At 63.6% G+C, this 57,671-nt stretch carries 47 protein-coding genes and 2 pseudogenes (2 of these 49 cut by a window edge); 26 read left to right on the top strand and 23 right to left on the bottom strand.

Features of this window, described 5'->3' with window-relative positions; all coding sequences use genetic code 11:
• Positions 1-10: pseudogene (locus tag R6G97_RS00255) on the bottom strand (CDP-glycerol glycerophosphotransferase family protein); its annotated part reaches 1,208 nt to the left of the window's first position; the annotation flags it as partial.
• Complete coding sequence (locus R6G97_RS00260) at positions 10-468, bottom strand: adenylyltransferase/cytidyltransferase family protein (protein WP_197852599.1); 459 nt, start codon at positions 466-468, stop codon at positions 10-12. The pseudogene R6G97_RS00255 and the gene R6G97_RS00260, both read right to left, overlap by 1 nt.
• A gap of 251 nt (positions 469-719) precedes the next feature.
• On the opposite strand from R6G97_RS00260, the gene R6G97_RS00265 reads away from it, so the two are divergent.
• The 10 genes from R6G97_RS00265 (at position 720) to R6G97_RS00310 (ending at position 11,559) form a co-directional block, all read left to right on the top strand.
• Positions 720-1,181, top strand: coding sequence for an Lrp/AsnC family transcriptional regulator (locus tag R6G97_RS00265; protein ID WP_070571947.1), 462 nt, complete (start codon positions 720-722; stop codon positions 1,179-1,181).
• Positions 1,182-1,389: 208 nt separating this feature from the next.
• Complete coding sequence (locus tag R6G97_RS00270) at positions 1,390-3,072, top strand: flavin monoamine oxidase family protein (protein ID WP_043210361.1); 1,683 nt, start codon at positions 1,390-1,392, stop codon at positions 3,070-3,072.
• Positions 3,073-3,086: 14 nt separating this feature from the next.
• A complete protein-coding gene (locus tag R6G97_RS00275) occupies positions 3,087-3,881 on the top strand; it encodes a carbon-nitrogen hydrolase family protein (protein WP_250034124.1) in 795 nt (264 codons plus the stop codon).
• Positions 3,882-3,965: 84 nt separating this feature from the next.
• Positions 3,966-6,284: a pyrroloquinoline quinone biosynthesis protein PqqF gene (gene pqqF / locus R6G97_RS00280; protein WP_317847678.1), complete on the top strand. Its 2,319-nt coding sequence runs from the start codon at positions 3,966-3,968 to the stop codon at positions 6,282-6,284.
• Between the two features lie 167 nt (positions 6,285-6,451).
• Positions 6,452-6,523, top strand: a complete 72-nt coding sequence (pqqA, locus tag R6G97_RS00285) for a pyrroloquinoline quinone precursor peptide PqqA (RefSeq protein WP_003243383.1) — start codon at positions 6,452-6,454, stop codon at positions 6,521-6,523.
• A 78-nt stretch (positions 6,524-6,601) separates the two neighbouring features.
• Positions 6,602-7,513 (top strand): pyrroloquinoline quinone biosynthesis protein PqqB, encoded by a 912-nt coding sequence (pqqB, locus tag R6G97_RS00290; protein WP_317847679.1) that lies wholly within the window; start codon positions 6,602-6,604, stop codon positions 7,511-7,513.
• A gap of 88 nt (positions 7,514-7,601) precedes the next feature.
• On the top strand, positions 7,602-8,357 hold the full coding sequence (gene pqqC, locus R6G97_RS00295) for a pyrroloquinoline-quinone synthase PqqC (protein ID WP_182941916.1): 756 nt from the start codon (positions 7,602-7,604) through the stop codon (positions 8,355-8,357).
• On the top strand, positions 8,354-8,629 hold the full coding sequence (gene pqqD / locus R6G97_RS00300; RefSeq protein ID WP_090346239.1) for a pyrroloquinoline quinone biosynthesis peptide chaperone PqqD: 276 nt from the start codon (positions 8,354-8,356) through the stop codon (positions 8,627-8,629). The genes pqqC and pqqD overlap by 4 nt, the downstream gene beginning before the upstream one ends.
• Complete coding sequence (gene pqqE / locus R6G97_RS00305; RefSeq protein ID WP_317847680.1) at positions 8,601-9,761, top strand: pyrroloquinoline quinone biosynthesis protein PqqE; 1,161 nt, start codon at positions 8,601-8,603, stop codon at positions 9,759-9,761. The genes pqqD and pqqE overlap by 29 nt, the downstream gene beginning before the upstream one ends.
• Positions 9,727-11,559 carry a S9 family peptidase gene (locus R6G97_RS00310; RefSeq protein ID WP_102081052.1) on the top strand — a complete coding sequence of 611 codons (1,833 nt, stop codon included), beginning with the start codon at positions 9,727-9,729 and terminating at the stop codon, positions 11,557-11,559. Before pqqE ends, R6G97_RS00310 begins: the two co-directional genes overlap by 35 nt.
• Positions 11,560-11,641: 82 nt before the next feature.
• On the opposite strand, the gene R6G97_RS00315 is transcribed toward R6G97_RS00310, so the two are convergent.
• Together R6G97_RS00315 and R6G97_RS00320 are read right to left on the bottom strand one after the other, a co-directional pair.
• On the bottom strand, positions 11,642-11,800 hold the full coding sequence (locus R6G97_RS00315) for a YqaE/Pmp3 family membrane protein (RefSeq protein ID WP_009681539.1): 159 nt from the start codon (positions 11,798-11,800) through the stop codon (positions 11,642-11,644).
• A 165-nt stretch (positions 11,801-11,965) separates the two neighbouring features.
• Positions 11,966-13,243, bottom strand: a complete 1,278-nt coding sequence (locus R6G97_RS00320; protein WP_182816604.1) for an aspartate aminotransferase family protein — start codon at positions 13,241-13,243, stop codon at positions 11,966-11,968.
• A gap of 187 nt (positions 13,244-13,430) precedes the next feature.
• On the opposite strand from R6G97_RS00320, the gene R6G97_RS00325 reads away from it, so the two are divergent.
• Positions 13,431-14,354, top strand: a complete 924-nt coding sequence (locus tag R6G97_RS00325; protein WP_043210345.1) for a LysR family transcriptional regulator — start codon at positions 13,431-13,433, stop codon at positions 14,352-14,354.
• A gap of 318 nt (positions 14,355-14,672) precedes the next feature.
• Here the strand turns inward: R6G97_RS00325 and R6G97_RS00330 are convergent, their stop codons facing one another.
• The 9 genes from R6G97_RS00330 to bioB form a co-directional block, all read right to left on the bottom strand.
• Positions 14,673-16,451 (bottom strand): acyl-CoA dehydrogenase C-terminal domain-containing protein, encoded by a 1,779-nt coding sequence (locus tag R6G97_RS00330; protein WP_043210343.1) that lies wholly within the window; start codon positions 16,449-16,451, stop codon positions 14,673-14,675.
• Between the two features lie 131 nt (positions 16,452-16,582).
• Positions 16,583-17,869, bottom strand: coding sequence for a GGDEF domain-containing protein (locus tag R6G97_RS00335; protein ID WP_090346249.1), 1,287 nt, complete (start codon positions 17,867-17,869; stop codon positions 16,583-16,585).
• A 181-nt stretch (positions 17,870-18,050) separates the two neighbouring features.
• Positions 18,051-19,856 (bottom strand): phenylacyl-CoA dehydrogenase, encoded by a 1,806-nt coding sequence (locus R6G97_RS00340; protein ID WP_043215854.1) that lies wholly within the window; start codon positions 19,854-19,856, stop codon positions 18,051-18,053.
• A gap of 315 nt (positions 19,857-20,171) precedes the next feature.
• On the bottom strand, positions 20,172-20,468 hold the full coding sequence (locus R6G97_RS00345) for a hypothetical protein (protein ID WP_043215853.1): 297 nt from the start codon (positions 20,466-20,468) through the stop codon (positions 20,172-20,174).
• A gap of 117 nt (positions 20,469-20,585) precedes the next feature.
• A complete protein-coding gene (gene bioD / locus R6G97_RS00350; protein WP_090346251.1) occupies positions 20,586-21,266 on the bottom strand; it encodes a dethiobiotin synthase in 681 nt (226 codons plus the stop codon).
• A 1-nt stretch (position 21,267) separates the two neighbouring features.
• Positions 21,268-22,092 (bottom strand): malonyl-ACP O-methyltransferase BioC, encoded by an 825-nt coding sequence (gene bioC, locus R6G97_RS00355; RefSeq protein ID WP_182941924.1) that lies wholly within the window; start codon positions 22,090-22,092, stop codon positions 21,268-21,270.
• Positions 22,085-22,816, bottom strand: coding sequence for an alpha/beta fold hydrolase (locus R6G97_RS00360; RefSeq protein WP_090346257.1), 732 nt, complete (start codon positions 22,814-22,816; stop codon positions 22,085-22,087). The genes bioC and R6G97_RS00360 overlap by 8 nt, the downstream gene beginning before the upstream one ends.
• A complete protein-coding gene (bioF, locus tag R6G97_RS00365) occupies positions 22,809-23,981 on the bottom strand; it encodes an 8-amino-7-oxononanoate synthase (RefSeq protein WP_090346259.1) in 1,173 nt (390 codons plus the stop codon). Before bioF ends, R6G97_RS00360 begins: the two co-directional genes overlap by 8 nt.
• Position 23,982: 1 nt before the next feature.
• On the bottom strand, positions 23,983-25,041 hold the full coding sequence (gene bioB / locus R6G97_RS00370; RefSeq protein ID WP_317847681.1) for a biotin synthase BioB: 1,059 nt from the start codon (positions 25,039-25,041) through the stop codon (positions 23,983-23,985).
• An 89-nt stretch (positions 25,042-25,130) separates the two neighbouring features.
• Here bioB and R6G97_RS00375 point away from each other — a divergent pair.
• The 4 genes and pseudogenes from R6G97_RS00375 (at position 25,131) to rarD (ending at position 28,727) form a co-directional block, all read left to right on the top strand.
• Positions 25,131-25,868 (top strand): annotated as a pseudogene (locus R6G97_RS00375) (double zinc ribbon domain-containing protein).
• A 96-nt stretch (positions 25,869-25,964) separates the two neighbouring features.
• The gene (locus R6G97_RS00380) at positions 25,965-26,729 is read left to right on the top strand and encodes a TOBE domain-containing protein (RefSeq protein ID WP_317847682.1); all 765 of its coding nucleotides are present in this window, start codon (positions 25,965-25,967) and stop codon (positions 26,727-26,729) included.
• Positions 26,730-26,801: 72 nt separating this feature from the next.
• Complete coding sequence (locus R6G97_RS00385) at positions 26,802-27,776, top strand: serine/threonine protein kinase (protein WP_102081057.1); 975 nt, start codon at positions 26,802-26,804, stop codon at positions 27,774-27,776.
• Between the two features lie 63 nt (positions 27,777-27,839).
• Positions 27,840-28,727, top strand: a complete 888-nt coding sequence (rarD, locus tag R6G97_RS00390) for an EamA family transporter RarD (RefSeq protein WP_090346268.1) — start codon at positions 27,840-27,842, stop codon at positions 28,725-28,727.
• Positions 28,728-28,965: 238 nt separating this feature from the next.
• Here the strand turns inward: rarD and R6G97_RS00395 are convergent, their stop codons facing one another.
• Positions 28,966-29,484 (bottom strand): glycine cleavage system protein R, encoded by a 519-nt coding sequence (locus tag R6G97_RS00395; RefSeq protein ID WP_043212645.1) that lies wholly within the window; start codon positions 29,482-29,484, stop codon positions 28,966-28,968.
• Between the two features lie 460 nt (positions 29,485-29,944).
• Between R6G97_RS00395 and R6G97_RS00400 the strand changes: the two genes are divergently transcribed.
• A complete protein-coding gene (locus R6G97_RS00400; protein WP_090346271.1) occupies positions 29,945-32,122 on the top strand; it encodes a malate synthase G in 2,178 nt (725 codons plus the stop codon).
• 33 nt (positions 32,123-32,155) lie between these two features.
• Here the strand turns inward: R6G97_RS00400 and R6G97_RS00405 are convergent, their stop codons facing one another.
• The gene (locus R6G97_RS00405) at positions 32,156-32,605 is read right to left on the bottom strand and encodes a response regulator (RefSeq protein ID WP_232095199.1); all 450 of its coding nucleotides are present in this window, start codon (positions 32,603-32,605) and stop codon (positions 32,156-32,158) included.
• 214 nt (positions 32,606-32,819) lie between these two features.
• Here R6G97_RS00405 and R6G97_RS00410 point away from each other — a divergent pair, with 214 nt between their 5' ends.
• The 7 genes from R6G97_RS00410 (at position 32,820) to R6G97_RS00440 (ending at position 41,103) form a co-directional block, all read left to right on the top strand.
• Positions 32,820-34,757: a DUF294 nucleotidyltransferase-like domain-containing protein gene (locus R6G97_RS00410; protein WP_043212641.1), complete on the top strand. Its 1,938-nt coding sequence runs from the start codon at positions 32,820-32,822 to the stop codon at positions 34,755-34,757.
• Entirely contained in the window at positions 34,754-35,467 is a 714-nt protein-coding gene (locus R6G97_RS00415; RefSeq protein WP_043212639.1) for a 3'-5' exonuclease, read from the top strand. The genes R6G97_RS00410 and R6G97_RS00415 overlap by 4 nt, the downstream gene beginning before the upstream one ends.
• Before the next feature lie 198 nt (positions 35,468-35,665).
• Entirely contained in the window at positions 35,666-36,184 is a 519-nt protein-coding gene (locus R6G97_RS00420) for an RNA polymerase sigma factor (protein ID WP_043212637.1), read from the top strand.
• Positions 36,181-37,137 (top strand): FecR domain-containing protein, encoded by a 957-nt coding sequence (locus tag R6G97_RS00425; protein WP_043212635.1) that lies wholly within the window; start codon positions 36,181-36,183, stop codon positions 37,135-37,137. Before R6G97_RS00420 ends, R6G97_RS00425 begins: the two co-directional genes overlap by 4 nt.
• Before the next feature lie 161 nt (positions 37,138-37,298).
• The gene (locus R6G97_RS00430; RefSeq protein ID WP_317847683.1) at positions 37,299-39,731 is read left to right on the top strand and encodes a TonB-dependent siderophore receptor; all 2,433 of its coding nucleotides are present in this window, start codon (positions 37,299-37,301) and stop codon (positions 39,729-39,731) included.
• Between the two features lie 83 nt (positions 39,732-39,814).
• Complete coding sequence (locus R6G97_RS00435; RefSeq protein WP_317847684.1) at positions 39,815-40,927, top strand: PepSY-associated TM helix domain-containing protein; 1,113 nt, start codon at positions 39,815-39,817, stop codon at positions 40,925-40,927.
• Positions 40,924-41,103, top strand: coding sequence for a hypothetical protein (locus R6G97_RS00440; protein WP_317847685.1), 180 nt, complete (start codon positions 40,924-40,926; stop codon positions 41,101-41,103). The genes R6G97_RS00435 and R6G97_RS00440 overlap by 4 nt, the downstream gene beginning before the upstream one ends.
• A gap of 90 nt (positions 41,104-41,193) precedes the next feature.
• On the opposite strand, the gene R6G97_RS00445 is transcribed toward R6G97_RS00440, so the two are convergent.
• The 8 genes from R6G97_RS00445 to glnE all read right to left on the bottom strand — a co-directional run bounded on the left by R6G97_RS00445 (position 41,194) and on the right by glnE (position 51,230).
• Positions 41,194-42,636, bottom strand: coding sequence for a lipopolysaccharide kinase InaA family protein (locus R6G97_RS00445; protein ID WP_317847686.1), 1,443 nt, complete (start codon positions 42,634-42,636; stop codon positions 41,194-41,196).
• Positions 42,636-43,388, bottom strand: coding sequence for a lipopolysaccharide kinase InaA family protein (locus tag R6G97_RS00450; protein ID WP_043212625.1), 753 nt, complete (start codon positions 43,386-43,388; stop codon positions 42,636-42,638). The genes R6G97_RS00445 and R6G97_RS00450 overlap by 1 nt, the downstream gene beginning before the upstream one ends.
• Positions 43,385-44,128, bottom strand: coding sequence for a lipopolysaccharide kinase InaA family protein (locus tag R6G97_RS00455; RefSeq protein WP_043212623.1), 744 nt, complete (start codon positions 44,126-44,128; stop codon positions 43,385-43,387). The genes R6G97_RS00450 and R6G97_RS00455 overlap by 4 nt, the downstream gene beginning before the upstream one ends.
• A complete protein-coding gene (gene rfaP, locus R6G97_RS00460; RefSeq protein ID WP_317847687.1) occupies positions 44,128-44,934 on the bottom strand; it encodes a lipopolysaccharide core heptose(I) kinase RfaP in 807 nt (268 codons plus the stop codon). The genes R6G97_RS00455 and rfaP overlap by 1 nt, the downstream gene beginning before the upstream one ends.
• Entirely contained in the window at positions 44,931-46,055 is a 1,125-nt protein-coding gene (locus R6G97_RS00465; protein WP_043212619.1) for a glycosyltransferase family 4 protein, read from the bottom strand. The genes rfaP and R6G97_RS00465 overlap by 4 nt, the downstream gene beginning before the upstream one ends.
• On the bottom strand, positions 46,055-47,113 hold the full coding sequence (waaC, locus tag R6G97_RS00470) for a lipopolysaccharide heptosyltransferase I (protein ID WP_090346296.1): 1,059 nt from the start codon (positions 47,111-47,113) through the stop codon (positions 46,055-46,057). The genes R6G97_RS00465 and waaC overlap by 1 nt, the downstream gene beginning before the upstream one ends.
• Positions 47,114-48,163: a lipopolysaccharide heptosyltransferase II gene (gene waaF / locus R6G97_RS00475; protein WP_317847688.1), complete on the bottom strand. Its 1,050-nt coding sequence runs from the start codon at positions 48,161-48,163 to the stop codon at positions 47,114-47,116.
• A 133-nt stretch (positions 48,164-48,296) separates the two neighbouring features.
• Entirely contained in the window at positions 48,297-51,230 is a 2,934-nt protein-coding gene (gene glnE, locus R6G97_RS00480) for a bifunctional [glutamate--ammonia ligase]-adenylyl-L-tyrosine phosphorylase/[glutamate--ammonia-ligase] adenylyltransferase (RefSeq protein ID WP_317847689.1), read from the bottom strand.
• 384 nt (positions 51,231-51,614) lie between these two features.
• On the opposite strand from glnE, the gene aceE reads away from it, so the two are divergent.
• The 3 genes from aceE to R6G97_RS00495 form a co-directional block, all read left to right on the top strand.
• Complete coding sequence (gene aceE, locus R6G97_RS00485) at positions 51,615-54,260, top strand: pyruvate dehydrogenase (acetyl-transferring), homodimeric type (RefSeq protein ID WP_043212611.1); 2,646 nt, start codon at positions 51,615-51,617, stop codon at positions 54,258-54,260.
• 13 nt (positions 54,261-54,273) lie between these two features.
• Positions 54,274-55,923, top strand: coding sequence for a dihydrolipoyllysine-residue acetyltransferase (gene aceF, locus R6G97_RS00490; protein ID WP_317847690.1), 1,650 nt, complete (start codon positions 54,274-54,276; stop codon positions 55,921-55,923).
• A gap of 324 nt (positions 55,924-56,247) precedes the next feature.
• Positions 56,248-57,671, top strand: partial view of an EAL domain-containing protein gene (locus tag R6G97_RS00495; RefSeq protein ID WP_043212606.1) — the 5' portion only. It continues 1,270 nt past the right edge of the window; only the first 1,424 of its 2,694 coding nucleotides appear in the window; its start codon is at positions 56,248-56,250; its stop codon lies off the right edge, out of view.

Raw genomic sequence — 57,671 nt, forward strand, 5'->3', positions numbered from 1 at the left:
TTCGGAGCATCAACGGAACTCCCTTGCTACAGTTTGGAGCACATCCAAGGCATCCTTTAGGCGCGCAATGTTGTCCGATCTCAAGTCTGCCAAGACATTCTTTAGGTGGGTCGTAGAGATATCTTGGGTACGTTCCAGATAAATAACCTCGCAATACTCACCGAGCTCATCAAACTTACCCTGCCAATCCGCCCCCATTCCAAAAACATCCACCTTATATCGGCAAATATCATCTAATTTCTGAGACCAGCAGGACTCTGGAATGACCAGATCCACCTGCTTCAGGTTGCGGACTACCTCACAACGGTGCTCGAATGGGATAACGCACTGCTTGCCTTTGGAGGCATTAAACTCATCAGTAGAGACGCCCACGATCAGACGATCCCCCAATGCCCGAAGACGTTGCAGAAGGCGAAGGTGCCCGACATGGAACAGATCGAATGTCCCGTAGGTTAATACCGTTTTCACTCGTGCCCCTGTCTCAATCCGCTTGCGGCATTCATCTGCCTTGAGTGCGCGGAATCCGAGGCGAGCCTACGTAGGCCATCGCGACGGAAACAATAAACCTGTCAAAACTGTCGTAAATCGGCCAGCAGGTTGCATGGCGCGACGCAGCGTAAAGCGCGGTAATCTTAACGAAATGCCCCAAATTCTTAAAGTAAGCACATTCTCACTCGCTCCGTGCTCAAGCCCAACCAAGCCTTTCAAAGAGATTCGCCATGCCCGACGCTCGCTCCATCACCCTCGACGAAATCGACCGCCAGTTGATCTCCCTGCTGCAGATCAACGCCCGGGAAAGCGTCGCCACCCTCGCTCGGCACTTGGGTATTGCCCGTACTACCGTCAATTCCCGCCTGGAGCGGCTGGAGAAGGGCAAGATCATCACAGGCTACGGTGTGCGTCTGGGCCAGCGGATGCGTGGAGGGGGGTTGCAGGCCTATGTGGGCATCAAGGCGCAGCCGCGTTCGGGAAAGGACATCGTGCGCCGCCTCAGCGCCATGGGCCAGGTTCAGCAGCTGTGCGCGGTCAGTGGCGAATTCGACTACGTGGCCTGGCTGAGCAGCGACTCGCCGGAACAACTGGACCAGCTGCTCGATCAGATCGGCAGTCTCGAAGGGGTCGAGAAAACCACGACTTCCATCATTCTCAGCAGCAAGGTCGACCGGGGCCAACCGGGCTGATCATTCAGCCTCGTAACCAAGGCGAGCTTGCCCCTGGCGATCAGCGCTCGTCACTCTGCATGCCCAAGCCGTCATTAAGACGACAAATTTCACATAACGACGCCACTCTGCACCTTAATTACGAACGTCCCGCTTCATAAAATGGCCTCCAGACATTTTCTATACTCAGGCTCCGCCTTCTGCGTAGCCTCCCTGGCAAGGTCATCACATGAACAAGAAAAACCGCCACCCCGTCGACGGCAAGAAACCTGTCACCATCTTCGGCCCGGACTTTCCCTTCGGCTTTGACGATTGGCTGGAGCACCCGGCTGGCTTGGGCAGCATCCCGGCCGAGCGTCATGGCGAGGAAGTGGCGATCGTCGGTGGCGGCATCGCAGGTCTGGTGGCGGCGTACGAGCTGATGAAGCTGGGCCTCAAGCCGGTGGTGTACGAAGCCTCGAAACTGGGTGGGCGTCTGCGCTCGCAGGCCTTCAACGGCACTGACGGCATCGTCGCCGAACTGGGCGGCATGCGCTTCCCGGTCTCGTCCACGGCGTTCTATCACTATGTCGACAAACTGGGCCTGGAAACCAAACCTTTCCCCAACCCGCTGACCCCAGCCTCCGGCAGCACGGTCATCGACCTGGAAGGCCAGACCTATTACGCCGAGAAGATTTCCGACCTGCCGGCATTGTTCCAGGAAGTGGCCGATGCCTGGGCCGATGCCCTGGAAAGCGGCGCCCAGTTCAGCGAGATCCAGCAAGCCATCCGTGACCGCGATGTACCGCGCCTGAAAGAGCTGTGGAACACCCTGGTTCCGCTGTGGGACGATCGCACCTTCTATGATTTCGTCGCCACCTCGCGCTCCTTCGCCAAGCTCAGCTTCCAGCACCGCGAAGTCTTCGGTCAGGTCGGTTTCGGCACGGGCGGCTGGGACTCGGACTTCCCCAACTCGATGCTGGAAATCTTCCGCGTGGTGATGACCAACTGCGACGACCATCAGCATCTGGTGGTCGGCGGCGTCGAGCAAGTACCTCAGGGCATCTGGCGTCACGTACCCGAGCGTTGCGCCCACTGGCCAGCCGGCACCAGCCTGAGCTCGCTGCATGGCGGCGCGCCACGCGGCGGCGTCAAGCGCATCCACCGAGCGGCCGATGGCAGCCTGGCGGTCACCGATACCTGGGGCGATACCCGCAATTACGCCGCAGTGCTCGCGACCTGCCAGACCTGGCTGCTGACCACCCAGATCGACTGCGAGGAGTCGCTGTTCTCGCAAAAGATGTGGATGGCCCTGGACCGCACCCGCTACATGCAGTCGTCGAAAACCTTCGTCATGGTCGACCGGCCGTTCTGGAAGGACAAGGACCCGGAAACCGGGCGCGATCTGATGAGCATGACGCTCACCGACCGCCTGACCCGTGGGACCTACCTGTTCGATAACGGCGACGACAAGCCGGGGGTCATCTGCCTGTCCTACGCGTGGATGAGCGATGCCTTGAAGATGCTGCCGCACCCGACTGAAAAACGTGTGCAGCTGGCCCTCGATGCTCTGAAGAAGATCTACCCGAAAACCGATATTGCGGGGCATATCATCGGCGATCCGATCACCATCTCCTGGGAGGCCGACCCGTACTTCCTCGGCGCCTTCAAAGGCGCGCTGCCAGGGCACTACCGCTACAACCAGCGCATGTACGCGCACTTCATGCAGCAGGACATGCCTGCCGAGCAGCGCGGCATCTTCATTGCTGGCGACGATGTGTCGTGGACCCCAGCCTGGGTGGAAGGCGCGGTGCAGACATCGCTGAATGCGGTGTGGGGTATCATGAACCACTTCGGCGGCAAGACCCATCCTGAAAACCCGGGCCCAGGCGATGTCTTCCATGACCTCGGCCCGATCGCCCTGCCGGACTGACACGAGGACGCACCATGCGCATCGCCCTGTACCAAGGCGCGCCAAGGCCACTGGATGTACCCGGCAACCTCGAGCGCCTGCAACAGCAGGCGCAACTGGCCGCCGCTGGCGGCGCGCAGTTGCTGGTATGCCCGGAGATGTTCCTGACCGGCTACAACATCGGCCTGGGCGCCGTACAGCGCCTGGCTGAGCCCAACGATGGCCCGTCGGCCATGAGCGTGGTCGATATCGCCCAGGCCCATCGCATCGCCATCGCCTATGGCTATCCGGAGCGAGGCGAGGATGGCGCGCTGTACAACAGCGTGCAGTTGATCGACAGCCACGGTCGCAGCCTGTGCAACTACCGCAAGACGCACCTGTTCGGCGAACTGGACCGTTCGATGTTCAGCCCAGGCCCTGATCACTTTCCGGTGGTCGAGCTGGAGGGCTGGAGGCTGGGTATGTTGATCTGCTACGACATCGAGTTCCCGGAAAACGCCCGGCGCCTGGCGCTGGGCGGCGCCGAACTGATCGTGGTGCCGACGGCCAACATGCAGCCGTACGACTTCACTTGCCAGGTCACCGTGCGCTCGCGGGCACAGGAAAACCAGTGCTTCCTCGTCTATGCCAATTATTGCGGGGCCGAGGGTGAGATCCACTACTGCGGCCAAAGCAGCATCATCGGGCCGGACGGCAGCGTTCTGGCGATGGCCGGCCAGGAGGAATGCCAGTTGGTGGCGGACCTTGACCACGCATGCGTGGAGCAAGGGCGCAAGGCATTTCCTTATTTGACCGACCTGCGCTGCGAGCTGCATCTTCGTAACACCTGAAACCTGCGAGGGGCCGGATGCGGCCTGGCACTAAGCAGGCCCACGCCTGCAGCTCAGGGCCGGCCAATGCGTTAGGATTACGCCATGCCTGACGCCACCCGCCACCTCACCCTCTCCAATGGCCTGCAGCTCACCCTGCGCCACGCCCCGCGCCTCAAACGCGTTGCCGCGGCCATCCGGGTGCATGCTGGAAGCCATGACGCTCCAGCCCAATGGCCTGGGCTGGCGCACTTTCTCGAACATTTGTTCTTTCTCGGCACCGAGCGCTTTCCCCTGGCAGATGGCCTGATGCGCTACGTGCAGGGCCTGGGCGGTCAGGTCAATGCCAGTACCCGCGAACGCACCACCGATTTTTTCTTCGAAGTCCCGCCCCACGCGTTGGCAGGTGGCCTTGAGCGACTGTGCCAGATGCTGGCGGAACCTGACCTTAGCATCGAGCGCCAACGCCGTGAGCGGGAAGTGATCCATGCAGAGTTCATCGCCTGGGCGCGCAACCGGCAAGCCCAACGGCATTTCGCCCTGCTGCAGAGCGCAGCCCCTGCACATCCGCTGGGCGGCTTTCACGCTGGCAATCGATACACACTGGCCATACAGGCGCCAGCATTCCAGTTGGCGCTGCGCGACTTCCATCGATGCTATTACCACGGCGGGCAAATGGTGCTCAGCCTGTGCGGGCCCCAGTCGTTGGATGACCTTCAAACGTTGGGCACTCGCTTTGGCCTGTTGCTGGCCTCTGGCGATCCCACCGCGCAAGCCCTGCCGCCGAGGCTCTTGCAGCGTGCGGAGCCGGCCGCTGTCAGAGTCGATGATCGTCTCGACCTGCTGTTTGCCCACGAGCATCTGCCCGAGGGCACCGAAGCCGCCCTGGAGTTGCTGCTCGCCTGTCTGGGCGACAACCGGCCTGGCGGCTGGCTGGCCTATCTGCGCCAGCGCGGCTGGCTGCGCAGCTTCAAGGCCGAGCCCCTTTATGTTCATGCCGGCCAGTTGCTGTGGAGCGCCCAGCTACAGGTAAGCGAAGACGCCTCGCAAGATGAGATCCTGGCCTCGCTCCAAGGCTGGCTGGGCTTTCTGCGCCAGACCGATCACAACGCACTGAACCGCACACATGCCCAGTTGCAGCAACGTCGCGCATACACGGCCAGCGCTCTGGAACTGGCGCGCCGGGATAGCACAGGTCTGCCCTTTCGCCACCTTGACGAGCAGGGCCTCGCGGCCTTGCGCACGCTGCTGGACAGCCTGCCGCACCGCGACCATGGCCACTGGCAACTAGCGCCCGCGGACCCCCTTTTGCTGGCAACCCTGCCTCGCCATGCGCGCGTAGCCCTGCCCGCGAGCCTCGCGATCAGCGATGCCTTGCCCGCTTCACGCCGCTTTGCCGCGCTCTACCTGCGCTGGCACGTCAGCTCTCCCTTGGGCCAGCGCTTCCAACCCCTGCTCGAGCATTCGTTACAGCCGCTGGTCGAACGCGCCAAGCGGGCGTCATTGCAGTTGGATTTCACGGCGAGCGGCAATGCCTGGCAATTGCACTGCGCAGGTGCACCACAAGCGGTGATACGCGCACTCGACGAAGCCCTCCCGCTGCTACGCCGACCTGGCGTGGATGACTGGATATCACCATCGGCGTCCAAGCCTGCGTTGGTTCCGATCCGCGCGTTGCTTCAGGCCCTGCCCGATGCGATCCGGCACGACCCGTCTCGACAGCCCGATGACACAGTGCTGGACCAAGCCTCGCTTGACGTGCTCTGGCAAACCGCTCGCTGGCAGGGCTTGGCGGTGGGGTTCGCCGTGGCCGAGCAGTCAGCGCTGGCTGCAGCACTGCAGGGAGTGATGGGCACGCCTGAAACGCGCCATGCCCCTCCATCGCTCATGGGTCGTCGTTGGCATGCGCTACAGACCCCAGGCAGCGAACCGGCGCTGTTGCTGTTCTGCCCACTGCCCGCGCACCAGCAAGCCGCTGGCCGTCTGCTCGCCCACTTGCTGCAAGGCCCGTACTATCAGCGTCTGCGAGTCGAATTGCAGTTGGGCTACGCCGTGTTCAGTACCTTTCGTCAGGTCGAAGGTGTCTGCGGGCTGCTCTTCGGCGTGCAGTCGCCCAAGGCCAGCCATGCACAGATCCTCGACCATATCCTGCATTTGCTCGGGCAGAACCTGCCGCTCGACGTGCAAGCCCGCGAAAACCTCGCCGCTCAATTTGAAGAAAATGCCATGAACAATGGCGATGTCGCGCAATGGGCATGGCAGACACACCTGGCTATACAAGCCGACGATCTTGCTGCGCTAAGGCGGTCTATCCTGACGACAGAGCAAATGCATCTGGATCGGCTCAGGCAGGCCCTGGTGACAGCCGAGCATGGCTGGGTGTGCCTGGCCAACGCCCCGGCGCCGGATGCCAGTTGGCACTGAACCCAGCCGGATTGTTACGGAGACTGCAACGGCACTTTTCGAATAATTAACCTTTCGGTACAAATTTTTCTTGTAAGATAGCGCAATCTCAGTCAATGGAACCTCCTCCCCAAGGCGGCGCCAAACAAGTAACTGACCACCCAACCCCATCCGGAAGGAGAACGCCCATGTGGACCAAACCTGCTTACACTGACCTGCGTATCGGCTTCGAAGTGACCATGTACTTCGCAAACCGCTAAGCATTGCTGCGATCAGACGCCTCGGTCCGCCGGGGCGTTTGCGTTTTTTGGCAACGGTTTTTCGGATAGAGAGCAGCCATGTACATCCAGATTCTCGGTTCCGCCGCCGGTGGCGGGTTTCCTCAATGGAACTGCAATTGCGCCAACTGCAAGGGCTACCGCGATGGCACCTTGCGCGCCACAGCGCGTACCCAGTCCTCCATTGCACTGTCGGACGATGGCGAACACTGGGTCCTGTGCAACGCCTCGCCGGACATCCGTGCCCAGCTCCAGGCCTTCGCGCCAATGCAGCCAGCCCGCGCACTGCGCGATACCGGTATCGACGCGATCGTCCTGCTCGACAGCCAGATAGACCACACCACCGGCCTGCTCAGCCTGCGCGAAGGCTGCCCGCACCAGGTCTGGTGCACCGAGATGGTCCGCCAGGACCTGACCACCGGCTTCCCGCTGTTCACCATGCTCAGCCACTGGAATGGCGGTCTGGTGTGGAACCGCATCGAGCTCGAAGGCAGCTTCGTCATCCCAGCCTGCCCGAACCTACGGTTCACCCCCTTCCCCTTGCGCAGCGCCGCGCCGCCCTATTCGCCCCACCGCTTCGATCCACATCCGGGAGACAACCTCGGCCTGCTGGTGGAAGACACCCGCACCGGCGGCAAGCTGTTCTATGCCCCGGGCCTGGGCCAGGTCGACGACAAATTGCTGCAGATGATGCAGGGCGCCGATTGCCTGCTGGTCGATGGCACCCTGTGGGAGGATGATGAAATGCAACGCCGCGGTGTCGGCACCCGTACCGGCCGCGAGATGGGCCACCTGGCGCAGAACGGTCCGGGTGGCATGCTCGAGGTGCTGGACGGCTTCTCGCGTCAGCGCAAGGTGCTCATCCACATCAACAACACCAACCCGATTCTCGATGAGGACTCACCCGAGCGGGCCGAAGTGCAACGCCGCGGCGTGGAAGTGGCCTACGACGGCATGAGCATCGAGCTGTAACGAAGCTGCTCGGCCCTTGTGGGAACGGGTTCACCCGCTCCCACAGGCGGCGAAGTCAGCCGATAGTGCGTTCTATGGGAGTCAATTGATGAACGATGCACGACCCATGTCCCCTGCCGAATTCGAGCAGGCCCTGCGCGCCAAGGGCGCCTATTACCACATCCACCACCCCTACCACGTGGCGATGTACGAAGGCCGCGCCACCCGTGAACAGATTCAGGGCTGGGTGGCCAACCGCTTCTATTACCAGGTCAACATTCCGATGAAGGATGCGGCGATCCTGGCCAACTGCCCCGACCGCGAAGTACGCCGCGAGTGGATCCAGCGCCTGCTCGACCACGATGGCGCACCGGGCGAGGACGGCGGCATCGAAGCGTGGCTGCGCCTGGGCCAGGCCGTGGGCCTGGACCCGGACCAATTGCGCTCCCAGGCGTTGGTACTGCCGGGCGTACGCTTTGCCGTGGACGCGTACGTCAACTTCGCCCGCCGCGCCAGTTGGCAGGAGGCCGCCAGCAGTTCGCTGACCGAGCTGTTCGCCCCGCAGATCCACCAGTCGCGTCTGGACAGCTGGCCCACGCACTACCCCTGGATCGACCCGGCCGGGTACGACTATTTCCGCACCCGCCTGGGCCAAGCCCGGCGCGACGTGGAGCACGGCCTGGCGATCACCCTGCAGCACTACACGACCCGCGAGGGGCAGGACCGCATGCTGGAGATCCTGCAATTCAAGCTGGATATTCTCTGGAGCATGCTCGATGCCATGAGCATGGCCTATGAACTGAACCGCCCGCCTTACCACACCGTCACGGCTGAGCGGGTCTGGCACAAGGGGATCGCCCTATGAGTTTCGACCGCAAGCAAGTCCCCGCCTGGCGCCCGGGCTATCGTTTCCAGTACGAGCCTGCGCAAAAAGGCCATGTCCTGCTATACCCCGAGGGCATGATCAAGCTCAATGAGAGCGCTGGCCTGATCGGCGCGCTGATCGACGGTGAGCGCGATGTGGCGGCGATCATCGCCGAGCTCGAGGGTCAGTTCCCGGATGTCCCGCAAGTCGCCGAAGACATCGAGCAGTTCATGGAGGTGGCCCGTGCCGAACACTGGATCGTCCTCGGCTGAAATGCCAGCCAAGCCCGAAGTCGGTCTGCCGCTGTGGGTGCTCGCCGAGCTCACCTACCGCTGCCCTTTGCAATGCCCGTACTGCTCCAACCCGCTGGATTTCGCCCGGCAGGGTCAGGAGCTCAGCACCGAACAGTGGTTCCGGGTGATGGCCGAGGCCCGCGAGCTGGGAGCGGCCCAACTGGGCTTCTCCGGCGGCGAGCCGCTGGTACGCCCGGACCTGCCCGAGCTGATCGGCGAAGCCCGCCGCCTGGGCTACTACACCAACCTGATCACCTCTGGCATCGGCCTGACCGAGCAGAAGATCGCCGCCTTCAAGCAGGCCGGGCTGGACCACATCCAGATCAGCTTCCAGGCCAGCGACGAGCAGGTGAACAACCTGCTGGCAGGCTCCCGGAAGGCCTTCGCCCAGAAGCTGGAGATGGCCCGCGCAGTGAAGGCCCATGGCTATCCCATGGTGCTCAACTTCGTCATCCACCGGCACAACATCGACAAGATCGACCGCATCATCGAGCTGTGCATCGCCCTGGAGGCGGATTTCGTAGAACTCGCCACCTGCCAGTTCTACGGTTGGGCGCACCTCAACCGCCTGGGGCTGTTACCGACCCGCGCCCAACTGGAACGGGCCGAGCGCATCACCAACGAATACCGCGAGCAACTCAAGGCCGCGGGCAACCCCTGCAAGCTCATCTTCGTCACCCCGGATTACTACGAGGAACGCCCCAAGGCCTGCATGAACGGCTGGGGCAGCCTGTTCTTGACCATCACGCCCGATGGCACCGCCCTGCCCTGCCACGGTGCACGTCAACTGCCGGTGCAATTCCCCAACGTGCGCGACCACGATCTGCGGCATATCTGGTACGACTCCTTCGGTTTCAACCGCTTCCGTGGCTACGACTGGATGCCCGAGCCCTGCCGCTCGTGCGACGAGAAGGAAAAGGACTTCGGCGGCTGCCGCTGCCAGGCCTTCATGCTCACAGGCGATGCCAGCAACGCCGACCCGGTGTGCGCCAAATCCCCTGATCACGGCATCATTCTCAAGGCCCGTGAAGAAGCGCAAACCGCCCAGTTGACCATCGAAGAGATGACCTTCCGCAATGAGCGCAATTCACGAATCATCACCCGCGGCTGATTTCAGCGCCGCCCAGGCGGTCGCGGCCAGCACCGATTTCGCTGAGCTCAAGGTCGGTGCCAACGGCGTATTCTGGAACGAATTCCGCCCCGCCGATGGCGCCTGCCGCCTCTGGCATTGGCGCAACGAGCAGGCCCACTGCCTGACGCCGGACGGCTTCAGCGCCCGCAGCCGCGTCTATGAATACGGCGGCGGCAGCTTCTGCCTTGGCGGCGACGGCGTGGTGTTCGTCAATGAAGCCGACCAGCAACTCTATACCCAGGCCCTCGATGGCTCCCCACCGCGTCCGCTGACCCAGGATGCGCAGTGCCGCTATGGCGATGTGCTGTGGCATGCGCAACGGGTACTGGCGGTCGAGGAGCGCCATGGTGTGTCGGTCGAGCATCGGCTCGTGGCCATCGGGCCCGAGGGGCGCGAAGTATTGGCCGAAGGGGCTGATTTTTATGCCTCGCCCACCCTCAGCGACGATGGACAGCGCCTGGCCTGGATCGAGTGGGACCGCCCCGCGCAGCCCTGGACCCAAACACGCCTGATGTGCCGGGCGCGCAACCATGACGGTCGTTGGGGAGCAGCGTTTTGCCTGGCAGGGCATGGGACGCGGGAGGTTTCACTGCAACAACCGCGCTTCGATGCCCAAGGGCAGCTCTACTGTCTCTCTGACCAAAATGGTTTCTGGCAACCCTGGGGCGAGCTGGGTGGCACCTGGCAAGCCTTGCCTGCCGCAGCCGCCGACCATGCCGCCGCACCTTGGCAACTGGGCGCCAGCTCCTGGCTGCCGATCGGGCCGCAAGCGTACCTCGCCAGCTGGTTCGAGGATGGATTCGGGCTGCTGGGACTGTACGGCGAAGATCGTCAGGTTCAGCGCCTGGGCCGTGAATACACGCGCTTTCGCAGCCTCGCCGCGGATGACGGGCATGTCTATGCCATCGCCGCCTCGCCCCTGACCCCGCCTGCGGTCGTCGCGTTCGATCGGCACACCGGCCGGAGCAGGGTACTTGCCGGCGGTGGCCTTGCGTTACCCGCCGACCGGGTCAGCCGCCCGCGCCCCATCCACTACCCCAGTGGCGATGGCCAGGCCCATGGCTTCTTCTATCCTGCCGTTGGCGCCGAAACCCCTTCGCCACTGGTGGTGTTCATCCATGGCGGACCGACCTCGGCCTGCTACCCGGTGTTCGATGCACGCATCCAGTACTGGACCCAGCGCGGTTTCGCCGTGGCCGACCTCAACTACCGGGGCAGTACCGGCTATGGCCGTGCCTATCGCCAGGCCCTGCACCTCAACTGGGGCGAGCTCGATGTGCAGGATGCCTGCGCCGCCGTCGACCATCTGGCCAAACTCGGCCTGGTCGACCCGCGTCAAGCCTTCATCCGCGGCGGCAGTGCCGGGGGCTACACCACGCTGTGTGCCTTGGCCTTCCATGATGTGTTCCGCGGGGGGGCGAGCCTCTATGGGGTCAGCGACCCGGTCGCCCTCGACCAGGCCACCCACAAGTTCGAAGGCGATTACCTGGGCTGGCTGATCGGTGATCCGCAGCTCGACCATGAACGCTATCGCCAACGCACACCGTTGCTACACGCTGCCCAGATCAAGGTGCCGGTGATCTTCTTCCAGGGCGAGCTGGACGCCGTGGTAGTGCCCGAACAGACCCGTGCCATGCTGGCCGCGCTCAAGGCCAATGGCATCGAAGCCGAAGGGCACTTCTATGCCGGTGAGCGGCACGGGCTGCGCAAGGCGCAGAACCTGGCGCACGCGTTGGAGGAAGAATGGAAGTTCTATTGCCGGGTGCTGGGGCGATAGACATCGGAGGCCTTTTCGCGGGTAAAACCGCTCCCACAAGACGGGCAATGAGCCGTGGGGGAGCAGGCTTACCCGCGAAGTGTCAGCGCTTGGCGATGATATACACCGCGTGCACGATGCCCGGAATGTAACCCAGCAATGTCAGCAGAATGTTCAGCCAGAACGCGCCGCCGAACCCGACCTGGAGGAATACGCCCAGTGGCGGCAGGATGATAGCGATGATGATGCGGATGAAATCCATGTTCGTCTCTCCTTGGAAGGGTTTCAAAAGAGACTAGCCGGGCCACGCCAGGGTTCCATGACCAAGCGCCAGGCAAAAAAAACGCCCCGAGCCAAATACTGCTGGCCAAGGGCGATGCGCAGGAACGCGAGACGGTTCGGTGAAATTCGTGGCGCCCGGGGCCGGTCAGGCCGAAACCTCGCGGCGACTGTGTTGCTGGGCATGCAGGCGGGCAAAGGCGCGGGCCAAGCGCAGGAGCATCTCGTCGATGTTGCCCTTGCTCACGGTCAGCGCTGGTGAGAAGCGCACTACATCGGCCTGCGGTGCGTTGAGCAGCAGCCCCTCGTGCAGCGCCGCCTCGACCAGCTCGCGGGCCAGGTCCTCGTGCAACTGCAGCGCCCAGAGCAGCCCTTGGCCACGCACTTCGCCCTGGCCATAACGACCGGCCAGGCGGCTGAGGCCGTCACGCAGGTGGCGACCGCTGTCCTGCACGTGTTCGAAGAAGCCTGGCTCGAGCACAGTCTCCAGTACCGCAAGGCCGGCCGCACTCATCAGCGCGTTGCCATGATGGCTGCCCTCCAGCTCGCCCGGCTCGGCGCAGCATGCGCTGCCGCGGGCCAGCAAGGCCGCCAGCGGCACACCACCACCCAGGCCTTTGCCCAAGGTAATGATGTCGGCACGCACGCCGTAGGTCTGCTCGGCGAGCAGGGCGCCACAACGGCCGATGCCCGTCTGCACCTCGTCGAGGATCAGCAGGATGCCGAGTTCGCGACACAGACGCTCGACCCCTTGCAGATACTCGCGAGTCGCCGGGATCACCCCCGCTTCGCCCTGGATCGGCTCGAGCATGATCGCCACGGTGCGCGAGTCCACGGCGGCGTGCAGGGCCGCGAGGTCGTTGAAGGGCACCTTGCTGAAACCTGGCAGGCCAGGCTCGCAGCGATTGCAGGGCAACGGGTCGGAAGCCGACAGCGCCCCCAGGCTGCGTCCATGGCAGGCCTGGCTGGCAGTGATGATGTGATAGGCGCCGTTGCGATGCAGCTGCCCCCATTTGCGCGCCAGCTTGATGGCGCCCTCGCAGGCCTCGGCACCGCTGTTGAGCAGGTAGGCTTGATCGCTGCCGGTGCTCTGGCAGAGGCGATCGACCAGACTCAGCAAGCCACGACTGTGGAACCCCGCGCCAGGGTTGATCAGCGCCTGGGCCTGGTTGCCCAGGGCCTTGACCAGCACGCTTGGGCTGTGGCCGAGACTGTTGACGGCGCAGCCCTGGGTGAAGTCCAGGTAGGCATGGCCTTGGTGGTCCCACAGCCAAGAGCCCTGGCCTCGTACGAACACCTGCGGCGCCCGCTCGGCGCTTGGCATCAGCCGTTCGCGGGTCGGCTCCGACGCCGCTGGCGCGCTCACCGGAGCAGGCTTGGGCTCGGCAGCGGCAGGGGCCGAACGGCGCAGGTTGAACAGGTTCATCGGGGCTCCAGCCATTTGGGTCAGGGTCGGCAGCGGTTTATTTTGCCTTGCCTATCAAAAGTGTTTTTCCCTGCAGGTAACAATCGGCTCGGCGAGCGCTGTAACCCTTTGGAATACGGCGATAGACTAGGCTTCAAGCCGACATTCGGCCATTCCGTTTTTCCAGCTTTTTCGATAAGTAGATCTTATGGATTTTCGACAACTGCGCTATTTCGTCGCGGTGTATGAAGAAGGCCATGTGGGCAGGGCCGCCGAGCGCCTGTCGCTGTCCCAGCCGGCGTTGTCGCAGCAGATCCGCCAACTTGAACACAGCCTCGACCTGAGTCTGTTCGAGCGCAGCAACAAACGCCTGCTGCCGACCCTCGCCGCCCATACCTTGTACAACCACGCCCTGCCCTTGCTTGACGGCCTGCAGCGCGCCCATGAAGCGATGCGCAACTTCAAAGGCCAGTCTCTGCGTACGCTGGCCATCGGCGTACTGCAGACCGTGCGCCCGAGTTTGGTACCGCAATTGCTGGAGCGCGTGCGCCGGGCTCAACCGCACCTGGTGGTGCAGATCTATGAGTTGTCAGGGTTAGAAATCGAGCGGCGCCTGCTTAATGGCAGCCTGGATATCGGCATCAGCTACCTGCCGCCACGCCAACCGGGCTTGCATGGATTGCTGTTGTACGAAGATGAACTTCAATTGGTCATCCCCAATACCCACCCCTTGAAGGACTTCAAGAAAGTCTCGTTGCGCCAGGCGGCTGAGTTGCCGATGCTGATGCTCGGCGAAGAGTTCCAGATTCGGCAGATCTGGCAGGCGCAACTGGCCAGCCTGGGGCGCAGGCCGCAAGTGCAGGCGGAGATGAACAACATGGCGGGGATTCTCGACAGCCTGGCCCATACCGCCTTGGCAACCATCCTGCCCGGCCGGGCGAAGGATGCCACCGAAGATGACCAGGACTTGCTGTGGAAGCCTTTGAGCGAACCGAGGGTGCCGCTGAAGGTCGGCCTGGTGTTCCGCGATGCCCAGCGCCAGCAGGCCTCGGTGGAACTGCTGCGTACACTGCTGGAGGAAGAGACCGACGCCCGCCTGCCAGGCGTTTCGCCCTTGGACGTGCTTGGCTGAAAAACGAGCGGACAAAGAAAACCCCGCCGAAGCGGGGTTTTCCAGACTGTTTCCCTTGACATCCTTATCGCCCCGCCACCCTGGCAGGAAATCCTACGTTGTCCCTGTTCTGTCCATTGCGCATCCTGCGCTACGTCCATGGGGTGAAGATTAGCCCTGGATCCAATTTCAGAAAAGAGGAAAAAAGCCATCGCGTCGTGTAAGAAATCACTTACACAAAAGTCTCAAAAGACGACATGCTGTGGATTCGCACTCGAAAAAAAGCCCACTCCTACCTGGCCGTGGTGACCGTGTAGGAGCGGGCTTACATGGGCGATATCAGAACTGTGCGGCGTCGAGCAGGTATAACGTCTCGCTACCGGCTTTCACCGATGCCACCAGCGAATTCACGCGCGGCAGCAGACGGGCAAAGTAGAAGCGCGCGGTGCCAAGCTTGGCACCATAGAACGCCTCGTCGTCCTTGCCGGCCCGAGCAGCGCGCGCCATCAAAGCCCACATGTAGCCATAAGCCACGTAACCGAACGCTTGCAGGTACTCCACCGAGGCCGCACCGATCTCGTTGGGGTTGCCCTTGGCCTGCGCCAGTACCCATTCGGTCAACCCGTCCAGCTCGTCGAGCGCGGTGGCCAGTGGCTGGGTGAACTCATCCAGCTCGGCACCGGCGCTGGCAATGAACTGACGGATCTCATCGGAGAACAGGCGGTAGAACGCGCCGCCACTGCCGATCACCTTGCGTCCCATCAGGTCCAGGGCCTGGATGCCGTTGGTGCCTTCGTAGATCTGGGTGATTCGCACATCGCGGACCAGTTGCTCCTGCCCCCATTCGCGGATGTATCCGTGACCGCCGAACACCTGCTGGCCGTGAACGGTGCACTCAAGGCCCAGGTCGGTGAGGAAGGCCTTGGCCACGGGGGTCAGCAACGCTACCAACTCTTCGCTGCGCTTGCGCGTGGCGGCATCTTCGCTGTACTTGGCGCTGTCCAGTTGCAGGGCGACATAGGTGGAGAAGGCACGCCCGCCTTCGATCAGCGCCTTCATGGTCAGCAACATGCGACGCACGTCGGGGTGGACGATGATCGGATCGGCGGCCTTGTCCTTGGCCTGCGGGCCGGTCGGTGCCCGGCTCTGCAAGCGCTCGCGGGCATACTCGACAGCGTTCTGGTAGGAGCGCTCGGCCGACGCCAGGCCCTGGATGCCAACACCCAGGCGCTCGTAGTTCATCATGGTGAACATGGCCGCCAGGCCTTTGTTCGGCTCGCCCACCAAGTAACCGGTGGCGTCATCGAAGTTCATCACGCAGGTGGCCGAGGCCTGAATGCCCATCTTGTGCTCGATCGAGCCGCAGGTGACCGGATTTCGTGCCCCCAGGCTGCCATCTTCGTTGACCAGGAACTTAGGCACCAGGAACAGCGAGATGCCTTTGGGACCCGCCGGCGCATCCGGCAGCTTGGCCAGCACCAAATGGATGATGTTCTCAGTCAGGTCGTGTTCGCCGCCGGTGATGAAGATCTTGGTGCCGCTGACCTTGTAACTGCCGTCAGCCTGGGGCTCGGCTTTGGTACGGATGATTCCCAGGTCGGTACCGGCATGGGGCTCGGTCAGGCACATGGAGCCGGCCCAGACACCGGCGTACATGTTGGGCAGGTACTTTTCCTTCAGTGCCTCGCTGGCGTGGGCGTTGATCGACAGGCAGGCACCTGCGGTCAGCATCGGGTATAGGCCAAAGGCAAGGCTGGAGGCGTTGACCATCTCTTCGACCTGCGCCGAAATGGCTTTGGGCATGCCCATGCCGCCAAACAGCGGGTCACCGCCCACGCCCACCCAGCCGCCTTCGGCGTAGGTCTTGTAGGCCTCGATGAAGCCAGCCGGGGTGCGCACGGTGCCGTTGTCCCAATGGCAGCCTTCTTCGTCGCCGCTACGGCTTAGCCCAGCGATGGTCTTGCCGGTGACCTTGCCCGCCTCTTCCAGAACAGCCATGGCGGTATCCTGATCGACCGCCTCGGCCAGGGCCGGCAGTTGGGACCAGAGCTTGGCCACCTCGAAGACTTCATTCAGAACGAAACGCATGTCGCGCAGCGGCGCTTTGTACTCAGCCATGACAACCTCTCGCTATCAGGTCGGGGCGATCCCTCAGGATCGCGACACTAGGTTGGAGCCAGTGTAACCGAACAACTTTTACGAGACATAGGGTCATCATGCGACTGACAAGTCAGTTTCAGTCACCACGATCACGACGCCATGCGAACCGCCCCGCGCCGGGAATGCTGCCCGAAAACCATGACGCAGTTACGACCGGCTCCCTTGGCGCTGTAGAGCGCCTCGTCGGCGGACTTGAGCACCTCGTCCGGTGAACGATGATCCACCTGGCGTTCCGCAACCCCAATGCTGATGGTCACCGAGACCGTACTGCCCGCGCCGCCCGCGCGGCGCTGACGTCCGGTCGAATCGTCCTGTGGGCGGCTGTTCTGGTCACGCAGCTGGATCGCATAGTTGGCAATCATTTCCCGCACCGCTTCCAGGTGGGGCGTGCACTCCTCGACCGTCTTGCCGGCAAAGACCAGCGCGAACTCCTCGCCACCGTAGCGATAGGCGCGCCCACCCCCGGTCACGCGCCCCAAGCGACTGGCCACCAGACGCAACACCTGGTCACCGACATCGTGGCCATGGGTGTCGTTGAATTTCTTGAAGTGGTCCACATCGGTCATGGCGATCACGTAGTTGCGCCCCAGCCGCTGCATGCGCTCATTCAGAGCGCGGCGCCCCGGCAGGCCAGTCAGCTCATCTCGAAAGGCCATTTGATAGGCCTCGTGAGACACCGCCGCTGCGATCATCAGCATGACCTGACTGCACATGATGTTGAGGGTGAACGGCAGGATGAATGTTTTGGGCAGCATCCAGAAGATGCCGATCAGACCGATGATCTGCGCCGCATGCAAGGGCCGTGGCTGGCGCAGGTACTGCACCACCAAGAGCACGAACATCCCCAGGAACAGTGGATAGGCCAGCTGGATCAGGCTCATCCATTGACCATGCAGCGATGGCCAGCGAATCTCCGCCAACCAGCTCAGCAGTGCCTGGGGAAAACTCTGCTCCAACGCCACTGCCACGCTGCCGACGGCGAACAGCACGGCGAAGCGGGCGAGCAGGTCTTGGGCCAGGTGGGTGCGCTCCTGCCACGCCGCGAACAGCCCGAACAGGAGGGGCAACAGCAGGCAGACCAGATGGAACACGACCGCCGCATCCTCTCGGACCCGGCCGTTGTCGCGATAGAAATCGGTCTGCGTGTCGAGCAGGAAGTAGGCGATGTACACCGTGACCATCAAGAACAGCTCGCGCTGGCGACGGTACACGGCGCAATAGGCACCGCCGAGCAACAACACCAATGTCGGCAATACATTGAACAGGGAGGTGAAGAAGACGCTGAGGTCCCTCACATAAGCTGCCGCCAGCCCCGACAGCAACAGGAACAACGAAGGCAGGAAATGGCTCGCGCGTACAGCGGATAGACGAAACAAAAGGCAATCTCCGACCCGGCAGATCAATAATAGCATTGTGCCTCTAGTTCATCGGCAGCGCACATGAATAGATGAATACACGGAACGTTTAAACGATTGCTGGATGTGTGCTTGCAGCGCCAGGCAAAAAAAAAACCGCCTGCCGGTGAAGGCAGGCGGTTTTTCCTGGTTACCGCTTGGCTCAGCAGGACAGACCGAAGTCTTCTTCCTTCATGGCCATCAGGTTGCCCGCGCCGGACAGCATGGCCGCCACGTGCGCACGGGTACGCGGCAGGATACGCTGGAAGTAGAAGCGCGCGGTTTGCAGCTTGGCAGTGTAGAACGCCTCTTCGCTGGTGCCGGCGGCCAGCTTCTCGGCAGCCAGGCGGGCGATGTCGGCCCAGAAGTACGCCAGGCAGGCGTAGCCGGAATACATCAGGTAGTCCACCGAGGCAGCACCGACTTCTTCGCGGTCTTTCATCGCGGCCATGCCCACCTTCATGGTCAGCTCGCCCCACTCCTTGTTCAGCGCGGCCAGCGGCTCGACGAATTCCTTGACGGCTTCGTTGCCTTCCTGGGCCTGGCAGAACTTGTGCACGATCTTGGTGAAACCTTTGAGCGCCTCGCCCTGGGTCATCAGCACCTTACGACCGAGCAGGTCCAGGGCCTGGATACCGGTGGTGCCCTCGTACAGCATGGAGATGCGGCTGTCGCGTACGTTCTGCTCCATGCCCCACTCGGCGATGAAGCCATGGCCACCGTAGATCTGCACACCGTGGTTGGCAGCCTCGAAGCCAACCTCGGTCATGAAGGCCTTGGCGATCGGAGTCATGAAGGCCAGCAGGGCGTCGGCTTTCTTGCGCTCTTCCTCGTCCTGGCTGTACTTGACGATGTCCACTTGTTTGGCGGTGAAGTAGACCATGGCGCGGTTGCCTTCGGCGAAGGCCTTCATGGTCAGCAGCATGCGGCGCACGTCCGGGTGGACGATGATCGGGTCGGCTGCTTTGTCTGGCGCTTTCGGGCCGGTCAGCGAACGCATCTGCAGACGCTCGCGGGCATACTTAAGGCCACCCTGGAAAGCCACTTCGGCGTGGGCCAAGCCCTGCAGCGCGGTGCCCAGGCGGGCGGTGTTCATGAAGGTGAACATGCAGTTCAGGCCCTTGTTGGCAGGGCCGATCAGGAAGCCGGTGGCGCCGTCGAAGTTCATCACGCAGGTGGCATTGCCGTGAATACCCATCTTGTGCTCGATGGAGCCACAGCTCACGGCGTTGCGCTCGCCAACACCGCCTTCGGCGTTGGGCAGGAACTTCGGCACGATGAACAGCGAGATGCCCTTGGTGCCCGCCGGGGCATCGGGCAGGCGGGCCAGGACGATATGGACGATGTTGTCGGCCATGTCGTGCTCGCCAGCGGAAATGAAGATCTTGGTGCCGGACACCTTGTAGGTACCATCCGCCTGGGGCTCGGCCTTGGTGCGCAGCATGCCCAGGTCAGTACCGCAGTGCGGCTCGGTCAGGCACATGGTGCCGGTCCACTCACCGGTCACCAGCTTGGTCAGGTAGGTGTGCTGCTGCTCGGCGGTGCCGTGGGCAGACAGGGTGTTCATGGCGCCGTGGGACAGGCCTGGGTACATGCCCCAGGACCAGTTGGACTCACCGACCATTTCGCTGATGGCAAGGCCCAGGGACTCAGGCAGACCTTGGCCGCCATGTTCCACGTCATGCGCAAGGCTCGGCCAGCCGCCTTCGACGAACTGCTGGTAGGCCTCCTTGAAACCGGTCGGGGTCTTAACGCCCGACTCGCTCCAGGTGCAGCCTTCCAGGTCACCGACACGGTTCAGGGGCGCCAGCACCTGCTCACAGAACTTCGCGCCTTCCTCGAGGATCGCGTCGACCATGTCCGGCGTGGCGTCCTGGCAACCCGGCAGGCTCTGATAATGCGCCTCGTAGCCGAGCAGCTCGTCACGGACGAAGCGAATATCACGCAAGGGGGCTTTGTAATCAGGCATAGCGATGAACCTCTGTGATGAGTCCAGTGGAGAGACCGCAGGTACCAACCAGCTCTTGGCGGCTTTCGGTCAAACAGTTGTTTGAAACTTACGTTTAGCCCCGCCCAATGTCAAGGATGGACTATGGTGCCATTTACGCCGCGAAACACGACATAAACGCCATAAGCGCCGAAGCGACCCTGGATGCCGCAGCCTGTTCGCAGGTTTAACCGCGAATAGGACGACACAGACAACGGAGCCGTCTGGTTGAGGTCAGAAAATCAGCGGATAGAACCGCCGCTCTACAAGGAGTCTAGGCGGTGGATGGGGGTTGGATCAGACGTAAGTATCGATGAACCGGCCAAGCATCTCGTCCGAGGCTTTGGCGACTTTCACGCCCAATGCGACTTCATGCTTGCCCAGCGCCAACTCGACGGTGCTGGTGGCCAGGTCCATCTGCTGGCTGCGATCGACCGCTCGCAGGCGTTCGGCCTGATAGTCGCTGGACTGGCTGGTGGCGGCACGCTCGACGGTGCTGCTGGCGATTTGACTGGCGGCTTGGTCGACTCGGTTCTGCCCGGCCTGGATGGCGCCAAGGCCAGCGTAATAGGCAGTGCTACCGGTGATTTCCATGTCAGGACTCCAAAGACGCAGGATGCGAGGTCAGGCTTATTAAAGCAGCCGAAAGCGTAAAAGGCCCGTTTAAATACCTAATAGCCTTGTGCCACTTAATAGGCAATGTTGAGCGCGTCAATCCAGAAGATCCAGGTGCAGGTGCTCCGCCACTGCCTCGGCTGTGGCCTGCTTGAGCTTCGGCACCCGTCCCAGGCAAGGCGCCGGCAATCGCTCGGCGAGGCTGGCGAGGTTTTCTTCCAGACGCGACGTCCGCGGGTCGATGATATTGGCCACCCATCCTGCCAGTGGCAGCCCATCACGGGCGATGGCTTCAGCGCTCAGCAAAGCGTGGTTGATGCAGCCCAGGCGCACGCCCACCACCAGGATCACCGGCAGCTTCAAGGCGATAGCCAGGTCCGACAGATGGGCATGGGCGGACAACGGCACCCGCCAGCCCCCTGCCCCCTCCACCAGTGTGAAGTCGGCCCCTTGGGCCAGTACATGCTGCATGGCCTGCAGCAGCACCGGTACGTCCAGGCTGACCCCTGCCTCACGGGCCGCCACATGCGGAGCGATGGCCGGCTCGAATGCGAATGGATTGACCTGCTCGTAGGGCAGCTTCACCGAGCTTTCGGCGATCAAGGCCAAGGCGTCGGCGTTGCGCAGGCCCTTGGCGCCTGGCGTGCAGCCGGATGCCACCGGTTTGGCGCCCAGGGTGCTCAAGCCCTCCAACCGCGCCGCATGCAGCAGCCCGGCCGCGATGGTGGTCTTGCCGACATCGGTGTCGGTGCCCGCGATGAAATAGGCCTGGCTCATGTCACGCCTCGTCTGCCAAGGGTTTGCGCAGTACGCCATAGACCACCTGGTAGGTGGCCGGCAGGCCCTCGGGCTGGCGGAAGCGTTCATAGGCCTGCAACAGGCCCTGCATCCGCGCCCGCCCGGTCAGGCCCGAAGGCCGTCCAGGGTTGAGATTGTGCGCCCCCAGGGCCTTGAGCTCGTGGGTCAGGCTGCGCACGTCTGGGTAATGCAGGACATGCGGGCGACGCTCCAGGCCAAGCACCTGCAGGCCACTCTGGCCACACAGCCGCTGATAGTCCTCCAAGCGTCGGAAACGATTGACGTGGACCAGGCCGTCCACCGCCTGCCAACTGGCACGCAGCTCATCGAGGGTGCCGACGCACAGGCTGCTGAATGCCAGCACCCCGCCCGGCCGCAGCACACGGCGGGCTTCGCTCAGCACGCTGCCGAACTGGTCGCACCATTGCACCGCCAAGCTGGAGAACACCAGGTCGACACTGTCATCGCGCAACGGCAGCCGCTCGGCATCGCCCGCCACATGATGATGCGCCCCGCCCTGTTCACGGGCATGGCGCAACATGCCTTCGGCGATGTCCACTGCCACACCCGTCGCAGCGCTGAAGCGCTCGGCCAGGGCGCGGCTGAAATGCCCCGTGCCGCTGCCCAGGTCAAGCCAGCGCTCAGGCTGCAGGTCAGCAGGGAGCTGGCCGAGCAGCGCCAGGCCCACCGCCCGTTGCAGGGCCGCCACGCTGTCGTAGCTGGCTGCAGCGCGGGAGAACGAGGCCGCCACCTGGCGCTTGTCCGGCAGAGTGCCGGGCAGGGTCGGACGGGAAAGGTCAGTCATCACCACTCTCATGCAGGAAACTCTTGATACCCGCCGCCAGCTCCTGTGGATACTCCAGCAGGAAGGCGTGGGAACTGTCTTCGACCAGGCCGACTTCCACATCCGGCAACAACTCGCTCAAGGCCTTGGCTGCCTCCGCCGGCACCAGCGCATCGCTGCCGGCAAACAGATGCAATTGCGGCCCGCCGTACTGCTCCAGGGCATTGCGGGTGTCCAGCTTGGCCAGCACTTCCAGCCCTGTGGCCAGGTAGAGCGGATCGGTGTCCGGCACGCCGACACCCAACTGGCGCAGTAGCGTGCGCGGCATTTGCGCGCCATCGCTGCACAAGCTGCGAAAACGCTTGAGGGTCACCTGCGGATGGCTGCGACAGCCGTCGAGGAACGTACCGAAGGTGTCCACTGCCATGCCATGGGGCCAATCAGCGCGCTGGACGAAGCTCGGGTTGCTGCCGAGCGTCACCAGACCACAGCAGTGATCGCCACGTGTGTGCGCCAGGGCACTGGCGAGCATGCCCCCGAACGACCAGCCGCCCAGCCAACTGTCGGTGGGCAGCTTGCGGTCCAGGTAATCGATCCAGGCTTGGACATCGGCATCGGCGAGCTCCGGCAGCGGCATCAGCTCGACCTGCAGACGTGAATCCTGGGCCCTGAGACTTGCAGCCAGCGGTTCAAGTGCAGCAGTGCCCAGACCCCAGCCGGGCAAGAGGATCAGTCGGTTACGCATCGGCGGACTCCAGCAGTGGGTAACACTCGGCCAATGCATTCAACAATAGCTGGACCTGCGCCTCGCTGTGGGCCGCGCTCAGGGTCACGCGCAGGCGTGCACTGCCGGCGGGGACGGTCGGTGGGCGGATCGCAGTCACCAGCAAGCCCCGCTCGCGCAGCATCCGGGACAACTGCAGGGCGCGTGCGCTGTCGCCGATCAGGATCGGCTGGATCGCGGTCGGGCTGTCCATCAGCGCCAGCCCGATCTGCTCGGTGCCCGCGCGGAACTGGCGGATCAATGCCGCCAGGTGCTCGCGGCGCCAGGTCTCGCGGCGCAGCAGCTCGAGGCTCTTGAGCGTGGCGCAGGCCAGCGCTGGCGGCTGGCTGGTGGTGTAGATATAGGGACGGGCGAACTGCACCAACGCCTCGATCAACTCCTCGCTGCCGGCCACGAAAGCACCAGCGGTGCCGCACGCCTTGCCCAGGGTACCAATCAACACCGGAACATCCTCAACGCCCAGGCCGAAATGCTCGACGATGCCGCCACCCTGGGCACCGAGCGTGCCCAGTCCATGGGCGTCATCGACCATCAGCCAGGCGTCATGAGTGCGGGCGGTCTTGGCCAGCGCAGGCAGGTCGGCCAGGTCGCCGTCCATGCTGAACACGCCATCGGTGACCACAAGCGTATTGCCGGTCGCCTTCTCCAGGCGGTTGGCCAGGCTCACGGGGTCGTTGTGCAGGTAACGGCTGAAACGCGCACCGCTGAGCAGTCCGCCATCGAGCAGCGAGGCATGATTGAGACGATCCTGCAGCACCGTGTCGCCTTGCCCCACCAAGGCGGTGATGGCGCCGAGGTTGGCCATGTAGCCGGTGGAAAACAGCAGCGCGCGTGGGCGCCCGGTCAGTTCGGCCAGGGCTTCTTCCACCTGGTGATGAGGCGTGCTGTGACCGACCACCAGATGCGAGGCACCTCCCCCCACTCCCCAGCGCTCGGCGCCTGCACGCCAGGCGGCGATCACTTCCGGGTGGTTGGCCAGCCCTAGGTAATCGTTGCTGCAAAAGGCCAAGAGCGGCTGGCCATCGACCACCACCTCCGGCCCTTGGGGGCTTTCGAGCAATGGCCGCTGCCGGTACAGATCCGCGGCGCGCCGTTCGGCCAGGCGCGCCGCCAGGTCGAACGCCATGTCAGGCCTGTGCTGCGTCGTAGAACAGCTCGTTGCTGCGTTGTTCGAGCAGTGCCTGCTCGATGGCCGCCTGGTGCACCTCATCGGCGTGCTCTTCGCGCGCTTCGGGCTGGATACCGAGACGGGCGAACAGTTGCATGTCCTTGTCAGCTTGCGGGTTGGCGGTGGTCAACAGCTTCTCGCCATAGAAGATCGAGTTGGCGCCAGCCATGAAGGCTAGGGCCTGCATCTGTTCGTTCATCTGCTCGCGGCCAGCGGAGAGACGCACGTGGGACTTGGGCATGAGGATGCGCGCTACCGCGAGCATGCGGATGAAATCGAACGGGTCGACGTCTTCCTCTTCGGCCAGCGGTGTACCAGCGACCTTGACCAGCATGTTGATCGGTACCGACTCCGGATGCTCCGGCAGGTTGGCCAGCTGGATCAGCAGGCCGGCGCGGTCATCGAGCGACTCGCCCATGCCAAGGATGCCACCGGAGCAGATCTTCATCCCCGCATCGCGCACATAGGCCAAGGTCTGCAGACGCTCGGCATAGGTGCGGGTGGTAATGATGCTGCCGTAGAACTCCGGCGAGGTATCCAGGTTGTGGTTGTAGTAGTCCAGGCCGGCGTCGGCCAGGGCTTTGGTCTGCTCTTGATCGAGCTTGCCGAGGGTCATGCAGGTTTCCAGCCCCATGGCCTTGACGCCTTTGACCATCTCCAGGACGTAGGGCATGTCCTTGGCCGACGGGTGCTTCCAGGCAGCGCCCATGCAGAAGCGGGTGGAGCCGATGGCCTTGGCCCGAGCGGCTTCTTCCAACACCTTCTGCACTTCCATCAGCTTCTGTTTTTCCAGGCCGGTGTTGTAGTGGCCGGACTGCGGACAATATTTGCAATCTTCCGGGCAGGCGCCGGTCTTGATCGACAGCAGCGTGGAAACCTGCAAGCGGTTTGGGTCGAAGTGCGCGCGATGCACGGTCTGCGCCTGGAACAGCAGGTCGTTGAACGGCTGCTGGAACAGGGCCTTGACCTCGGCCAGGGACCAGTCGTGACGTGTTGTTGCAGTTGTGCTGGCGCTCATCGGTGTTTCCTTGTTTAGGCTCTTGCTGGCGCCGGGACAGGAAAGCCCGCCAGCGCATCACGGATAGCTCGCATACTCATGGAAGGCCCATGCACTGTCAACCACTCGCAAAACACTTGGTTTACAAGTGTATAAATATTAGCCAGCACTGTTTGCTCTGTGACGAGCCCGCCGACCAGGCCTATCCCCTGTGCACCGAATGCGAGCACGCACTGCCCTGGCTGGACGATCACTGCATCCGATGCGCCCTACCCCTGCCGATGGCCGGTTTGACCTGCGGCCATTGCAGCCGCTATAGGCCGGCCTTCGACCACGTCGTGGCGCCCTGGTACTTCGGATTTCCCATCGACACGCTGGTGAGCCGTTTCAAGCATCACAGCCAGTGGCCGCTTGGCCGATTGATGGCCCGTTTGCTGGGCCAGACGCTGTCGCATCGCTTCGCCGAGGGGCTGGCAAAACCTGACCAGTTGTTACCCGTACCCCTGGCTGCTCGTTGACTGCGCCGACGAGGGTTCAACCAGGCTGCCTTGCTGGCACGGTGGTTATCCGCGCAAGTGAACATCCCGTGCAACGAGCAATTGCTGCGCCGGCCCCGCGACACTCCTGCCCAACAGACCCTCGGCGCCAAGGCCCGGCAGCGCAACCTGCGCCAGGCGTTCGGGCTCGCACCCGATGCCCGGCTCGATGGCCTTCACCTGGCCATCATCGATGACGTATTGACCACTGGCGCCACCGCCCAGGCCATCGCCACACTGCTGCGCAAAGCCGGTGCCCGGCGGGTCGACGTGTATTGCCTGGCGCGCACGCCCAAACCAGGGCAGGAGTGAGTGGTACTGGCACCATCGCAGGGAGGACACCTTGTCTTGACTTGCCAACAGGCCACCGGCACCGTCACAGCATCTTCACCGAGACCGACCTCCGTCATGTCACTACCTGCCCTGCTCACCCAGCACATCGCCCGTCGTCCTCAGCGCATCGCCTTGCTGCAACATGTTGCCGAACAAGGTTCGATCACTCGCGCTGCCAAGGCGGCCGGCATCAGCTACAAAGCTGCCTGGGACGCCATCGATGAGCTCAACAACCTGGCCACCCAACCCTTGGTGGAGCGCAGCACGGGCGGACGTGGGGGTGGCGGTGCGTGTCTGTCGGCCGAAGGCGAGCGGGTGTTGCGCCTGTATCAACGTTTGCAAACCCTGCAGGCCCAGTTGCTGGACGCCGCCGAAGAAAGCAGTGACCTCGATCTGCTCGGCCGCCTGATGCTGCGCACCAGTGCCCGCAACCAGCTGCAAGGACGCATCAGCGGGTTGCGCCGCGAAGGGCGGCACGACCGGGTCAGCCTCGATCTTGGCGGCGGGTTACAGATCGAGGCGCTGATCACCCGAGGCAGCACCGAGCGTCTGGAGCTGACGCTCGATACCACCGTGGTCGCGCTGCTCAAGGCCGGCTGGGTGCAGTTGCTCCTCGAGGGCGATCACGTCGAAGCGGGCAGCAATTGCCTTATGGCCACCGTCGAACAGGTACTGACCGATGAAGACGGGCCCAGCGAAGTGCGGCTGGTGCTGGGTAACGGGCAGACCCTGTGCGCCTTTGCCGATGAGCACTGGCTTACACAGCATGAGCTGGATGCCGGTAGCCAAGTGCGTGTGCAGTTTCATCCCTCTTATGTATTGCTGGGGGTTCCGGTGTAACAGGGCCAGGGCAGCCTCTGGTCAACCTGCGCTACCATGGCACCTTATCCTGCCGCCGTGCCCGGAGCCTTCATGTCCCACCCCTTCGACACCCTCACCCCCGACCTGGTCCTGGACGCCGTGGAAAGCCTGGGCTTTCTCAGCGATGCCCGGGTGCTGGCCCTCAACAGCTACGAGAACCGGGTCTACCAAGTGGGCATCGAAGGCGCGCAACCGCTGATCGCCAAGTTCTACCGCCCCGGACGCTGGACGGACGATGCGATCCTCGAGGAACACCGCTTCAGCGCCGAGCTGGCCGAATGCGACGTACCGGTGGTAGCTCCCCTGCTGCACGAAGGCCGCAGCCTGTTCGAACACCAGGGCTTTCGTTTCACGCTGTTTCCTCGCCGAGGCGGCCACGCACCGGAGCCGGGCAACCTCGATCAGCTCTACCGCCTGGGCCAACTGCTCGGACGCCTGCACGCGGTCGGCGCTGCCCGCCCCTTCGAGCACCGCGAAACGCTGGCGGTGGATAACTTCGGTCATGCCTCGCTGAACACCTTGCTCGAAGGTAACTTCGTACCCAACGAACTGCGACCGGCTTTCGAATCCGTTGCCCGGGACCTGCTGCAACGGGTCGAACGCCTCTACGCCCGCACCCCGCATGAAATGATTCGCCTGCACGGCGACTGCCACCCAGGCAACCTGATGTTCCGCGATGAGGCCTTCCATATCGTCGACCTGGATGACTGCCGCATGGGGCCTGCGGTCCAGGACCTGTGGATGATGCTCGCCGGCAGCCGCGAGGAGCGCATGGGCCAGTTGGCGGAGCTGATCGACGGCTACAACGAATTCCACGACTTCGACCCGCGCCAACTGGCCTTGATCGAACCGCTGCGTGCCCTGCGCCAGCTGCACTACAGCGCCTGGCTAGCCCGGCGCTGGGACGACCCGGCATTCCCGCCGAGCTTCCCCTGGTTCGGCCAGCCGCGCTACTGGGGCGATCAGATCCTCGCCCTGCGCGAACAGATCGCAGCGCTGGATGAAGAACCGCTGAAATTGTTTTAGAAGCGACAGGTGGTCTGTCTACAATAGGCGTGCAGTATTTAGTTACCTAAGCAAGGACTCTCCATGCACGCCGCCAACCCGCGCCGCGGGTACATCCTGGGCCTGAGCGCCTACATCATCTGGGGCCTGTTCCCCCTGTACTTCAAAGCCATCCAGAGCGTCCCGGCGGTGGAAATCATCGTCCACCGCGTACTCTGGTCGGCGCTGTTCGGCTCGCTCCTGCTGCTGGTCTGGAAGCACCCGGGCTGGTGGCGCGAACTGCGTGAAAACCCGCGCCGCCTGGGCATCCTGGCCCTGAGCGGGGCGTTGATCGCCGGCAACTGGCTGACCTATGTGTGGTCGGTGAACAACGGACGCATGCTCGAAGCCAGCCTGGGTTACTACATCAACCCCTTGGTGAACGTCCTGCTGGGCATGTTGTTGCTCGGCGAGCGCCTGCGTCGCCTGCAATGGCTGGCAGTGGGCCTGGCGGCGGTGGGTGTGGCCCAGCAAGTGTGGCAAGTCGGCAGCCTGCCGTGGGTGTCGCTGGTGCTGGCGTTGTCGTTCGGCTTCTATGGCCTGATCCGCAAACAGGCACCGGTCGCAGCCCTGCCTGGCCTGGTGGTGGAAACCTGGATGCTGGTCCCCCTGGCCGCCGGTTGGCTGCTCCTCAATCCAGAGGCGACCAGCGCCCATGCCAGCTTCTACACCAGCAGCGAAGCCCTCTGGCTGATGGCAGCCGGGCCGGTCACCCTGGTTCCGCTGGTGTGCTTCAACGCCGCCGCACGTCACCTGCCCTACACCACCCTGGGCTTCCTGCAGTACCTGGCGCCGACTCTGGTTCTGCTGCAGGCGGTACTGCTGTTCGGTGAACACCTGTCGTCCAGCACCCTGCTGGCGTTCGTCTTCATCTGGGCAGGCCTGGCCCTTTACAGCGTGGATGCCTGGCTGAGCCTGCGCAAACGCGCCTGATCAAAAAACGAACAACCCGCTGCAAGCCACGTACGACGTGGCCTGCAGCGATGTCTCCAAAGGTTATCCACACCCTCGTCCCCGCGCTTTGTGCACAACGCACTGAAACCTGGACATTTTTTGCTCAAAGCGCCGGAAGCCCTGACAAGCCTGGGCTACAGCGGTGCACCCCCAGGTTATCCACAGCGCCGCCCCCACGAATCTGGGATAACCCTTCCACGGGATTACCCGCCAGCATTCACTCTTCGGGCCGCAACTTCAGCTCGACCATCAGATCATCCGCCAGGCTCTCCAGCCGCCGTTGCAGGTCATCCAGGGATAACGTCAGCGGCAGCGCCAACAATGCATCGGCACAAAACAGCGGCTCGCTGCTCATCGGCGCCGGGCGCACCTCGGTCGTGAAGCGCTCCAGATTCACGCCCTGCTCGGCCAGCAACCGGGTGATATCGCGCACGATCCCGGGCCGGTCGTTGCCCACCAGCTCCATGGCGATCGGTTTCCAGGTGCAGGAAGGCTCGATACCGCTCTCGGCGATCAGCACGCGAATGTCGTGGCTGGAAAGCTTTTGCAGGGCCTCCACCAAGTCGTCATAGGACTCGGCCGGCACCGCCACACGCAAGATCCCGGCAAACTGCCCGGCCATCCGCGACATGCGACTCTCCAGCCAGTTACCGTTATGCTCGGCGATGCATTGAGCGATACGCTCGACCTGCCCGGCTTTATCGGGGGCGATCACTGTCAGTACGAGATGGTCCACGGGGCCGCTCCTGAGCTCTGCTGTTAGGTCTAGGACACCGCTGCACGCGGCGAAATACGGGGGCATCGCCTCAGTATAGGCAAGGCGCGGCAACCTGCCGCAGGGCGGTTCGCACAACGAATCGTGTACTGTTTCAAGATTTATCTGGAACAATCCACCTGTTTTTTGCGAACATATCCTCTCCCAGCGTGACCATACGCGACCGATTGGTCGCACAACGACGCTTTTAGTCTGATGTTCACCAGCCTACTGCCTCATGTAGTATGCCTCGGTGCGGACTACAAAACGTCGTTTGGATGTCTGCCAAGGCGCCTGTGAAAATACGCAACCCGCCCGCCAGCCCGTCTGGCGAGCCGCACCCAGCCGCGCTCAGACGAGGGCAAGTACTGGTGCCGTGTTTAGAGAAGCGCTACAGGCTTAATACAGAAGAGCGAAATAGCTGAGCAGAGTGAGGCAAGCAATGACTGGATACGTTCAAGTCGGTGGCCTTCAGGTCGCCAAGGTCCTGTACGACTTCGTCAACGACGAAGCCATTCCAGGGACCGGCATCGTCGCCGAGCAGTTCTGGGCCGGTGCGGAAAAGATCATCAATGACCTCGCTCCAAAGAACAAAGCCCTGCTCGCCAAGCGCGACGAACTGCAAGCCAAGATCGATGCCTGGCACCAGGCACGCAAAGGCCAGGCCCATGACGCCGTGGCCTACAAGAGCTTCCTCCAGGAAATCGGCTACCTGCTGCCACAAGCCGACGATTTCCAGGCCACCACCGAGAACGTGGACGAAGAAATCGCCCACATGGCCGGCCCACAGCTGGTCGTGCCGGTAATGAATGCCCGCTTCGCCCTCAACGCCGCCAACGCTCGTTGGGGTTCGTTGTACGACGCGCTCTATGGCACCGACGCCATCAGCGACGAAGGCGGTGCCGAGAAAGGCCAAGGCTACAACCCGGTCCGCGGCAACAAGGTCATTGCCTTCGGTCGCGCCTTCCTCGACGAAGCCGCGCCCCTGGCGGCCGGCTCCCACGTCGACTCCACCGGCTATCGCATCGACGGTGGCAAGCTGATCGTCGCCCTCAAGGGCGGCAGCAACAGCGGCCTACGCGATGACGCTCAGCTGATCGGTTTCCGTGGTGATGCCAGCGCCCCGACCGCCATCTTGCTCAAGCACAACGGCCTGCACTTCGAAATCCAGTTCGATGCCAGCACCCCGGTCGGCAGCACCGACGCAGCCGGCGTGAAGGACATCCTGATGGAATCGGCTCTGACCACCATCATGGACTGCGAAGACTCCGTCGCCGCGGTCGATGCCGACGACAAGGTCGTGGTCTATCGCAACTGGCTGGGCCTGATGAAAGGCGACCTGTCCGAAAGCGTGACCAAAGGCGGCAAGACCTTCACCCGCACCATGAACCCTGACCGTGAGTACACCGCAGCCGCCGGTGGCACCGTCACCCTGCACGGTCGTTCGCTGCTGTTCGTGCGCAACGTCGGTCACTTGATGACCAACCCTGCGATCCTCGACGCCCAAGGCAACGAGATTCCCGAAGGTATCCAGGACGGTCTGTTCACCAACCTGATCGCCCTGCACAACCTCAAGGGCAATACCACCCGCAAGAACACCCGCACCGGCAGCGTCTACATCGTCAAGCCGAAGATGCACGGTCCGGAGGAAGTGGCCTTCGCCGCCGAGATCTTCAGCCGCGTCGAAGACCTGCTGGGCATGAAGCGCAACACCGTCAAAGTCGGCATCATGGACGAGGAGCGCCGTACCACGGTCAACCTCAAATCCTGCATCAAGGCTGCCGCCGAGCGTGTGGTATTCATCAACACCGGCTTCCTCGACCGTACCGGTGATGAAATCCACACCTCCATGGAAGCCGGTGCCGTGGTGCGCAAAGGCGCCATGAAGAACGAGAAGTGGATCGGCGCCTACGAAAACAACAACGTCGACATCGGCTTGGCCACCGGTTTGCAAGGTCGCGCCCAGATCGGCAAGGGCATGTGGGCCATGCCGGACCTGATGGCCGCCATGCTTGAGCAGAAGATCGCTCACCCACTGGCCGGCGCCAACACCGCCTGGGTACCGTCGCCGACCGCCGCCACCCTGCACGCCCTGCACTACCACAAGGTCAACGTGCAGGAGCGTCAGCGCGAGCTGGCCAAGCGCACACCGGCTTCGGTGGACGACATCCTGACCATTCCGCTGGCGACCGACACCAACTGGTCGGAAGAAGAAATCCGCAACGAGCTGGACAACAATGCCCAGGGCATCCTGGGTTACGTGGTCCGCTGGATCGACCAGGGCGTAGGCTGCTCCAAGGTGCCGGACATCAACGATGTCGGTCTGATGGAAGACCGCGCCACCCTGCGTATCTCCGCCCAGCTGCTGGCCAACTGGCTGCGCCATGGCATCGTCAGCCAGGAGCAGATTCTGGAAAGCCTCAAGCGCATGGCGGCGGTGGTCGACAAGCAGAACGCCGGCGACGCCCTGTACCGCCCGATGGCACCGAACTTCGATGACAACATCGCGTTCCAGGCCGCTATCGAGCTGGTCATCGAAGGCGCCAAGCAGCCGAACGGCTACACCGAGCCAGTGCTGCACCGTCGTCGCCGCGAGTTCAAGGCACGCAACGGGCTGTAAAACCTTTTGGGGCCGCTCTGCGGCCCCAATGCTTTATTCGATTCCCAGTTCCTTTCTCACCAGCTCCAGCAACCTGTCCAGGTCCACTGGCTTGAGCAGGAAATCCACCACCCCAAGGTGCATCACGTCCACCGCCTCCTTCACATCGGTGTCGCCCGACACCACGATGATCGAAAGCGCCGCGCACTGCGATTCACGCACCTGCCGAATCAGTTCCAGCCCGTCCTTGGGCTCCATGCGCAGGTCGGTGATCATCAGGCCGATGTTGGCCCTACGCTTGAGCAGGCTCAGCGCCGCCTGGGCACCGTCAGCAGTGATGCAGTCGATTCCCTTGGACTTGAGGTAAAGACACAACGCTTCACGGTTCGCGACATCATCGTCCACGACCAGCACCCGTTGCGCAGGCGCAGCCGGAGCGGTCAGCGTGGCCAATGCCTCGCGCTCGTCGTCACTGAGGATGTCGTCATGCTCGGCCATGTTCATCTCGTCAAAAAAATCCCGTTCTAAGAGTTCAGACCGCAAAACAACGCTATGCAAGGCACCTTTCGTCGTCTATTTGACACCCAGGCGCCTGCCAGGCGGGGCGTGCCGTGCCTTATAGACTTACGTCCAATGGGCACCGCAAGGCCAGCGGCCGACCATGGAGCCTTAGAACAACAGGGCCTGCGCCTAGTGCCCCCTAAATGCGGTCAGTTCCATGAGCAAGAAGGACGCCTACAGCCAGGCCGGCAGAACGGCAGTGCTGCAGAACATCCAGGGTACCCTGCAGTTCCTGCAGCGCTTCCCGCCGTTCAATCAGATGGAGCCCAGCCACCTGGCTTACCTGGTGGAGCAATGCCAGCTGCGCTTCTACGCCAGCGGCGAGAGCATCATCAAACCGGCCGACGGCCCGGTCGAACACTTCTACATCGTCAAGCAAGGCCGAGTGGTCGGCGAGCGCCAGCACGTCACCAAGCCGGGCATGGAAACCACCTTCGAGATCGCCAGCGGCGAGTGCTTTCCCCTGGCAGCGCTGCTGGGCGAGCGGGCCACGCGCACCGAGCACCTGGCCGGTGAGGACACCTTCTGCCTGCAACTGGACAAGAGCGCGTTCATCCGCGTGTTCTCGTTGTCCGAGCCATTTCGCGATTTCGCCTTGCGTGGCGTCAGCAGCCTGCTCGACCAGGTCAACCAGCAAGTACGCCAGCGCGCCGTGGAAACCCTGGGGACCCAGTATTCCCTCAATACGCCGCTAGGCGAGCTGGCCATGCGTCACCCGGTGGTGTGCACACCGGACACCCCTTTGCGCGAAGCCGTGGGGCTGATGCACGAACAGCAGGTCGGCAGCATCGTCATCGTCGATCCACAGCGCTTCCCCCTCGGCATCTTCACCCTGCGCGACCTGCGCCAGGTAGTGGCCGACGCCAGCGCCGAACTGACCGCGCCGATCGAGCGCTACATGACCGCCCAGCCGTTCTACCTCAGCCCCCAGGCCAGCGCCTTCGACGCCGCCATGGCCATGACCGAACGGCATATCGCCCACGTCTGCCTGGTGGATAACCAACGCTTGTGCGGCGTAGTGTCCGAGCGGGACCTGTTCTCCTTGCAACGGGTCGACCTGGTGCACCTGGCCCGCACCATTCGCCACGCCCCACGCCTGGAGAACCTGGTATCGCTGCGCGGCGAGATCGGCCAACTGGTCGAACGCATGCTTGCCCACGGCGCCTCTTCGACGCAGATCACCCAGATCATTACCCTGCTCAACGACCATACCGTGTGCCGGGTAATCGAGCTGGCCCTGGCCGAGCGCGGCGATCCGGGCGTGCCGTTCAGCTGGCTGTGCTTTGGCAGCGAAGGCCGCCGCGAGCAGACCCTGCACACCGACCAGGACAACGGCATTCTCTTCGAAGCCAATGACGCCGCCGAGGCCGAGGCGATTCGCGCCCGACTGCTGCCACTTGCCCAGTACATCAATCAGTGCCTGGCCCAGTGCGGCTTCACCCTGTGCAAAGGCAATGTCATGGCCGGCAATCCCGAGTTGTGCCTGTCGCGCAGCGAATGGGCGCGCCGCTTCGCCGGTTTCATCCGTGAGGCCAGCCCCGAAAACCTGCTGGGTTCGAGCATCTATTTCGACCTGCGGGTGGTCTGGGGCGACGAACAGGGCTGCGAACAACTGCGCCGCGGTATTCTCGAGCAGGTCGCCGACAACCGTATCTTCCAGCGCATGATGGCCGACAACGCCCTGCGCCAACGCCCGCCGGTAGGCCGCCTGCGCGAGTTCGTGCTGACCCGTCAGGGCAACGACAAGGCCGCGACCCTCGACCTCAAGGTCCAGGGACTGACCCCCTTCGTCGATGGCGCACGCCTGCTGGCGCTGGCCAATGGCATCAAGGCCTGCAATACCCTGGAACGTCTGCGCCACCTGGTAGCCCGGGGCATAATCGAGCCACTGGATGGCGCCGCCTACGAGGAGGCCTACCACTTCATCCAGCAGACCCGCATGCAGCAGCACCAGCGCCAAAGCCGTGACAACCTGCCCTACTCCAACCGGCTCGACCCGGACAGCCTTAACCACTTGGACCGACGCATCCTGCGTGAGTCCCTGCGCCAGGCTCAGCGCCTGCAAAGCAGCCTGGCCCTGCGGTATCAGTTATGAGCTTGTTCGCCTGGCTGCGACCGACCCAGCCGTCGCTGGACGCCGACTTGTGCCAGCGCATTGCGCGTCTACCCAAGACCGCGCCGACACTGGGCGTGCTGTCGTTGCGCGAGCAGCGCTGGGTGGTGCTGGACCTGGAGACCAGCGGGCTGAACGTCAACCGTGACCAGGTGCTGTCGATCGGCGCGGTCGCCATCGAGGATGGCGCCATCGATTTCCGCCAACAGTTCGAGCGCACCCTGCACCGCCCGGCGCAGAAGACCAACCCCAGCGTCCTGATTCATGGCCTGGGCCCCAGCGCCCTGGCCGCTGGCTGCGACCCGGCCACTGCACTGCTCGACTTGCTGGAATTCATTGGCGACAGTCCCGTGCTGGCGTTTCACGCCCCCTTCGACCAGCGCATGCTGGCTCGCGCCCTGAAGGACAGCCTCGGCTATCGTCTGCAGCATCACTTCTTCGATGTGGCCGACATGGCCCCGATGCTCAACCCCGATACCGTGCTGCGCGAAGCCAGCCTGGACGATTGGATCGCCCGCTTCGGCCTGCAGGCAGAAGAACGCCATCACGCCAGCGCCGATGCCCTGGTCACAGCCGAACTGGCCCTCATCCTGCTCAGCCAGGCCCGCCGCCAGCAGCTCGACAGCCCCCTGCAGCTGAACCTGCGTCTGCAGCAGTGGCGCCGGCGCAAGACCCAGCAATACAGCTTGTAGCCCCTACATCGCTCGCGTCTGCTCGTGCGCGGATGGACCCGCTCCCTTGGCTCGCAGGCCCCAGGGGAGCCTGACCTCCTGTGTGGAGGCAAACCCGCCTTCACAATCCGATCAGCGTCAATTGCACCGGGCACCTCCGCTCTGCCACAATCGCGAATAATTATCGTTAGTTAACGCATTCTTTTCGGGGGACGCTTCTTGTCGTCTGCGCAGAGCCCACATGCCCAGCTGGTCGGTACGCTGTACCGCGACCATCGCACCTGGCTGCTGGCCTGGCTGCAACGCAGCACAGCCTGCCGCCAGCGTGCCGAAGACCTGAGCCAGGACACCTTCGTGCGCCTGCTCGGTCGCGAGCAGCTCGACGTTCCGCGCGAGCCCCGTGCCTTTCTGGTCGCCGTGGCCAAGGGCCTGCTGTTCGACCACTTCCGCCGTGCGGCTCTGGAGCAGGCCTACCTGACCGAGCTGGCCAGCCGGCCCGAGGCCGAGCAGCCTTCCCCAGAAATCCAGCACCTGATCCTCGAAGACCTCAAGGCCATCGACCGGCTCCTGGGCAAGCTGTCGAGCAAGGCGCGGGCGGCCTTCCTGCACAATCGCCTCGATGGCATGGGCCATGCCGAAATCGCCGAGCGCTTGGGCGTGTCGGTCTCACGGGTGCGCCAGTACATCGCTCAAGGCATGCGCCAGTGCTACGTGGCGCTCTATGGAGAGCCGACGTGAACACCAAGCCCGTATCGGCCAAAGTGCTGGACGCCGCCATTGCCTGGAAATTGAGCCTCGATGGCGGCGACGGCACCGCAGATGAACGCATCGAGTTCATGCGCTGGCATGCCGCCAGTGAGGAACATGCCCGTGCCTGGCAGCAACTGGGCATGCTCGATCAGCGCGTCAGTGCCGCGGCAGGCCCGGCACGCAAAGCCCTGGTGCAATCGCGAGCAAGTTTGCGCCAGCGGCTGGGCAGGTTCGGTGGCGGCCTGGCTGGTTTGCTGCTGGTAGGCGCACTGCTGATCGGTGTTGGTGCACCTTCGTTGTCGCCGGGCTACTGGCTGGCCGACCAGCGCACCGGCACCGGCGAGCTGCGCACCCTGCGCCTCGAAGACGGCACCGTGCTGAGCCTCAATACCAGCACTGCGGTAGACATCGACTTTACCGGCACGCAGCGGGTCATCGTCCTGCACCAAGGCGAGATTTCCGTCGAAACCGGCCATAGGGATGCCCGTCCGTTGCTGGTGCGTACCGATGATGGCCGCCTGCGACCGCTGGGAACGCGATTTCTGGTCAAGCGCGAAGGCGACGGCACCCGCCTGGAGGTGCTCAAGTCCCAGGTAGCGGCCAGGCCACTGAACAGCAGCGATGAGCAGGTCCTGCGCGAAGGCCAGCAGGTACTGATGACCGCCGACGGTCTTGGCCAGGTCGACCCCGTCGCGGTCGGTGCCGATGCCTGGACCCGCGGCATGCTGGTCGTGGACAACGTACGCCTGGCCGATCTGGTCGCCACGCTCGCCCACTACCGCAACGGCCACCTGGGGGTTGCCGCCGAAGTGGCCGATCTGCGTGTGAGCGGCAGCTTCCCGCTGACCGACACCGACCTGGCCCTGGCATCGCTCACCCCGGCGTTACCGGTGAAGATCGAGCTGCATACGCCGTGGTGGGTGACCGTCACCGCCAAATAGACTCACGACACTCAGTCTCCCTGCGTGGGAACTGGCCAAGCCTGCGAGGGGCTGCGAAACAGCCCCAGTCCCCTTGCGCATTTTTTCCATCACCCTCTGTCACTTTTCACATCTCGCTCGGCAAGGAAGCAATCAGCACTTATTCGTCGAGGAGCCGCTGCATGTCCCGTGCCGTAGATTCTTTCCTGCGCCCTAGCCTGATGGCCCTGGCCGTTGCTCTGGCCATCCCGCTGGGCAGCCCTGCCGTGCAGGCCGCCGAACAGACGGCTCTGCGTACCTACGATCTGCCCAGCGCACCGCTGGCCAGCACCCTGAACCAGATCGCCAGCCAGGCCGGTATCGCTCTGGCATTGGATCCGGCGCTGGTCGATGGCCGCACCTCGGCCAGGGTCAACGGCCAGTACGACGCCTTGGGCGCCCTGCATGCAGCGCTGCGCGGCACAGGCTTGCAACTGCAGCAAAGCAGCGTCGGCAGCTACAGCCTGGTGGCCACCCCCGACGGCACCCTGGCACTTCCGGAAACCGCCATCCATGCCAGCGGCGACTTGGAGACGGCCTGGGGCCCGGTAGAAGGCTATACCGCCACCCGCACCGCCGCAGGCACCAAGACCGATACGGCACTTGTCGAAGTCCCCCGTTCCATCTCCGTCGCGACCCGTCAGCAGATGAATGACCGGAGCGTGCACAGCCTCGACGATGCCGTGCGCTACATGCCAGGGATCGTTTCGGCGAGTTTCGGCAGTGATACACGGTACGACTGGATGCTCGTGCGCGGCTTCGAGCCGACCCAGTTCCTCGACGGACTGCCACTGCCTCGTGGCGTCTACGCCAACCCCAAAGCCGAGACCTGGAACCTGGACCGTCTGGCGCTGCTACGCGGCCCGTCCTCTTCGCTCTACGGGCAGACTCCACCCGGCGGCCTCTTGGACATGGTCAGCCGCCGCCCGCAGGCCGAAAGCGCCCATGAAATCGAACTGCAGTACGGCAGCGATAACCACCGACAGATCAACTTCGCCAGCACCGGCAAGATCGATGACCAGGGTCAGTTCCTGTACAGCCTGAGCGGGGTGCTGCGCGACGGCGGCACCCAGATCGACCACATCGACGACAAGCGCTACAACATTGCCCCTAGCCTGACCTGGAACATCGACGAAGACACTTCGCTGACCTTTCTGTCTCAGTTCACCCGCGACGATACCGGCGTCACGAGCCAGTTCCGCCCGATCCAGGGCACCAAGATCGACATGCCGTTCGGCAAGATCTCGCATCACAAGAACCTAGGCGACCCAAACTACGAGTTCTACGACCGCACCTATTACGCCTTGGGCTATGCCTTCGAGCACCGCTTCAACGATGTCTGGCAGTTCCGACAGAACCTGCGCTACACCAAGTCGGACCTGGCTTTCCAAACGATTACGGTCAGCAGCTACAACCCCACCAACCCGCCGGTGGACAACCAAGGCAACACCAGCCGCATGTCCACCAATGTCGATGAGGACATCAGCCAGTTCGCCGTCGACAACAACTTCCAGGGCAACTTCGACACCGGCGACATCAGCCATACCCTGTTGATCGGCCTGGATCACCAGCGCACCAACACCAACTACCTGGCGATCTACGGCTTCAACGTGCCCGACACCAACGTCAACAACCCGGTGTATGGGCTGCCGATCACCCGCCCGCCCCGCGCCGACGCCTATTACGACTACAACCAGAAAACCCGCCAGACGGGCCTGTATGTCCAGGACCAGATGGCCCTGGACAACTGGCGCCTGACCATTGGCGGGCGTGAGGACTGGGTGCACACCGGCACTAAGTACTTCAACGACAATGACGCGACCACTACCCAGCGCGACAAGAAATTCAGTGGCAACGCCGCCATCAGCTACGTGTTCGACTCAGGCTTTGTTCCCTACCTGTCCTACGCCGAATCCTTCCAGCCGACCAGTGATCCAAGCCCTAAAGCCACGGAGTCGTTCAAGCCGACCGAAGGCCAGCAGTGGGAACTTGGCATCAAGTACCAACCTCCTGGTTCCAACACCCTGCTCTCCGCCGCGATCTATGACCTGACCCAGAAGAACGTCTCGGTCACCGACACTGTCGCAAACGTGACCGTCACCAGCCAGACCGGCGAAGTGAAAGTCCGTGGTCTGGAGCTCGAGGCCGTCTCCGACGTCAACGAGAACCTGAAGGTGATCGCCGCCTATACCCTGGCCAAATCCGAAGTGCAGGACGGCCTCTACAAAGGCAATCGCCTGCAGCGGATGCCGAACCAGCAAGCCTCGCTGTGGGCCGACTACACCTGGCACACCGGCGTGCTCGATGGCTTCGGTATCGGTGCCGGTGCGCGCTACACCGGCAATACCTATGGCGACCAGGCCAACACCTACCTGGGCAAGGCCGACGCCTACACCGTGTTCGATGCCGCCGTGCACTACGACCTGGGACGTCTCGACAACAGCCTGAAGGGCGCATCGGTGGCCATCAACGCCACCAACTTGTTGAACAAGGACTACATCTCCACCTGCGATGCGTACTACTGCTATTTCGGAGACCAACGCAGCGTCGTCGCCAGTGCCACCTACAAATGGTGATGGCCTGACGTCATTCGCTCATCGATCAAGCCGTCCCCGGAAGACGGCTTTTGGTCTTTCCGGACGCAGAGAAACAACATGAAATGAAAAGCTCAACCATCCGCCGCTGGTCCTTCATCCACACCTGGACCAGCCTGGTCTGCACCCTGTTCCTGATGCTGCTGGCCCTCACCGGCCTGCCACTGATCTTCCACCACGAACTCGAGCACCTGCTCGGCGATGCCCCCGAACTGCGCCAGATGCCCGAGGGCACGCCGCACCTGGACCTGCAGCACCTGGTGCTCAAGGCCCAGGCCCATCGTCCTGGCGAGGTGGTGCAGTACTTCGGCTACGACGAGGACGAACCTGACGGCGTGGTTGCCATAACGGCTGCCACCGCTGGCACCGAACCCGATGCCTCGCACACCTTCATGCTCGACGCCCGCACGGGTGAAGCGGTGGCGATGCCTGCGGCCAACGGCGGGCTGATGATGACCCTGCTACGCCTGCATGTAGACATGTTCGCCGGCCTGCCCGGCAAGCTGCTGCTGGCGTTCATGGGGGTGTTGTTCGTGGTGGCGATCATCTCCGGCACCGTGCTCTACGCCCCCTTCATGCGCCGCCTGGGGTTCGCCACGGTGCGCCATGATCGCTCGCACCGCCTTCGCTGGCTCGACCTGCACAACCTGATCGGCATCGTCACCCTGACCTGGGCCTTGGTGGTCGGCGTCACCGGGGTGATCAGCGCCCTCTCCGATGTGGTCATCGCCGCCTGGCGCAACGACAGCCTGGCAGCGATGGTCGCCCCTTACCGGGACGCACCACCGCTCACCGAGCGCGCACCGGCCAGCCGTCTGCTGGACATCGCTGCCGAGGCGACGCCTGGCATGCGGGCGGACTTCATCGCCTTCCCCGGCACGCGCTTTTCCAGTGAGCACCACTACGCGGTGTTCATGAAAGGCGCCACCCACCTGACCTCCCACACGTGGACCCCGGTGCTGATCGACGCTCGCACACTATCAGTCACTGCCATCGGTGATCGGCCTTGGTACATGGATGCCATGGGGTTGTCGCAGCCACTGCATTTCGGCGACTACGGCGGGCGTCCCATGCAGATCCTCTGGGCGGTGCTCGACGTGCTGACAATCATCGTGCTGGGCAGCGGCCTTTACCTGTGGTGGGCCAAGCAGCGCAAGGGTCGGGAGGTGACGGCATGAGCCACAGGTCGCAATCGACCCGGCGAATCTTCGCCTGGCCGGCGCTCATCGCCGTTCTGGGCGCGGCAGGGCTGTTTGCCGCGTTATTGGGGGATGGCGGGTGGGACGTGTTGTCCTGGGTGGGATTGGGCGTGCCCGCGGCGCTGGGGCTGCGAGGGCTGATCGGCCGCGCCTGAGTACCGTGGAATTGGGCACCGTCGTCCCCCGACAGGGCCTGAGTCGCCACCCAGAGCCCTGTCGTGCCTGTCGGCCGCGCGGTGTCCGGGCTACTGATCGATGCGCGGCAACAGCGCATCCAGCCGCTGGTGCAACGCGCTGCCGCTTGGCCAGTTGCGCAACATCCGCGCCCGGTCACGGGCATAGGCTGGTGCGAAGCTGAGCTGGGTGGCGTGCTGGCACATGGCATCCAGGTCGATCAGCGACCACTGGCCGTCCTGCCAGAACAGATTGTGTCCTTTGAAATCGCCATGGCTGATGCGCTCGCGAATCAGCTGCTGCATCAGGTGCACCAACGCCTGCACCTGTTCCTCAGGCGCCTCGCCGCTCTCGACGTACGGCTGGAAACACTCGATCAGATCCGGCCCGTCGGCATACTCGGTGACCAAAAAGGCTCGGCTGCGCAGGCCCATGACCCGCTGCTCCAGCACCGCCAGCGGCCGCGGCGTGGCGATGTCGAGAAATTCGAGACGGTGCCCTTCGATCCAGGAGTGCCAGGCGCGGCTGGGGCGCCAGAAGCGCTTGAACCAGTGAGCGGTGTTCTTGATGTTGTAGCGCTTGAGCACCAACGTGCGGCCATCGACTTCGATACGCGCCACGCTGGCTGCACCGCCGGTCTTGTACAGATGCCCCGCATCGATCAACGCATCGGCGTTCTGCAGCACCGACAGCATGGCCGGCACTTCGGCGCGACGAATCGCGCGCAGGCCCGAGAGGCTGCGCTCGACGCTGAACAGCGTGCACTCGCGCCCGGCCTTTTCCAGGTAATCCTTCAAGCGCCAGTTGCGCACCTTGTCGATCTGCTTCTGCAAGGCTTCCAACGGCAGGGCATGTTCGGCATTGGCCAACAAGTAATGGACCAGCAGCTCTTCGATGAAAGGCTCCAGGCGCTTGGGCAACTGGGCGAAGAACACGCCGAGGTTTTCCAGCACACGCTGGCGCGACAGTTGCTGGCCCGGGGTCTCGGCCTTGATGCCGCCCCCGTCGATGAAGTACAGCTGACCGCCATGACGCAGCAGGTTGTCCAGGTGCAGGTCTTCTTGCCACAGGCCCTTGGCGTGCATGTGCGCCACAGCGGCGAGCGCTTCGCCCAGCACCTGCTGCTGCTCGTCGGCCAGCACCGGCAGGTTCTCCACCGCTGCCCAGGCGTCGCCCAAGCTCTGGGCGCCTTCGAGTAACTCGAACAGCAACCAGCCGCCTTCGCCTTCCTTCAGGCCATCTGCCAACAGCTGGGGTGTCGTCAGGCCTTGTGCGGCAAGCAACTTCACACCTTCGAGTTCGCGCTGGAAGTGTCGGGCGGCATTGCCACCGACCAACAGCTTGGCCAACACCGGCGTGCCACGCCAGATGCCGGCGCCGACATAGCGTTGCCCCGGCAGCACGCGCAGCAGACTGAGCAATTGCAGGTCCGCGCTGCCGGCCGCATCGGCCAGCGTCACGCTCAGCGGTAACGACGGGCTGCGCCCGGCGCTTTTGAGTTCAGACAAACGCATCAACGCGCCTCCTTTTCACGGCGACGACGCACCAAGCGTTGCAACCAAGTATCGACCAGGCTGCTGTCGCCAGGCTGCTCGAGGTAGGCCCCCAGCAGGCTGCGTACGTCCGCCTCGCCCCAGACGCGGGCACGGCGCAGCAAGGGTTCCAGGTCCTTGAGCCGGTCACGCATGCCCATTAACAGCGGACGGGTCTTCTCCAGGTCGATCAACTGGGCCTGCCAGCCTTCGCGACGCTCACGCAGGAAGATGTGCTTGGGGTAGAAACAGCCGTGCACCTGGCCTGCCGCGTGCAGGGTGCGGGCCAGCTGGCCGCAAGCCTTGAGGATACCCTCGCGCTGCCCGGCTGCCAGTTGCGGCCACTGGGCCAGCAGGCTATCCAGATCGCGCCAGTCATCCAGTGCTCGGGTCATGAGAATGGCGCGGTGCTGGCCGTTGCCCTTGCGTTCACCATAGAACACCGCCTGCAAGGCGGGAATCCTGAGCTTTTGGTAACGGCTGATATTGCGGAACTCACGGGCGAAGGTCGGCTCGCCAAACGGCCGATGCAGGGTCCGCGTGAGGTAGTTGCTCTGGCGCTTGAGGTAGAAGCCCTTGCCCTCGAGCTCCAGGCGAAACACGCTGCTCCAACCGCCACGGCCGGTGTTGGGCTCGTCCACGGCGTCGAGCTGCAGCGCCCACAGCGCCTCGAAGTCATTTAGCCCGTGACGTTGCAGCAACGCCTCGTCGGCACTGGCCAGGTAATCGGTCATTCCCTTCCCTCGAAGAAGCTCACCACCTCACGGATCCGTCGCTTGTCCCTGGAATCCAGGCGCTGGTGACCGCGGTACTGCAGGTAAAAGCGCAGGCGTTGGGTTGCCGACAGGTGGTATTTGGCGACCTTGTCCAGGCACGCCAGGTCCTTGATCAGGCGGTGACGCAACATCAGGGCACGGCAACCGCGCCAGAAGTCGCCGGTCGGGCAGTCAATGAAGAACAGCGTCGCCTTGTCGTCCACCAGCAGGTTGCGCCACTTCAGATCGTTGTGGGCGAAGTTGTGATCGTGCATGACCCGGGTATGCCTGGCCAGTTGACGGCTGACATGGTCGACCCAGGTGCGGTCGGCCAGGCGCGGGTCCTTGCGTTCGGCCAGGGCGGACAGATCCTCGGTATTGGGTAGTTCGCGGGTGATCATCGCACCGCGGCCAAAACCCAGGCCGTTGCGTTCCAGGCCCCAGGCCACCACTTCGGCGGTGGGGATCCCCCATTTGGCAAATTGCTTGAGGTTCTGCCACTCGGCCTTGATGCGCGGCCGCCCGACGTAGCGACGCAGGGCCTTGCCGGCACCGGTGTAGCGTTTGACGTAATAGTTGACCCCATCCCGCTCGATGCGCACCACTTCGCTGAGCGGGTCACGGGTGAGGCGTTCACCTTGAAGGGCGAACACCGCATCGAGACTGCCGAAATCCGCCGCCAGGCCTTCGTAGCCTGGTGCCAGTGTCCAACCCGCCATCAGAGCGCATCCCCATAGCGTTGCTTGCGATCGTAGAGTTTCTGCGCCTTGCGCTCGAGCCAGGCGAGCAGCGCGGCCTCATCGGCCAACACCTGGCGCAACGGGCGCTGGAAGTATCCACGCAAGAAGCGCAGCTTGTCGCGGCGCGTCAGGCCGATGTCCAGGGCCGAGAAATACAAGGCAGCCAGGTCCTTGTCGCGCCAGCGGCGGGTGATCTTGTCACGGGTCTGGGCCCGGTGCAGGTCGATTACCGACAGCTTGAAATCTTCCGGCGTCACCGGTCGATCGGTGTGCAGCAGGAAGTGGCAGATGTAGCAGTCGCGGTGATTGACCCCGGCACGGTGCATGCCGCCGGTCATCTTCGCCACCTCGGCGATCAGGGCCCATTTCAGACGTGCCTGGGGCGGTTGCTTGACCCAGTCGATGCTGAAGTCTTCCAGGCTGATGGTCGGTGCCAGCTCTTCGGTGACGATGAACGAATGCTGACTCGCCGGGTTGCTGCCGCGCTCGCCGTAGGCCACGGCGGTCATGGTCGGCACGCCGGCTTGGTGTAGACGCTGGATGGCGCGCCACTCCTGGCCGGCGCCGAGGACAGGCAGCTTGGCGCTGAACAGGTTCTTGAAGATCTCGCCCCAGCCGATGCCGCGGTGGATCTTGACGAAGTACCCCTCGCCCTCGACCTCGGTACGCAGCGTGCGGCGGCCTTCCAGTTCACGGAACACCTCGCCCTGCAGGTCCTCCACGGCCTCGAAGGGATCGCGCCCTGCCCACAGGCGCTTGAACGGCTCGGCCAGTATCAGCTTCATGCCTGCTCCTGCCCGAGGATCACGTCGGCGGCGTGCTGCGGCATGCTGTAAAGGTCCGCAGTATCGGCGAAGGCCAGCCCGTTGCGCGCCCAGGCGGCACGCGCCTGGCCGTCTTCGAGCATGCGTTGCAGGTAGCGGTTGAGCTGCTCCTGCTCGAACGGCTCGTCCAGCACCAGGCCGCTGTCGGCCTCGGCAATGTAATGGGCATAGCCGCACACTTGGGAAACCAGCACCGGCAAGCCGGCCACCAGGGCCTCCAGCAGCACGGTGCCGGTGTTTTCGTTATAGGCCGGGTGGATCAGCAGATCGGCCCCGAGCAGGAAGCGCGGGATATCGCTGCGCCCCTTGAGGAACTGCACCTGCTCGCCCAGGCCCAGCGTGGCGCTCTGCAACTGGAACACCTTCGGATCGTCCTGGCCGATGACCATCAGCCGGGTGCGTTTGCGCAGCGCCGAGGGTAACGCTGCAAGCGCCTTGAGGCTGCGGTCCACGCCTTTGGTCTTGAAGCCCGAGCCGATCTGCACCAACAGCAGATCGTCCTCGCCCAGCCCGAACTCCTTGCGAAACTGCGCGCGGATCGCCTCGGCGTCGGCCGGGCGGCGGCGGTCCTGGGAAATCCCCGGCGGCAATAGGTGGAAGCGCTCAAGCGGGGTGCCGTAGTGCTTGATGAACAGCGGCTGCTGCACCTCGGAGATCATCAGCACCTCGGTGCGGGCGTCCTTGGCGAACACGGCGCGCTCGTACTCGGCAAAATGCCGGTAGCGGCCCCAGCGGCGGTACAGGCCGCCACGCAGGGTCTGGGCCTTGTCCTCGAAGCAGCCGTCGGCGGCGTAGTAGACGTCCAGCCCAGGCATCTTGTTGAAACCGATCAGGCGATCGACTGGGCGCTTGGCCAAGTCCGCGGCCATCCAGGCACTGAGCTTCTCGTTGCGGCGGTGATTGAACAGTGCCTTGACCGGCGCCACCAGCACCTCGAAGCCCGGCGGAATGTCGCCTTCCCAGATCAACGTGTAGACACGGATCTGGTGGCCCCGCTTCTGGCACTCCAAGGCAATGCGCATGAAATCGCGCTGCAGCCCGCCGAAGGGGAAATATTTGTAAAGCACGAAAGCCAGTTGCATCAACGAACATCCTCAGCCAGCAGCAGCGCGCTCAAGCGGCTCGCCACATGCTCGGGATTCAGGCGAGTGAAGCACAGTGGCCACTCGCGTTTGAGATCGAACCGGCGCAGGTCCTCGGCGCTCGGTTTGTAGGTGCACTTCTTCTGCAGGCAGGGCGCGCAGGGGAAGTCGCTGGCCTGATGGACCTGCACACGCCCGTAGGCGCCGGTCAGGCCAGGGTTGGTTGGGCCGAACAGGGAGATGGTCGGCACATCCAGTGCCGCCGCCAAATGGCCCAAGCCGGTATCCACCGCCACGCAGGCCTTGGCCGCCGCCAGTACGCGGGCGACACCTGCCAGGTTCAACTTGGGCAGGACTTCGCAATTCTTCAAGCCCTGGGCGATACGCTCGGCGCGGGCTTTCTCGGCCGGGTTACCCCACGGCAGGCGAACCTGCAGATTGCGCCGCCCAAGGCGCTCGGCCAGTTCGCGCCAATAGGCCTCAGGCCAGTGCTTGGTGGCCCAGGTGGTGCCATGCAGGAACACCACGTATGGCGCGGCAGGCGGCAGTTGCAGGCGATCCAGGTCCAGGCCATAGCGGCCGATGCCTTCGGGCAGGTCATAGGCCAGGGCCAGGGCGAACAGTTGACGCACCCGCTCCACGGCATGCTGGCCGACGGCGACCGACAACCGTCGGTCATAGAAGCGGCTGGCCCAGCCTTCGCGCGCGGAGTAGCGGTCGAGCCCAGCCACCGGCGCCTTCACGTAGCGCGTCAGCCAGGCCGATTTGACCAGCCCCTGGGCGTCGATCACCAAGTCGTACTTTTGCGCGCGCAGACGCTGCTTGAACGCCTTCCATTCGCCGCTCTTGATCGTCTGCCAGAGATTCTTGCGCCAGCGCCGGATGGCCACCGGAATGACCTGGTCGACCGCCGGGTGCCAGCTGGGGATCTCGGCGAAACCTTCCTCCACCACCCAGTCGAAGCGGATACCAGGAAGAGCGTGCGCGGCGTCGGTGACCGCAGGCAGCGTGTGGATCACGTCGCCCAGCGAAGATGTCTTGATGATCAGGACCCGCACTTAGTCGACCTCGGCCAGGACATCGATCAGGTTCGGCCCGCCCAGGTGCGTGAGCGCGGCAATCACTTTGCCGGGCTCGAGCAGACGCAGGCAGTTGTAGTGACCGAAGCGGCAGGTGCGATCGAAGCAAGGACTGCATTCGATGCCCAGGCGCACGATCTCAACCTGTTCGGCCAAAGGCGGGGTGAAGCCCGGCGAGGTGGAGCCGTAGACCGCCACCAGCGGGCGATTCAAGGCGGCGGCCACGTGCATCAGCCCGGAGTCGTTGGACACTACAGCATCGGCGCAGGACAACAGGTCGATGGCCTCGGCCAGGGACGTGTCCCCGGCAAGGTTGTAGGACTCCTCGCGCAACCCTGGAATCAGCCGATCCCGGATCGCCTCACCCACTAGGTGGTCGTTCTTCGAGCCGAACAGCCACACCTGCCAGCCCTGACGGATCATCGCGTCAGCGACCTCGGCGTAGTGCTCGGCCGGCCAGCGCTTGGCCTCGCCGAACTCGGCGCCAGGGCACAGCGCCAGCACCGGTCGATCAAGCGCCAGGCCGAACTTGGCCAGCGCGGCGTCACGGCTCTGCGCTTCGATCCGCAGGCTTGGGCGTGGATAGGGCTGTGGCAGCTCGGCCCCTGGCGCATAGGCCAGGGCCATGAAGCGCTCGATCATCAGCGGATAGCGGGTTTTGTCCAGCTTGCGCACATCGTTGAGCAGGCCGAAGCGCATTTCGCCGCGCCAGCCGGTGCGTTTGGGGATGCCAGCGAAAAACGGTACCAATGCCGATTTCAGCGAGTTAGGCAGGAGGATCGCCTGGTCATACTGACCCGCCAGGGATTTGCCGATGCGCCGGCGCGTGGCCAGCTCCAGCGCGCCATGGCCGAGCGGGAAGCTCAGGGCTTGGCGCACCTCGGGCATGCGCTCGAGGATCGGCCGGCTCCACTCGGGCGCCAGCACGTCGATCACGCATTCGGGGTGCTGCTGTTTCAGGCACTGGAACAAGGTCTGCGCCATCACCATGTCGCCGACCCAGCTGGGCCCAATGATCAGTATTCTCATGCTTAGTCCAGAAACGCTCGGGGAGGCTCAGCGTTGGCCTGGCCTCCCCTCTTTATATTCAGGCTATGTGGCGGACAGTGTAACACCCAGGCATTTCTACCGCTGATCGCCCCTACAGGGCTGGCGGAGGGCCTCAGGTCAGCCCGAGCTCGCTCCAGATCCGCCGCACCTGGCGACGCTGATCGGCAAACTGACCGGCATCGACGACCCCGGCTTGCTTCTGCAGGGCCTGGCGGTGCGAGGCCGAGCGGAACGCCTTGTATACCTCGCGCAGCAGCACCGCATCGTCGGCCGGCATCAGCCCAGCCTGCTCCAGCTCCTCGAGAATGCGGATGTTGTCGGTCCAGCGCAGCAGGGCCGGGTGGTCGTGGGACCAGGCCAAAGCGGCGTATTGCACCATAAATTCGATATCCACGATACCGCCGGCATCCTGCTTGATATCGAAGGGCATGCCGGCCTCGAACGCATTGGCGGCAGTGCCGGCGGCGGTGCTCTTGGTGCCAAGGTTGTCGCGCATCTTGGCGCGCATCTCGCTCACTTCCTGGCGCAGTTTGTCCAGCTCGCGCGGCTTGCCCAGCACCCGGGCGCGCACGTCCTCGAACGCCGCCGCGACCTGCTTGCAGCCCACCAGCACTCGCGCCCGCACCAGAGCCTGGTGCTCCCAGGTCCAGGCCTCGCCCTGCTGGTAGCGCTCGAACGCACCCACGGAACTGACCAGCAGCCCCGAGGCGCCGGAAGGACGCAGGCGCATGTCCACGTCATAGAGCTGACCGGAGTTGGTCTGGGTAGTCAGCATATGAATGATGCGTTGGCCCAACCGGGTGAAGAATTGCGCGCCGTCGATGGGTTTGGCGCCGTCGGTTTCGCCCTGGGGATCGCCATCGTGGATGAACACCAGGTCCAGGTCCGAGCCATGCCCCAGCTCGATGCCGCCGACCTTGCCGTAGCCGACGATGATGAAACCCGGATCGCACAGGCTGCCATCGCTGCGCTTGGGCTGGCCGTGACGGGCCACCGTCTGGCGCCAGGCCAGGGCCAGCACCTGATCGAGGATCGCCTCGGCCAGCCAGGTCAGGTAGTCGCTGACTTTCATCAGGGGCAGGTTGCCGGTGATCTCCGAGGCGGCTACCCGCAGACTGTGGGCCAGCTTGAAGTGACGCAAAGCCTCCATTTGCTGCTCCAGATCGTCCTCGGGAATGCGCGTCAGGCGCTCGCGCAGCTCGCAGGCCAACTCCGGCGCCAGGGGCGGGCTGAACAGCCGGCCTTCATTGAGCAGTTCGTCGAGCAGCAACGGGTAGCGGGCAATCTGTTCGGCGATCCACGGGCTAGCCGCGCACAGCGTCAGCAACCGGCGCAAAGCACCTGGGTTCTCGGTCAGCAGCACCAGGTAGGCCGAACGTCGCGCCACCGCCTCGACCAGCGGCAACACGCGCTCCAGGACCAGGTCCGGGTCATCGTGCTCCACAGCCTGGGCGAGCAGGCGCGGAATGAAGGCGTCCAGGCGCTCGCGACCGATACGCTGCATGGAGCGCAGCGACGGACTGGAGCGCAGCAACGCCAGGCGACGCAAGGCCTCGGCGGGCTGCTTGAAGCCGGCTTCCTCCAACTGACGGCAGGCGGCCTCTTCATCCTGGGCCTGCTCCCACAGCGGCGACCATTCGCCACCGACGACCAGCTCGCCCTCGCCTTCCTCGTCGTCGGGGTCGGCGATCACCTGGCGGAAATGCCAGTCGATCCGGCCACGCCAGTGCATGAGCTGGTCATGGAAGCTCTGCCAGTCGGCAAAGCCCAGGATAAACGCCACGCGCTCGCGATCCTTTTCGTCCTCCGGCAACATCTGGGTCTGGCGGTCGGCGATGGCCTGGATCGCATGCTCGGTATAACGCAGGAACTCATAGCCCTCACGCAACTCGGCCACCACCGCCGGCGGCAGGTAGCCCTGGCCTTCGAGGGTCGCCAGCACCTTGAGCAGTGGCCGCTGCTGCAGGCTCAGGTCGCGCCCGCCGTGGATCAACTGGAACGCCTGGGCGATGAACTCCACTTCGCGGATACCGCCCGCGCCGAGCTTGATGTTCTCCGACATGCCCTTGCGCCGCACTTCCTGCTGGATCAGCTGCTTCATGGTGCGCAGCGCCTCGATGGCCGAGAAATCCAGGTAACGCCGGTAGACGAACGGGCGCAGCATATTCTGCAGCTGGGCGCCGGCCACCTGGTCGCCGGCCACGACCCGTGCCTTGATCATGGCGTAGCGTTCCCAATCACGGCCTTGGTCCTGGTAGTACTGCTCCAGGGCATTGAACGACAACGTCAGGGCACCGGCCGAGCCGTAGGGGCGCAGGCGCATGTCGACACGGAACACGAAACCATCGACGGTCACTGGATCCAGCGCCTTGATCAGACGCTGGCCCAGACGGGTGAAGAACTCCTGGTTGTCCAGCGAGCGCTTGACCCCTTCGGTCTCGCCGCCCTCGGGAAAGGCGAAGATCAGATCGATGTCCGAAGACAGGTTCAGCTCCACCGCGCCCAGCTTGCCCATGCCCAGCACCACCATGTGCTGCGCCTGGCCGCTGCGGTTGCCCATGGGCGTACCGAACTGCTGGCAATGGCGCGGATACAACCATTGGTAGGCCTGGTCGATGGAGGCGTCGGCCAGGTCGGAAAGGTCGCGGCAGGTTTCTTCCAGCGCGGCCCGGCGGGTGATGTCGCGCCAAATGATGCGCACCTGCTGGCGGTTGCGCTCGCGACGCAGGTTGCGCGCAAGCTCCTCCTCGCTCTGCGCCGCTTCGGCGGCGGCAGCGATGCGCGCGCGCAGCTCGCCAGGGGCGAAAGGCCGCTCCAGTTCACCGCTGGCCTGCAGCGTAAAGAGCATGGCCGGCTCGCGCAGGGCCACTTCCAAAACGAAGTCGCTGACTGCAGCCACTTGATCGAACGCATGGCGCTGGGCGGAGCTCCAGGCATCGAAGTCCAGACCCTCGATACCCGCGATGGCCTCACGCAGGGATTGTTGGTTACGGACGACCAGCGGTTGCAGGACGGCGGGCAGATCGAGCGGCAAAGGCAGGCGCATGGTCTATCCTTGATCGGCGTGAGTGGGAGGGGTAGAGGCGGCCGAGGTGATGCCGAATGACGGTTGGACTGTCATACAAAAGTTGGAAATAGCTGAAATAAACGAATCATTGGTAAAAAACATCAAGATTCACCCAATCAAAGCCCAGTCCAAACCTACGGGAACGTTTTTCCCCACAACCCGGCATGCGACAAAATGCCGCTTTTCTGTAGTTTTACTACTACCCCGGCTGTTCAAAAGCATGAAATGCCAAACCATTTGTAGTAAAACTACACGGCGCCGGATGACTGTCCGGCTAATCCAAGAATTCACGACGTCTGCCCAAAAGGCCAGTCGCAAACTCAGGCCCCCGATTCTGGTGGCCTTTCCGCCCTGGAGCAAGCCATGCAAGACCTCGATCCCGTCGAAACCCAGGAATGGCTGGATGCCTTGGAGTCGGTCCTCGACAAAGAAGGCGAAGACCGCGCTCACTACCTGATGACCCGTATGGGCGAGCTGGCCACCCGTAGTGGCTCTCAGCTGCCGTACGCAATCACCACGCCATACCGCAACACCATCCCCGTTACCCACGAAGCACGCATGCCTGGCGACCTGTTCATGGAACGCCGCATCCGCTCGATGGTACGTTGGAACGCCCTGGCCATGGTCATGCGTACCAACCTGCGGGACTCGGACCTGGGCGGCCACATCTCGAGCTTCGCCTCCAGCGCCACCCTGTACGACATCGGCTTCAACTACTTCTTCCAGGCTCCTACCGAGGAGCACGGTGGCGACCTGATCTTCTTCCAGGGCCACGCCTCCCCAGGCATCTATGCCCGCGCCTTCCTCGAAGGTCGCATCACTGAAGACCAGATGAACAACTTCCGTCAGGAAGTGGACGGCAAGGGCCTGTCCTCCTACCCGCACCCATGGCTGATGCCTGACTTCTGGCAGTTCCCGACCGTTTCCATGGGTCTGGGTCCGATCCAGGCGATCTACCAGGCACGCTTCATGAAGTACCTGGAAGCCCGTGGCTTCATCCCGGCCGGTAAGCAGAAGGTCTGGTGCTTCATGGGCGACGGCGAGTGCGACGAGCCAGAATCCCTGGGCGCGATCGCCCTGGCTGGCCGCGAGAAGCTGGACAACCTGATCTTCGTCATCAACTGCAACCTGCAGCGCCTCGACGGCCCGGTCCGCGGCAACGGCAAGATCATCCAGGAACTCGAAGGCGTGTTCCGTGGCGGTGGCTGGAACGTCAACAAAGTCGTCTGGGGCCGCTTCTGGGATCCGCTGTTCGCCAAGGACACCAACGGTGCCCTGCAGCGCCGCATGGACGAAGTCATCGACGGCGAGTACCAGAACTACAAGGCCAAGGACGGTGCGTACGTCCGTGAGCACTTCTTCAACACCCCAGAACTCAAGGCCATGGTCGAAGACCTGTCCGACGACGAGATCTGGAAGCTCAACCGTGGCGGCCACGACCCGTACAAGGTCTATGCGGCCTACCACCAGGCGGTCAACCATCAAGGTCAGCCGACCGTCATCCTGGCCAAGACCATCAAGGGTTACGGTACCGGTGCCGGCGAAGCCAAGAACACCGCGCACAACACCAAGAAGGTCGACGTCGACAGCCTGCGTCACTTCCGTGACCGCTTCGACATCCCAGTCAAGGATGCCGACCTGGAAAACCTGCCGTTCTTCCGTCCGGAAGAAGGCAGCGCCGAAGCCAAGTACCTGGCCGAGCGCCGCGCAGCCCTGGGTGGCTTCGTACCGCAGCGCCGTGCAAAGAGCTTCAGCATCCCGACTCCGCCGCTGGAAACCCTGAAGGCGATCCTGGACGGTTCGGGCGACCGCGAAATCTCCACCACCATGGCCTTCGTGCGTATCCTGGCGCAGCTGGTCAAGGACAAGGAGATCGGTCAGCGCATCGTTCCGATCATCCCGGACGAAGCCCGTACCTTCGGTATGGAAGGCATGTTCCGCCAGCTTGGCATCTACTCGTCCGTGGGCCAGCTCTACGAGCCGGTCGACAAGGACCAGGTGATGTTCTACCGCGAGGACAAGAAGGGCCAGATCCTCGAGGAAGGCATCAACGAAGCCGGCGCCATGTCGTCGTTCATCGCCGCCGGTACCTCGTACAGCAACCACAACCAGCCGATGCTGCCGTTCTACATCTTCTATTCGATGTTCGGCTTCCAGCGTATCGGTGACCTGGCATGGGCCGCTGGCGACAGCCGCACCCGTGGCTTCCTGATCGGCGGTACCGCCGGCCGTACTACCCTCAACGGTGAAGGCCTGCAGCACGAAGACGGTCACAGCCACCTGATGGCTGCCACCATCCCGAACTGCCGCACCTATGATCCGACCTACGGCTACGAGCTGGCGGTGATCATCCAGGACGGCATGAAGAAGATGACCGAAGAGCAACAGGACGTCTTCTACTACATCACCGTGATGAACGAAGCCTACACCCAGCCTGCCATTCCGGCCGGCGCCGAGGAAGGCATCATCAAGGGCATGTACCTGCTCGAGGAAGACACCCGCGAGGCCGCGCACCACGTGCAGTTGCTGGGTTCGGGCACCATCCTGCGCGAAGTCCGCGAAGCGGCCAAGATCCTGCGCGAGGAATACAACGTCGGCGCCGACGTCTGGAGCGTCACCAGCTTCAACGAACTGCGCCGTGACGGCCTGGCCGTGGAACGCGCCAACCGCCTCAAGCCTGGCCAGAAGCCACAGCAGACCTACGTCGAGCAGTGCTTGGCCGGCCGCAAAGGCCCGGTTGTAGCGTCCACCGACTACATGAAGCTCTTCGCCGAACAGATCCGTCAGTGGGTCCCGAGCAAGGAGTACAAGGTCCTGGGTACCGATGGCTTCGGTCGCAGCGACAGCCGCAAGAAGCTGCGTCACTTCTTCGAAGTCGACCGTCACTTCGTCGTGCTGGCTGCCCTGGAAGCCCTTGCTGACCGTGGCGAGATCGAACCGAAGGTGGTGGCCGACGCCATCGTCAAGTTCGGCATCGATCCGGACAAGCGCAACCCACTGGACTGCTGAGGAGTATTTTTAAGTGAGCGAACTCATTCGCGTACCTGACATCGGCAGCGGTGAAGGTGAAATCATCGAGCTGTTCGTCAAGGTCGGTGACCGTATCGAGGCTGACCAGAGCCTGCTGACCCTGGAGTCCGACAAGGCCTCCATGGAGATCCCAGCACCCAAGGCCGGCGTGATCAAGGAACTGAAAGTCAAGCTGGGTGATCGCCTGAAAGAAGGCGACGAGCTGATGGTCCTGGAAGTCGAGGGTGCCGCTGCGGCGCCCGAGGCTCCGGCCGCTGCCCCCCCGGCTGCCGCAGAGCAACCGGCTGCCGCACCTGCGCCAGCCGCCACCCCTGCCCCGGCTGCTGCGCCTGCTGCGCCTGCTGCCGCCAGCGTGCAGGACATCCATGTGCCGGATATCGGCTCGTCGGGCAAGGCCAAGATCATCGAAGTACTGGTCAAGGCCGGCGACACCGTCGAAGCCGACCAGTCGCTGATCACCCTGGAGTCCGACAAGGCCTCCATGGAGATCCCATCCCCCGCCGCTGGCGTGGTGAAGGAAGTGATCGCCAAGCTGGACGACGAAGTCGGCACCGGTGACCTGATCCTGAAGCTGGAAGTCGCGGGCGCCGCCCCGGCTGCCGCTCCAGCCGCTGCCGCACCGGCCCCTGCCAAGGCCGAGTCGGCGCCAGCCGCCGCGCCTGCTGCAGCGCCAGCTGCGGCTGCTGCACCGGCTCCGGTCGCCACCGCGCCGGCTGCTGGCAGCAACGCCAAGGTCCATGCTGGTCCTGCCGTGCGTCTGCTGGCCCGTGAGTTCGGCGTCGACCTGGGCGCGGTCGCCGCGACCGGTCCGCACGGCCGTATCCTGAAAGAAGACGTGCAGGTCTACGTCAAGGCCATGATGCAGAAAGCCAAGGAAGCTCCAGCCGCTGGCGCGACCGGTGGTGCAGGCATCCCGCCGATTCCGGCTGTGGACTTCAGCAAGTTCGGTGAAGTGGAAGAAGTCGCCCTGACCCGCCTGATGCAGGTCGGTGCCGCCAACCTGCACCGCAGCTGGCTGAACGTGCCGCACGTCACCCAGTTCGACTCCGCCGACATCACTGAGCTGGAAGCCTTCCGCGTTGCGCAGAAGGCCGTGGCCGAGAAGGCTGGCGTGAAGCTGACCGTCCTGCCGCTGCTGCTCAAGGCCTGCGCCTTCCTGCTCAAGGAACTGCCGGACTTCAACAGCTCGCTGGCACCCAGCGGCAAGGCGATCATCCGCAAGAAGTACGTGCACATCGGCTTCGCCGTGGACACTCCGGACGGCCTGCTGGTCCCTGTGATCAAGAACGTCGACCAGAAGAGCCTGCTGCAACTGGCTGCCGAAGCCGCGGCGCTGGCCGAGAAGGCCCGCACCAAGAAACTGTCTTCCGACGAAATGCAGGGCGCCTGCTTCACCATCTCCAGCCTCGGCCACATTGGCGGCACCGGCTTCACGCCGATCGTCAACGCGCCTGAGGTGGCGATCTTGGGTGTCTCCAAGGCCACCATGCAGCCGGTCTGGGATGGCAAGGCGTTCCAGCCCAAGCTGATGCTGCCGCTGTCGCTGTCCTACGATCACCGTGTGATCAACGGCGCCGCCGCCGCGCGCTTCACCAAGCGTCTGGGCGACGTGCTGGCGGACATCCGCACCATGCTGCTGTAACGCAGCCCCTTGCCTCACCCTCCAAGGGGTGAGGCAAGCCTGTTTCGAGCTGCCACGCTCGTACCTCAACCCCGCCACTCTGGCGGGGCTTTTTTTGCCTGATGCCAAAGACGCGAATACGCCGTCAAACTCGCAACCCTTCGCAGGCGAACCCGTTCCCACCACCCCTTCTGGCCTTCAGATTTCCGTACAACCGCCGACAAGCTGTACATAGCTTCCCGCATGGCCGCTTGCCAGCCCTCGGGACATGATGCAACCTTGCCCTAGGCACCGCCGCATAGCTCGTGGCCCGCCGCGCCAACCGCCCTTTCAAGCGAGTCTTCGATGAAAAGCCAACCCGATGCCGCCAGCCGAGTGGCGGCCGAGGTCGTCACGCAGCTCCCCGTGCCTTCACGGCTCGGTATGCTGCGTTTCGAACGGCTCAACGAAGCCAGCTGGGCGATGCTCTATCTGGATCCTGCCTGCGAGCGCCAGTTCGGCCTGCCTGCCGCCGACCTCTGCGCCCTGATCGGCTCACCCTATGCCAGCCTCATGGAGCCAGAGGCGCGCTACAGGCTGCATGACGAGATCCAGCTGCAACTGGCACAGCGTAACCACTACCGGATCCGCTACACCCTGCACACCAGCGGCGCAGCCTTGCGCTTGCTGGAGATCGGCGAAGCCTACCGCCAGCACAATCGCCAGCTGTTGCGCGGCTATCTCATGGTGCTCGATGATCAGCAGGACCAGGAGCCAGAGCTTGGCGAGGACGATCTGGAGTCTCGCAACAGCCGTCTGCAACTGGCCTTGCAGCTCAACCAGCGCGCCCAGCAGGAGCAGCTGCTGCACCTTGAGCGTGTGCGCGCCCAGCAGGACCTTATCCTGCGCCTGGCCCGGCAGCGCTACAGCGCTGAAAACTCCTTGCAGGAGGCGGCCGAGCTGATCACCCGCAGTGCCTGCGAAATCTACAAGGTCGATTGCGCCAGCCTCTGGCATCTGCAGGATCAGCATCTGGAACCGATCAGTGCCTGGCACAGCCTGGATCAGCGTCACTACCTGCCCCAGCCCATCGATGCCAGCTGTTTCCCGGACTACCTCGATGCCCTGCACGCCAGCCGCGCCATCGATGCCCATAACGCCGGCCAGGACCCTCGCACCCGCGACATGGCCGAGACCCTGTACGCAGCGACCAACAATGCCATGCTCGACGCCAGCATTCGCGTCGATGGCCAGGTCGTTGGCGTGCTGTGCCTGGAACAGATCGGCAAGGCCCGTGCCTGGCAGGCCGACGAAATCGCCTTCGCCGGGGAACTGGCCGACCAGGTCGCCCAGGTGATCACCAACCACAATCGACGCACGGCGGCCAGTGCCCTGCACCTGTTCCAGCGGGCCGTGGAGCAGAGCGCCAGTGCCTTCTTGCTGGTCAACCGCGACGGCGTGGTGGAATACGTCAACCCAAGCTTCACCGCCATCACCCAGTACAGCACCGATGAAGTGCAGGGGCGCCATCTGGCAGAACTGCCTGCGCTGGAGAACCTGAGCGAGCTGCTGTTCCACTCGCCCTCGAGCCTGGCCATGGGCAACAGCTGGCAAGGCGAGTTCAAGAGCCGACGCAAGAGCCTGGAACCCTACTGGGGCCAGTTGTCGATTTCCAAGGTCTTTGGCGACAACCGCGAGCTGACGCACTACATCGGCATCTACGAAGACATCACCCAAAGCAAGCTGGCCCAACAGCGCATCGAACGCCTGGCCTACACGGACAACCTGAC

It is taken from the genome of Pseudomonas sp. HTZ2 (genome assembly GCF_033173945.1).
Lineage (GTDB): Bacteria > Pseudomonadota > Gammaproteobacteria > Pseudomonadales > Pseudomonadaceae > Aquipseudomonas > Aquipseudomonas guariconensis.

Bases quoted from the DNA above. Each gene is read 5' to 3' on its own strand.
- bioC (WP_182941924.1), bottom strand. From the start codon at position 22,092: ATGACTGACCTTTCCCGTCCGACCCTGCCCGGCACTCTGCCGGACAAG.
- bioD (WP_090346251.1), bottom strand. From the start codon at position 21,266: ATGAGCCAGGCCTATTTCATCGCGGGCACCGACACCGATGTCGGCAAG.
- R6G97_RS00270 (WP_043210361.1), top strand. From the start codon at position 1,390: ATGAACAAGAAAAACCGCCACCCCGTCGACGGCAAGAAACCTGTCACC.
- R6G97_RS00435 (WP_317847684.1), top strand. From the start codon at position 39,815: ATGAAAAGCTCAACCATCCGCCGCTGGTCCTTCATCCACACCTGGACC.
- R6G97_RS00415 (WP_043212639.1), top strand. From the start codon at position 34,754: ATGAGCTTGTTCGCCTGGCTGCGACCGACCCAGCCGTCGCTGGACGCC.
- pqqF (WP_317847678.1), top strand. From the start codon at position 3,966: ATGCCTGACGCCACCCGCCACCTCACCCTCTCCAATGGCCTGCAGCTC.
- R6G97_RS00310 (WP_102081052.1), top strand. From the start codon at position 9,727: ATGAGCGCAATTCACGAATCATCACCCGCGGCTGATTTCAGCGCCGCC.
- bioF (WP_090346259.1), bottom strand. From the start codon at position 23,981: ATGGCGTTCGACCTGGCGGCGCGCCTGGCCGAACGGCGCGCCGCGGAT.
- R6G97_RS00440 (WP_317847685.1), top strand. From the start codon at position 40,924: ATGAGCCACAGGTCGCAATCGACCCGGCGAATCTTCGCCTGGCCGGCG.
- R6G97_RS00380 (WP_317847682.1), top strand. From the start codon at position 25,965: ATGTCACTACCTGCCCTGCTCACCCAGCACATCGCCCGTCGTCCTCAG.
- R6G97_RS00445 (WP_317847686.1), bottom strand. From the start codon at position 42,636: ATGCGTTTGTCTGAACTCAAAAGCGCCGGGCGCAGCCCGTCGTTACCG.
- rarD (WP_090346268.1), top strand. From the start codon at position 27,840: ATGCACGCCGCCAACCCGCGCCGCGGGTACATCCTGGGCCTGAGCGCC.
- pqqD (WP_090346239.1), top strand. From the start codon at position 8,354: ATGAGTTTCGACCGCAAGCAAGTCCCCGCCTGGCGCCCGGGCTATCGT.
- R6G97_RS00275 (WP_250034124.1), top strand. From the start codon at position 3,087: ATGCGCATCGCCCTGTACCAAGGCGCGCCAAGGCCACTGGATGTACCC.
- R6G97_RS00315 (WP_009681539.1), bottom strand. From the start codon at position 11,800: ATGGATTTCATCCGCATCATCATCGCTATCATCCTGCCGCCACTGGGC.
- R6G97_RS00450 (WP_043212625.1), bottom strand. From the start codon at position 43,388: ATGACCGATTACCTGGCCAGTGCCGACGAGGCGTTGCTGCAACGTCAC.
- R6G97_RS00265 (WP_070571947.1), top strand. From the start codon at position 720: ATGCCCGACGCTCGCTCCATCACCCTCGACGAAATCGACCGCCAGTTG.
- R6G97_RS00325 (WP_043210345.1), top strand. From the start codon at position 13,431: ATGGATTTTCGACAACTGCGCTATTTCGTCGCGGTGTATGAAGAAGGC.
- bioB (WP_317847681.1), bottom strand. From the start codon at position 25,041: ATGAGCGCCAGCACAACTGCAACAACACGTCACGACTGGTCCCTGGCC.
- R6G97_RS00345 (WP_043215853.1), bottom strand. From the start codon at position 20,468: ATGGAAATCACCGGTAGCACTGCCTATTACGCTGGCCTTGGCGCCATC.
- rfaP (WP_317847687.1), bottom strand. From the start codon at position 44,934: ATGAAGCTGATACTGGCCGAGCCGTTCAAGCGCCTGTGGGCAGGGCGC.
- R6G97_RS00410 (WP_043212641.1), top strand. From the start codon at position 32,820: ATGAGCAAGAAGGACGCCTACAGCCAGGCCGGCAGAACGGCAGTGCTG.
- waaF (WP_317847688.1), bottom strand. From the start codon at position 48,163: ATGAGAATACTGATCATTGGGCCCAGCTGGGTCGGCGACATGGTGATG.
- pqqC (WP_182941916.1), top strand. From the start codon at position 7,602: ATGAACGATGCACGACCCATGTCCCCTGCCGAATTCGAGCAGGCCCTG.
- R6G97_RS00330 (WP_043210343.1), bottom strand. From the start codon at position 16,451: ATGGCTGAGTACAAAGCGCCGCTGCGCGACATGCGTTTCGTTCTGAAT.
- R6G97_RS00430 (WP_317847683.1), top strand. From the start codon at position 37,299: ATGTCCCGTGCCGTAGATTCTTTCCTGCGCCCTAGCCTGATGGCCCTG.
- glnE (WP_317847689.1), bottom strand. From the start codon at position 51,230: ATGCGCCTGCCTTTGCCGCTCGATCTGCCCGCCGTCCTGCAACCGCTG.
- R6G97_RS00360 (WP_090346257.1), bottom strand. From the start codon at position 22,816: ATGCGTAACCGACTGATCCTCTTGCCCGGCTGGGGTCTGGGCACTGCT.
- R6G97_RS00320 (WP_182816604.1), bottom strand. From the start codon at position 13,243: ATGAACCTGTTCAACCTGCGCCGTTCGGCCCCTGCCGCTGCCGAGCCC.
- R6G97_RS00400 (WP_090346271.1), top strand. From the start codon at position 29,945: ATGACTGGATACGTTCAAGTCGGTGGCCTTCAGGTCGCCAAGGTCCTG.
- R6G97_RS00455 (WP_043212623.1), bottom strand. From the start codon at position 44,128: ATGGCGGGTTGGACACTGGCACCAGGCTACGAAGGCCTGGCGGCGGAT.
- aceE (WP_043212611.1), top strand. From the start codon at position 51,615: ATGCAAGACCTCGATCCCGTCGAAACCCAGGAATGGCTGGATGCCTTG.
- R6G97_RS00405 (WP_232095199.1), bottom strand. From the start codon at position 32,605: ATGAACATGGCCGAGCATGACGACATCCTCAGTGACGACGAGCGCGAG.
- pqqB (WP_317847679.1), top strand. From the start codon at position 6,602: ATGTACATCCAGATTCTCGGTTCCGCCGCCGGTGGCGGGTTTCCTCAA.
- R6G97_RS00385 (WP_102081057.1), top strand. From the start codon at position 26,802: ATGTCCCACCCCTTCGACACCCTCACCCCCGACCTGGTCCTGGACGCC.
- R6G97_RS00465 (WP_043212619.1), bottom strand. From the start codon at position 46,055: ATGCAACTGGCTTTCGTGCTTTACAAATATTTCCCCTTCGGCGGGCTG.
- R6G97_RS00340 (WP_043215854.1), bottom strand. From the start codon at position 19,856: ATGCCTGATTACAAAGCCCCCTTGCGTGATATTCGCTTCGTCCGTGAC.